Origin of the sequence: Paraburkholderia sp. D15, from assembly GCF_029910215.1 — a bacterium.
GTDB lineage: Bacteria > Pseudomonadota > Gammaproteobacteria > Burkholderiales > Burkholderiaceae > Paraburkholderia.
The window spans coordinates 3843135-3899828 of sequence record NZ_CP110395.1; the positions used below are offsets into that span (position 1 = coordinate 3843135).

Annotated in this window: 55 protein-coding genes (2 of these 55 running past the window's edge); 20 read left to right on the forward strand and 35 right to left on the reverse strand. The window is 64.6% G+C overall.

The features are described from left to right. The 5 genes from leuS to LFL96_RS16685 form a co-directional block, all read right to left on the reverse strand. Positions 1–1980: the 5' portion of a leucine--tRNA ligase gene (leuS, locus tag LFL96_RS16665; protein WP_280996290.1), read on the reverse strand. The gene continues 612 nt to the left of window position 1, outside the view; the window shows 1980 of its 2592 coding nt (coding positions 1–1980); the start codon lies at positions 1978–1980; its stop codon lies beyond the left edge, outside the window. 135 nt (positions 1981–2115) lie between these two features. Beyond that, a complete protein-coding gene (locus tag LFL96_RS16670; protein ID WP_280996292.1) occupies positions 2116–2661 on the reverse strand; it encodes a biopolymer transporter ExbD in 546 nt (181 codons plus the stop codon). Between the two features lie 239 nt (positions 2662–2900). Continuing rightward, positions 2901–3611, reverse strand: a complete 711-nt coding sequence (locus LFL96_RS16675) for a MotA/TolQ/ExbB proton channel family protein (protein WP_280996295.1) — start codon at positions 3609–3611, stop codon at positions 2901–2903. 93 nt (positions 3612–3704) lie between these two features. Next, positions 3705–4511 (reverse strand): 4-hydroxy-tetrahydrodipicolinate reductase, encoded by an 807-nt coding sequence (gene dapB, locus LFL96_RS16680; RefSeq protein WP_280996297.1) that lies wholly within the window; start codon positions 4509–4511, stop codon positions 3705–3707. A 129-nt stretch (positions 4512–4640) separates the two neighbouring features. Further along, the gene (locus LFL96_RS16685) at positions 4641–5468 is read right to left on the reverse strand and encodes an outer membrane protein assembly factor BamE (RefSeq protein ID WP_281000805.1); all 828 of its coding nucleotides are present in this window, start codon (positions 5466–5468) and stop codon (positions 4641–4643) included. Positions 5469–5626: 158 nt separating this feature from the next. Here LFL96_RS16685 and fur point away from each other — a divergent pair, with 158 nt between their 5' ends. Next, complete coding sequence (gene fur / locus LFL96_RS16690; protein ID WP_095418232.1) at positions 5627–6055, forward strand: ferric iron uptake transcriptional regulator; 429 nt, start codon at positions 5627–5629, stop codon at positions 6053–6055. 145 nt (positions 6056–6200) lie between these two features. On the opposite strand, the gene LFL96_RS16695 is transcribed toward fur, so the two are convergent. Genes LFL96_RS16695 through LFL96_RS16705 form a run of 3 tightly spaced genes read right to left on the reverse strand, consistent with a single transcriptional unit; the run spans position 6201 to position 9109 of the window. After that, a complete protein-coding gene (locus tag LFL96_RS16695; protein ID WP_280996301.1) occupies positions 6201–6722 on the reverse strand; it encodes an ureidoglycolate lyase in 522 nt (173 codons plus the stop codon). A gap of 12 nt (positions 6723–6734) precedes the next feature. After that, the gene (gene alc / locus LFL96_RS16700; protein WP_280996303.1) at positions 6735–7745 is read right to left on the reverse strand and encodes an allantoicase; all 1011 of its coding nucleotides are present in this window, start codon (positions 7743–7745) and stop codon (positions 6735–6737) included. Positions 7746–7768: 23 nt separating this feature from the next. Beyond that, positions 7769–9109, reverse strand: a complete 1341-nt coding sequence (locus LFL96_RS16705) for a C4-dicarboxylate transporter DctA (RefSeq protein WP_280996305.1) — start codon at positions 9107–9109, stop codon at positions 7769–7771. Positions 9110–9357: 248 nt separating this feature from the next. Between LFL96_RS16705 and LFL96_RS16710 the strand changes: the two genes are divergently transcribed. Continuing rightward, on the forward strand, positions 9358–10044 hold the full coding sequence (locus LFL96_RS16710) for a FadR/GntR family transcriptional regulator (RefSeq protein ID WP_280996307.1): 687 nt from the start codon (positions 9358–9360) through the stop codon (positions 10042–10044). Between the two features lie 140 nt (positions 10045–10184). Here LFL96_RS16710 and gap read toward each other — a convergent pair whose 3' ends face one another. After that, complete coding sequence (gene gap / locus LFL96_RS16715) at positions 10185–11195, reverse strand: type I glyceraldehyde-3-phosphate dehydrogenase (RefSeq protein ID WP_280996310.1); 1011 nt, start codon at positions 11193–11195, stop codon at positions 10185–10187. A gap of 90 nt (positions 11196–11285) precedes the next feature. Continuing rightward, the gene (gene tkt / locus LFL96_RS16720; RefSeq protein ID WP_280996312.1) at positions 11286–13307 is read right to left on the reverse strand and encodes a transketolase; all 2022 of its coding nucleotides are present in this window, start codon (positions 13305–13307) and stop codon (positions 11286–11288) included. 422 nt (positions 13308–13729) lie between these two features. Here tkt and speE point away from each other — a divergent pair, with 422 nt between their 5' ends. From speE to LFL96_RS16735, 3 genes are all read left to right on the forward strand, one after another. Further along, positions 13730–14614: a polyamine aminopropyltransferase gene (gene speE / locus LFL96_RS16725; protein ID WP_280996314.1), complete on the forward strand. Its 885-nt coding sequence runs from the start codon at positions 13730–13732 to the stop codon at positions 14612–14614. A 118-nt stretch (positions 14615–14732) separates the two neighbouring features. Next, complete coding sequence (locus tag LFL96_RS16730) at positions 14733–15146, forward strand: VOC family protein (protein WP_280996316.1); 414 nt, start codon at positions 14733–14735, stop codon at positions 15144–15146. Between the two features lie 19 nt (positions 15147–15165). Next, the gene (locus LFL96_RS16735; protein WP_280996318.1) at positions 15166–15906 is read left to right on the forward strand and encodes a 16S rRNA (uracil(1498)-N(3))-methyltransferase; all 741 of its coding nucleotides are present in this window, start codon (positions 15166–15168) and stop codon (positions 15904–15906) included. Positions 15907–16107: 201 nt separating this feature from the next. Here the strand turns inward: LFL96_RS16735 and LFL96_RS16740 are convergent, their stop codons facing one another. From LFL96_RS16740 to LFL96_RS16755, 4 genes are all read right to left on the reverse strand, one after another. After that, positions 16108–16668, reverse strand: a complete 561-nt coding sequence (locus LFL96_RS16740) for a barstar family protein (RefSeq protein WP_280996321.1) — start codon at positions 16666–16668, stop codon at positions 16108–16110. A gap of 16 nt (positions 16669–16684) precedes the next feature. Beyond that, positions 16685–17101: a ribonuclease gene (locus tag LFL96_RS16745; protein WP_280996322.1), complete on the reverse strand. Its 417-nt coding sequence runs from the start codon at positions 17099–17101 to the stop codon at positions 16685–16687. 62 nt (positions 17102–17163) lie between these two features. After that, positions 17164–17460, reverse strand: a complete 297-nt coding sequence (locus LFL96_RS16750) for a hypothetical protein (protein ID WP_280996323.1) — start codon at positions 17458–17460, stop codon at positions 17164–17166. Positions 17461–17574: 114 nt separating this feature from the next. Beyond that, positions 17575–19914 (reverse strand): NADP-dependent malic enzyme, encoded by a 2340-nt coding sequence (locus tag LFL96_RS16755; protein ID WP_280996324.1) that lies wholly within the window; start codon positions 19912–19914, stop codon positions 17575–17577. A gap of 144 nt (positions 19915–20058) precedes the next feature. Here LFL96_RS16755 and thiL point away from each other — a divergent pair, with 144 nt between their 5' ends. The 4 genes from thiL (at position 20059) to LFL96_RS16775 (ending at position 22821) form a co-directional block, all read left to right on the forward strand. Further along, positions 20059–21072 carry a thiamine-phosphate kinase gene (thiL, locus tag LFL96_RS16760; RefSeq protein ID WP_280996325.1) on the forward strand — a complete coding sequence of 338 codons (1014 nt, stop codon included), beginning with the start codon at positions 20059–20061 and terminating at the stop codon, positions 21070–21072. Continuing rightward, entirely contained in the window at positions 21062–21649 is a 588-nt protein-coding gene (locus LFL96_RS16765) for a phosphatidylglycerophosphatase A (protein ID WP_280996326.1), read from the forward strand. The genes thiL and LFL96_RS16765 overlap by 11 nt, the downstream gene beginning before the upstream one ends. 90 nt (positions 21650–21739) lie before the next feature. Beyond that, entirely contained in the window at positions 21740–22240 is a 501-nt protein-coding gene (locus tag LFL96_RS16770; RefSeq protein WP_280996327.1) for a CinA family protein, read from the forward strand. 62 nt (positions 22241–22302) lie between these two features. After that, a complete protein-coding gene (locus tag LFL96_RS16775) occupies positions 22303–22821 on the forward strand; it encodes a cupin domain-containing protein (RefSeq protein WP_280996328.1) in 519 nt (172 codons plus the stop codon). A gap of 103 nt (positions 22822–22924) precedes the next feature. On the opposite strand, the gene pyrF is transcribed toward LFL96_RS16775, so the two are convergent. The 17 genes from pyrF to mpl form a co-directional block, all read right to left on the reverse strand. Next, positions 22925–23740: an orotidine-5'-phosphate decarboxylase gene (gene pyrF, locus LFL96_RS16780; protein ID WP_280996329.1), complete on the reverse strand. Its 816-nt coding sequence runs from the start codon at positions 23738–23740 to the stop codon at positions 22925–22927. A gap of 192 nt (positions 23741–23932) precedes the next feature. Beyond that, on the reverse strand, positions 23933–24991 hold the full coding sequence (locus LFL96_RS16785) for an aldose 1-epimerase (RefSeq protein WP_280996330.1): 1059 nt from the start codon (positions 24989–24991) through the stop codon (positions 23933–23935). Positions 24992–25287: 296 nt separating this feature from the next. Beyond that, entirely contained in the window at positions 25288–26241 is a 954-nt protein-coding gene (locus LFL96_RS16790) for an SMP-30/gluconolactonase/LRE family protein (RefSeq protein WP_280996331.1), read from the reverse strand. Further along, positions 26238–27038 carry an SDR family oxidoreductase gene (locus LFL96_RS16795; RefSeq protein WP_280996332.1) on the reverse strand — a complete coding sequence of 267 codons (801 nt, stop codon included), beginning with the start codon at positions 27036–27038 and terminating at the stop codon, positions 26238–26240. The genes LFL96_RS16790 and LFL96_RS16795 overlap by 4 nt, the downstream gene beginning before the upstream one ends. Positions 27039–27082: 44 nt before the next feature. After that, positions 27083–28099 carry an L-arabinose ABC transporter permease AraH gene (gene araH / locus LFL96_RS16800; RefSeq protein ID WP_280996333.1) on the reverse strand — a complete coding sequence of 339 codons (1017 nt, stop codon included), beginning with the start codon at positions 28097–28099 and terminating at the stop codon, positions 27083–27085. 54 nt (positions 28100–28153) lie between these two features. Continuing rightward, on the reverse strand, positions 28154–29689 hold the full coding sequence (araG, locus tag LFL96_RS16805) for an L-arabinose ABC transporter ATP-binding protein AraG (protein WP_280996334.1): 1536 nt from the start codon (positions 29687–29689) through the stop codon (positions 28154–28156). Positions 29690–29860: 171 nt separating this feature from the next. Next, entirely contained in the window at positions 29861–30859 is a 999-nt protein-coding gene (locus tag LFL96_RS16810) for an arabinose ABC transporter substrate-binding protein (RefSeq protein WP_280996335.1), read from the reverse strand. Positions 30860–31053: 194 nt separating this feature from the next. Next, on the reverse strand, positions 31054–31830 hold the full coding sequence (locus LFL96_RS16815) for an SDR family oxidoreductase (protein ID WP_280996336.1): 777 nt from the start codon (positions 31828–31830) through the stop codon (positions 31054–31056). Next, positions 31827–32507 (reverse strand): 2-dehydro-3-deoxy-6-phosphogalactonate aldolase, encoded by a 681-nt coding sequence (locus LFL96_RS16820; protein ID WP_280996337.1) that lies wholly within the window; start codon positions 32505–32507, stop codon positions 31827–31829. The genes LFL96_RS16815 and LFL96_RS16820 overlap by 4 nt, the downstream gene beginning before the upstream one ends. A gap of 45 nt (positions 32508–32552) precedes the next feature. Beyond that, positions 32553–33677: a 2-dehydro-3-deoxygalactonokinase gene (locus LFL96_RS16825; RefSeq protein ID WP_280996338.1), complete on the reverse strand. Its 1125-nt coding sequence runs from the start codon at positions 33675–33677 to the stop codon at positions 32553–32555. After that, the gene (locus tag LFL96_RS16830; RefSeq protein WP_280996339.1) at positions 33674–34681 is read right to left on the reverse strand and encodes an IclR family transcriptional regulator; all 1008 of its coding nucleotides are present in this window, start codon (positions 34679–34681) and stop codon (positions 33674–33676) included. Before LFL96_RS16830 ends, LFL96_RS16825 begins: the two co-directional genes overlap by 4 nt. 909 nt (positions 34682–35590) lie before the next feature. Beyond that, positions 35591–36730: an IS481 family transposase gene (locus LFL96_RS16835; protein ID WP_280996340.1), complete on the reverse strand. Its 1140-nt coding sequence runs from the start codon at positions 36728–36730 to the stop codon at positions 35591–35593. Between the two features lie 198 nt (positions 36731–36928). After that, a complete protein-coding gene (mtgA, locus tag LFL96_RS16840; RefSeq protein ID WP_280996341.1) occupies positions 36929–37651 on the reverse strand; it encodes a monofunctional biosynthetic peptidoglycan transglycosylase in 723 nt (240 codons plus the stop codon). Positions 37652–37697: 46 nt separating this feature from the next. After that, positions 37698–38561: a shikimate dehydrogenase gene (gene aroE, locus LFL96_RS16845; protein ID WP_280996342.1), complete on the reverse strand. Its 864-nt coding sequence runs from the start codon at positions 38559–38561 to the stop codon at positions 37698–37700. After that, positions 38558–40717 carry an RNB domain-containing ribonuclease gene (locus LFL96_RS16850; protein WP_280996343.1) on the reverse strand — a complete coding sequence of 720 codons (2160 nt, stop codon included), beginning with the start codon at positions 40715–40717 and terminating at the stop codon, positions 38558–38560. Before LFL96_RS16850 ends, aroE begins: the two co-directional genes overlap by 4 nt. Before the next feature lie 222 nt (positions 40718–40939). Continuing rightward, positions 40940–41542 carry a YqiA/YcfP family alpha/beta fold hydrolase gene (locus LFL96_RS16855; RefSeq protein WP_280996344.1) on the reverse strand — a complete coding sequence of 201 codons (603 nt, stop codon included), beginning with the start codon at positions 41540–41542 and terminating at the stop codon, positions 40940–40942. Then, positions 41539–42933 carry a UDP-N-acetylmuramate:L-alanyl-gamma-D-glutamyl-meso-diaminopimelate ligase gene (gene mpl, locus LFL96_RS16860; RefSeq protein ID WP_280996345.1) on the reverse strand — a complete coding sequence of 465 codons (1395 nt, stop codon included), beginning with the start codon at positions 42931–42933 and terminating at the stop codon, positions 41539–41541. Before mpl ends, LFL96_RS16855 begins: the two co-directional genes overlap by 4 nt. 195 nt (positions 42934–43128) lie before the next feature. Here mpl and LFL96_RS16865 point away from each other — a divergent pair, with 195 nt between their 5' ends. The 10 genes from LFL96_RS16865 to LFL96_RS16910 all read left to right on the forward strand — a co-directional run bounded on the left by LFL96_RS16865 (position 43129) and on the right by LFL96_RS16910 (position 51483). After that, the gene (locus LFL96_RS16865; protein WP_280996346.1) at positions 43129–43782 is read left to right on the forward strand and encodes a UDP-N-acetylmuramate--alanine ligase; all 654 of its coding nucleotides are present in this window, start codon (positions 43129–43131) and stop codon (positions 43780–43782) included. A 10-nt stretch (positions 43783–43792) separates the two neighbouring features. Then, on the forward strand, positions 43793–44341 hold the full coding sequence (locus tag LFL96_RS16870; protein WP_280996347.1) for a TlpA disulfide reductase family protein: 549 nt from the start codon (positions 43793–43795) through the stop codon (positions 44339–44341). Positions 44342–44535: 194 nt separating this feature from the next. Then, entirely contained in the window at positions 44536–44991 is a 456-nt protein-coding gene (gene aroQ / locus LFL96_RS16875; RefSeq protein WP_280996348.1) for a type II 3-dehydroquinate dehydratase, read from the forward strand. 69 nt (positions 44992–45060) lie between these two features. Further along, entirely contained in the window at positions 45061–45528 is a 468-nt protein-coding gene (gene accB / locus LFL96_RS16880; RefSeq protein ID WP_280996349.1) for an acetyl-CoA carboxylase biotin carboxyl carrier protein, read from the forward strand. Positions 45529–45658: 130 nt separating this feature from the next. Then, positions 45659–47026: an acetyl-CoA carboxylase biotin carboxylase subunit gene (gene accC, locus LFL96_RS16885; protein ID WP_280996350.1), complete on the forward strand. Its 1368-nt coding sequence runs from the start codon at positions 45659–45661 to the stop codon at positions 47024–47026. A gap of 3 nt (positions 47027–47029) precedes the next feature. Further along, positions 47030–47932 (forward strand): 50S ribosomal protein L11 methyltransferase, encoded by a 903-nt coding sequence (gene prmA / locus LFL96_RS16890; protein ID WP_280996351.1) that lies wholly within the window; start codon positions 47030–47032, stop codon positions 47930–47932. 48 nt (positions 47933–47980) lie between these two features. After that, positions 47981–49354, forward strand: coding sequence for a zinc-ribbon and DUF3426 domain-containing protein (locus LFL96_RS16895; protein WP_280996352.1), 1374 nt, complete (start codon positions 47981–47983; stop codon positions 49352–49354). Between the two features lie 94 nt (positions 49355–49448). Further along, complete coding sequence (tpx, locus tag LFL96_RS16900; protein WP_280996353.1) at positions 49449–49949, forward strand: thiol peroxidase; 501 nt, start codon at positions 49449–49451, stop codon at positions 49947–49949. Positions 49950–50042: 93 nt separating this feature from the next. Continuing rightward, the gene (locus LFL96_RS16905) at positions 50043–50981 is read left to right on the forward strand and encodes a carbohydrate kinase family protein (protein WP_280996354.1); all 939 of its coding nucleotides are present in this window, start codon (positions 50043–50045) and stop codon (positions 50979–50981) included. Between the two features lie 25 nt (positions 50982–51006). Beyond that, a complete protein-coding gene (locus LFL96_RS16910) occupies positions 51007–51483 on the forward strand; it encodes a glycine zipper 2TM domain-containing protein (protein WP_280996355.1) in 477 nt (158 codons plus the stop codon). 341 nt (positions 51484–51824) lie between these two features. Here the strand turns inward: LFL96_RS16910 and LFL96_RS16915 are convergent, their stop codons facing one another. The 3 genes from LFL96_RS16915 to LFL96_RS16925 form a co-directional block, all read right to left on the reverse strand. After that, positions 51825–52490 (reverse strand): histone H1-like repetitive region-containing protein, encoded by a 666-nt coding sequence (locus LFL96_RS16915; protein ID WP_280996356.1) that lies wholly within the window; start codon positions 52488–52490, stop codon positions 51825–51827. Positions 52491–52520: 30 nt separating this feature from the next. Then, on the reverse strand, positions 52521–52847 hold the full coding sequence (locus tag LFL96_RS16920; RefSeq protein WP_280996357.1) for a hypothetical protein: 327 nt from the start codon (positions 52845–52847) through the stop codon (positions 52521–52523). A gap of 86 nt (positions 52848–52933) precedes the next feature. After that, a complete protein-coding gene (locus tag LFL96_RS16925; protein ID WP_280996358.1) occupies positions 52934–54169 on the reverse strand; it encodes a ribonucleotide-diphosphate reductase subunit beta in 1236 nt (411 codons plus the stop codon). A gap of 599 nt (positions 54170–54768) precedes the next feature. Between LFL96_RS16925 and LFL96_RS16930 the strand changes: the two genes are divergently transcribed. Continuing rightward, on the forward strand, positions 54769–55044 hold the full coding sequence (locus tag LFL96_RS16930; RefSeq protein WP_280996359.1) for a hypothetical protein: 276 nt from the start codon (positions 54769–54771) through the stop codon (positions 55042–55044). Positions 55045–55054: 10 nt separating this feature from the next. Here the strand turns inward: LFL96_RS16930 and LFL96_RS16935 are convergent, their stop codons facing one another. Further along, positions 55055–56694 carry the 3' portion of a ribonucleoside-diphosphate reductase subunit alpha gene (locus tag LFL96_RS16935; RefSeq protein ID WP_280996360.1) on the reverse strand. The gene runs 1357 nt beyond the window's last position, so only the last 1640 of its 2997 coding nucleotides appear in the window; its start codon lies beyond the right edge, outside the window; its stop codon occupies positions 55055–55057.

Genomic DNA, 56694 nt, shown 5'->3' on the forward strand with positions numbered 1-56694 from the left:
GAGCGACTGCTCGGGCGGCGCGGCGAACATCACGAACAGACGCGCGGTATCCGCGCCGTGCTGGTCGATCAGCAATTGCGGATCGACGCCGTTGTTCTTCGACTTCGACATCTTCTCGACGCCGCCGAGCACGACCGGCTGGCCATCCGAATTCAGCACCGCGCCGGACGGGCGGCCCTTGTCGTCGAACGAGACGGTGACGTCGGCCGGGTTGTACCAGGTCTTCTTGCCCGCTTCGCTTTCGCGGAAATAGGTTTCGTTGAGCACCATGCCCTGCGTGAGCAGGTTTTTGGCCGGCTCGCCGAACTTGACGAGGCCGAGGTCGCGCATGACCTTCGCCCAGAAACGCGAGTACAGCAAATGCAGAATCGCGTGTTCGATACCGCCGATGTACTGGTCCATCGGCGCCCAGTAATCGGTGCGCTCGTCGACCATGGTCGACGCGTTCGGCGACGCGTAGCGGTAGAAGTACCACGACGAATCGACAAAGGTGTCCATGGTGTCGGTTTCGCGTTTGGCCGCGCCGCCGCAGGTCGGGCAGGTGCAGTTCACGAACGCTTCGGACTTGGCGAGCGGGTTGCCCGTGCCGTCCGGCACGAGGTCTTCCGGCAATACCACCGGCAGATCTTTTTCCGGCACCGGCACGTCGCCGCAGGTCGGGCAGTGGATGATCGGAATCGGCGTGCCCCAGTAACGCTGGCGCGACACGCCCCAGTCACGCAGACGCCACGTGATCTGCTTGTCGCCGAGGCCGAGTTCCTTCAGGTCGGCGGCGATCCGATCGACCGCCTGTTCGTAGCCGAGGCCGTCGTACTTGCCGCTGTTGATCAGCGTGCCGGTCTTCTCGCCATACCATTCCTGCCAGGCGTCGGCCGAGAACGCCTGCCCCGCGACGTCCACCACCTGCTTGAGCGGCAGACCGTATTTCTTCACGAACGCGAAGTCGCGCTCATCGTGCGCCGGCACGCCCATCACCGCGCCTTCGCCGTAGCTCATCAGCACGTAGTTGCCGATCCACACCTCGACCGGTTCCTGCGTGAGCGGATGCGTGACCGTGAAGCCGGTGCCCATGCCCTTCTTTTCCATGGTCGCGACGTCGGCTTCAGCGACGCCGCCGCGCTTGCATTCCTCGATGAACGCCTGCAGTTCCGGCTTGTCTTTCGCGAGACGCGTGGCGAGCGGATGTTCGGCGGCGATCGCGCAGAAGGTCACGCCCATGATCGTGTCGGCGCGCGTGGTGAACACGCGCAGCAGTTTCTGCTCGCCGTCGATTTCGTACGGGAAGCCAAAGTTCACGCCGAAGCTCTTGCCGATCCAGTTCTGCTGCATGATCTTCACGCGCTCGGGCCAGCCGAGGCCGTCGAGATCGTTCAGCAGTTCGTCCGCGTACTGGGTGATGCGCATGTAGTACATCGGGATTTCGCGCTTTTCCACCGGCGCGCCCGAGCGCCAGCCGCGACCGTCGATCACCTGCTCGTTGGCGAGCACGGTCTGATCGATCGGGTCCCAGTTCACCGTGCCGGTCTTCTTGTACGCGATGCCCTTTTCCAGCATCTTCAGGAACAGCCACTGGTTCCACTTGTAGTAGTCGGGGCTGCACGTCGCGACTTCGCGCGACCAGTCGATCGCGAGGCCCATCGACTGCATCTGCTTCTTCATGTACGCGATGTTGTCGTAGGTCCATTGCGCGGGCGGCACGTTGTTGGCCATCGCCGCGTTTTCCGCCGGCATGCCGAACGCGTCCCAACCCATCGGCATCAGCACGTTATAGCCGTTCATCCGCAGATAGCGGTACATCACGTCGTTGATCGTGTAGTTGCGCACGTGGCCCATGTGCAGCTTGCCCGACGGGTACGGCAGCATGGAGACGCAGTAGAACTTGGGCTTGTCGGTGGTTTCCGTCGTCTTGTACGCGTCGATGGCGCGCCATTGCCCTTGCGCGGCGGATTCGACGTCGGAGGGAACGTATTTTTCGTGCATGGTGTGATGGGATCGCTGGGTTCGGTGCTTTCGCACCGGCCGCTCTGGTGCTCTGCTGAATGAAATGGCGTCGTTTCCCCTCTGCGGGGGAAAGGGCTGATTATACCGTTCGCGGACGGGTGCGCCGCGCGGCGTCTATGGCGCGGGGCGCTGCGGCATTCCGTCCCGCGGCGGCGGCGGATCCGTCACGAAACCGATGCGTTCAAGGCCGGCCTGCTGCGCTGCGCCCATGACCTGCGCGATCACCTCGTAACGGGTACCGCGCTCGGCACGTAGCTGGATTTCGGGTTGATCCGAGGCGTCCGGCGAGCTGGACTGGGCGGTTGCGCCGGGTTGCTGTCCGCCCTGTGTATTTGTTTGGGTTTGAGTCTGCGTTGCCGCCTGCGTTGCCGCCCGTTTCGCGGCTTGCGCGAAGCGGGTGCGCATCTGTTCCAGCGTGATCGGCTCACCGTTCCAATAGAGCTTGCCGGCGGCGTCGATGGACAGCGAAATGGTCTGCGGCGTCTGGCGCGCGGGCGCGGCCGCGACTTTCGGCAGATCGAGCCGGATCGCGTGCGTGAACAGCGGCGCCGTGATGATGAAGATCACCAGCAGCACCAGCATCACGTCGATCAACGGCGTCATGTTGATGTCGGCCATCGGCGCGGCCGCCTGCTTTTTCTCGAGTCCGCCGAATGCCATGTCGCCTCCGTTTGCTTGCGGTGCTTGCCGTGCTTGCGTTTGCCTGCGTTTGCTTTCGCGTTCGTGCGCCTGCTTCGCAGTTGTTGAGGTTGGGCAGCGCTCGCGCTTGTTTCTGCCTGCATGCGCTGGTTCGGCTGGCGCCTGATGGGCCCGTCAGCATCTATCCACGCTCGATCGCGCTTGCTCGCGGCGGTGCCGCCCGCGCTCGCCGGTCAGCCGTGTCGCTGCGCGAAACGGCGTCAGTGAGTCGAAGCCTGCTGAGACCGCGCCGGCGTCTCGCGCGGCTCGGCCGGCGCGCACACATAAGCGTGCAGATCGTGCGCGAAGCCGTCGAGTTCCTCGGACAACTGCCGTCCGATGCGTCCCAGCACGTTGTACGCGAGCACCGCCGGAATCGCGACGACGAGACCGAACGCGGTCATGATGAGCGCCTCGCCGACCGGACCGGCCACGTTCTCGATCTGCGCCTGGCCGCTCGCCGCAATACTGCCGAGCGCGTGATAGATACCCCACACGGTGCCGAGCAGTCCGACGAACGGCGCGGTGCTACCGACCGACGCCAGCAACACCTGGCCGAATTCGAGCCGCCGCTGCGACGCGTTGAGCGCCTGGCGCAGCGCCCGCAACACGCGTTCGCCGCGTTCGACGCGCGCGAGCAACGCGCCCGGAATGTCGACCTCCGCGGCATGCAGCGCGGCTTCGGCGAGTGGCGCGAACACGCGCTCGCGATCCGCGCGCTTTAGCGCCGCGACGCCTTCGGACAGCGTGGGCGCCTGCCAGAACCGCGCGATGGCCGGCCCCGCCTGACGCCTCGCGCGCGTAAGCATCCAGCTTTTGACGATCAGAAAGCACCAGCTCGCAATCGACATGGCCAGCAGCACGTAAGCGACGCCATGTGTGATCGCGTCGCTGGTTTGCAGGTAATGGATGATGCCGCTGCTGCCCGCCATCTGACCTCGCCGTGGAAAAGTGCCTCATTGCGCGCGCCGCAGCGCCGCAGCGTCCGCAACTCGCGCCCGGCGCATTCGCTGCGCCGGCTTCGTTCAGCCCGCGTCGCGCAGACCGAGCACGTCCTGCATGTCGAAGAAACCGTTTGCGTGGCCTTCGAGGAAACGCACCGCGCGCAGCGCACCTTGTGCATACGACAACCGGCTCGCCGATTTGTGCGTGATCTCGATCCGCTCGCCGATACCCGCGAACAGCACCGTGTGATCGCCGACGATGTCGCCGCCGCGAATCGCCGAAAAACCGATGGTGGACGGATCGCGCTCGCCCGTCACGCCTTCGCGGCTATAGACCGCGCATTCATCGAGATTGCGGCCGAGCGCGCTGGCGATCGTCTCGCCCATGGTCAACGCGGTGCCGGAGGGCGCATCGACCTTGTGACGGTGATGCGCCTCGATGATCTCGATATCGTAGCCGGTCGCGAAATGCTTCGCCGCGAACTCCAGCAGTTTCAACGTGACGTTCACGCCGACGCTCATGTTCGACGCGAACATGATGGCGACCTTCTCCGACGCCGCCCGCAATTGCGCCTTCTGCGCATTGTCGAAACCCGTCGTGCCGATCACCATTTTCACGTTGTGGCGCTGCGCCGCTTCCAGATGCGTCAACGTGCCCTCGGGGCGCGTGAAGTCGATCAGATAATCGGACTCGGCGAACACGCGCTCGATGTCGTCGGTCAGCAGCACGCCCGTCTGTTTGCCGAGAAACGCGCCGGCGTCCTGGCCGAGTTGCGGTGCGCCTACGCGGTCGAGCGCGCCGGACAGCGTCGCGTCGGGATCGTTGAGAACGGTTTCGATGAGCATGCGGCCCATACGGCCCGATGCGCCTGCGATGGCAATTTTCATGGCTTCGAGGGTTCGATAAAAACAAAAACCCCGCCAGATGCGGGGAACAGCGGCGCCGGACAAACCGTCCGGACGCCGCGGGTCACGTCCAATCCGTCTTGATGCCTGATCAAGACAGGGACAGCGCGATCAGCCGCCCGTTCCCGACGCCGGTGCGGGCGGTGCGGTCAAGGGCGCGTTATACGTCGGGCCGCCATTGGTGGTGCCTTGCGCGCCCGTCGTCGGGCCGACCGGATTGCTGTTGTCCGTATTCCCATTCTGCGGTGGCGGCGGACGATGGAACTGGAATTGCGGCTGACCCGAGGCCGTGGGGCCCGTAGACGGGATGCCGCCACCGCTCGCGGTCGGCGCGCTCGGCACGCTGGGACGCGCGGAGCTGACCGACGGCACCGCGCCGGTCGCACGATTGGCGGCCTGCGCCGCTTCCGCGTTGGCGTCGGTGGACGGCACCGAGGCGGCGTCCGTAGCCGGCGCGGCAGCCGCGGCCGGCGTAGCCGGCGCACTAGCCGCAACCGGCGCGCTCGCGCTGCTTGCCGAGACGGCCGCCGCGGCCTTCTTCTTGCCGAGCTTGTCGCCGTCGATTTCCGCCAGCAACTCGAGGTTGGACGGCAGATCTTCGCCGCCCGTCCAGCTCGATACGCGGTCACCCGCGAACATCACGACGAAATCGCGCTGCTGCACGACATTGGTCGAGCCGCGCTTGAAATAGAACACGTAGTCCCAACGGTCCGCGTGGAACATGTCGGTCAGCAACGGCGTGCCGAGCAACTGCTTCACCTGGGCGCGGGACATGCCGACCTGCATCTGCGCTGCTGCTTCCTTCGAAACGAAGTTGCCTTGCACCACCGTGATACGGTACGGCGTAATGCTTTGGGCGACACGCTGTGTCAGGCTGTCGTAAGTGGAACATCCGGCAAGAACCGCGACAGTCGCAACAGCGATCAAGGTACCCCGCATGCGGCTCCCCCGGTAGATCAATTGAGATTTTGAAATCATTTCACTCACCGTGCGGGCCCACTGACGAGCCGCGCGAGTTTCATTCCATCGAAGATGACCAGAACGGCAAAAACACATTACTATGAGAGCCCAGCATTGTACTCTAGGGATCCCTTGTCATGACCAATCCAACCGATCTCAAGAATATCGGGCTCAAGGCGACCCTTCCGCGCCTCAAAATCCTTGAGATTTTTCAGCACAGCCCGGTGCGTCACCTGACCGCCGAAGATGTGTACCGCAACCTGTTGCACGAAGAACTCGATATCGGCCTGGCAACCGTGTATCGCGTGCTGACGCAGTTCGAGCAGGCTGGCCTGCTGTCGCGCAGCAACTTCGAATCGGGTAAGGCGGTGTTCGAATTGAACGAAGGGTCGCACCACGACCACCTCGTCTGCCTCGATTGCGGGCTCGTCGAAGAATTCTTCGACTCCGAGATCGAGAGCCGTCAGCAGTCCATCGCGAAAGAGCGCGGCTTCAAGCTGCAGGAACACGCGCTGGCGCTCTACGGCGCATGCATCAAGGAGAACTGCCCGCATCGCAAGCATTGATGCGCGTTGATACGCATTAGCGCTTGATGAGCGCAAGCCGGCCGCGTCGGGGTGCGCGGACTGGCGGGCAAGAAAAGACCCGGCCGAGTTGAATCGGCCGGGTCTTTTTTTCGCATGCGATGCAAAGGCGCGCAGGCCGCAGCGGCTACTCCACCAACGCCGCCACCTCCGCGCTCGCTTCGAACACGAGCCGCCAGGGCTCGGTCAACGCGAGTTCGTCGCAGTTCGGCTGCGCGCCGCCGCGATCGACCACCACGAAATCGCTGACGCGATCGAGCGCCAGCAGCGGGTGGTGCCAGACGCCCTTCGCGTAATTCACACCTTGCCATGCGTCGGTCCAGAAGGCGCGCAGCTGCGCCGGATCGAACTCACCGGCCGGCGCGACCACGACGAGATAGCGTCCCGGCGTCAACGGAATGAAAGCCTGACTGCCCAGCGGATGCCGCTCCATCATCGCGATCTCGACCGGCCACGCTCGCGGTTGCGCGCGAAAAAGATTGATCAGCGGACGGCCGCCCTGCTCCGTCACGTCGACGCACGCAAGATCGTGAAAGCGCTCGGTCGTGCCGCCATTGATCGCGAAATGGCGCGCGCCTTCCAGTTCGATCACGTCGCCGAACGGCGCGAAGGCCGCGCGCGTCAGGCGTTCCATCTGCAAGGTTTTCATCGGGCGCCTCCGTTATGCGAGGTCGCCCCACAGACGCAGGCGCGACACGCCGCCGTCCGGAAAGATATTGAAACGCACATGGGTGACCGGCCCCAGCGACGCGATGCCGTCGTCGAACGTGTGCACGTGGTCCATTTGCAGCTTGCGTTCGCCGAGCAGTTCCGGCCAGAACATCGCCTGAGTGATCAACGAATCGTCGGTGCCGCCCGTTACCGAGGCCGCTTGCAGCGAACAGCGATCCGGATAGTTGCCCTTGAAGTGCGCGGTGTCGACTTCGATCTTGCGGATCACGCCCGGCCGCGCCAGCGCGACGATCGCCCAGTCGTTGCCCGGTTCGCGACGGCGCCGCGTTTCCCAGCCGTCGCCCATGTTCACGCCACGGCCCGGCATCAACATCTGCGACGCGGGTCCGAAGTGCTGGTTGTTGGCCGCGACCAGATACGCGCCGTTCTCGACGGCGGCCAGATCCAGCAGCGTGCCGCGCTCGACGCGCTCCCAGTCGCGCTTCGGCTGACCATATACGCGCAGACGCGCGAGACCACCGTCCGGATACAGATTCACCCGCAGATGCGTGAACGCGCGCGTGTCCTGCACTTCGACGTAGTGGTGCTGGTTGCCTTGCAGCGTGGTGGCCGGCACGAGGGTTTGCCAGTCGGCGTTATCGGGCGGCACGTCGCCGTCGGCATGACACGCGTCGATCGAAGCGGCCGGCGGAAAGTTGCCGGTGAAGTGACTCGTGTCGAGATCGACGCCGTGCACCACGCCCGGCCGCGCGAGCCGGATCACGCAGTAATCGTGGCCGGTGGTGCGCTTGCGACGGGTTTCCCAGCCGTCCATCCATTTGCCGTGATCGTCGTATTTGCCGGGGATGAACACGGCCGGCTGCGGCTCCAGCATGCGTTCCTTCGGCGCGAAGAATTCGTCGCTCGCGTGCAGTGCCTTCGCGCCCAGACGCGGATCGGCGAGGTTCATGTAGCGGCGCGTGAAAGCGGGCGCGTTGGGATCGAGAATCGGATTGGCCATGATGTCGCTCAGGTTGCCTCAGGTTACGAAAGAGATTGGAATGCCGGCGCGTGGTCGCCCGCGGCCGGTTCGAGATCCGCGCTGTCGCCGGCCGGCACGTATTGCAGCGCCGCGTCGCGATTCAGCACGCGATGCGCGCGTACCCGGTCGATGTCGTTTTCCCAGACGGCGACCACCACCGTGGCGACGCAATTGCCGATCAGGTTGGTCAGCGCGCGGGCGATGCCGACGAACCAGTCGACCGGCAGGATCAGCACGAGGCCGAGCACGGGAATCGCCGGAATCGCGGAAAGCGTCGCGGCGAGAATGACGATCGCCGAGCCGGGAATGCCGTGCGCGCCCTTCGACGTCACCAGCGACACCAGCACCACGACGATCAGGTCATGCAGGGAGAGCGGCGTGTTGGTGGCCTGCGCGATGAAGATCACCGCAAGCGTCAGATAGATCGAGAAGCCGTCGAGATTGAACGAATAGCCGGTCGGAATCACGAGGCCGACAGTCGAATCCTTCACGCCCATCCATTCGAGTTTGCGCATGATCTGCGGCAGCACGGCATCCGACGACGCGGTGCCGAGCACGATCGACAGTTCTTCGCGCAGATAGCGGATCAGTTTGAAGAGGCTGAAGCCGGCGAGGCGCATCACGATGCCCAGCACGACCACCACGAACACGACGCAGCTCGCGTAGAACACCAGCACCAGCATGCCGAGCTGCTTGAGCGATTCGACGCCGTAGGTGCCGGTGGTGAACGCGATCGCGCCGAGCACGCCGAGCGGCGCGAGCTTGATGATGAAACCCATCACGCGGAAAAACACCTGCGACAGTTCGTCGATCAAACTGCTGACGCGCTGCGCCTTATTGCCGAGCAGCGACAGCGCCGAACCGAACAGCACCGAGAACACCAGTATCTGCAGGATGTCGCCGGTTGCGAACGCGTTGATCGCGGTATCGGGGATGATCTTCAGCAGAAAGCCCGCAGTGTCCTTCAGGCTCTTCGCGTTTTCGGTGTAGGTGGACAGCGAAGCCGGATCGAGCGAATGCAGATCGATGTTCATGCCGACGCCAGGGCGCGTCACATAGGCGAGCACCGCGCCGATCACCAGCGCGATGGTGGTCATTGCCTCGAAATAAACCACCGCCTTCAAACCGACGCGGCCGACCTTGCGCAGATCGCCCGCATGCGCCATCCCGCTCACCACGACGCAGAACACGATCGGGCCGATCACCATCTTGATCAGCTTGAGAAAGCCGTCGCCGAGCGGACGCAGCGACTGCGCGAAATGCGGATACACAGCGCCGATCACGATGCCCGCCACCAGCGCTATGACGACCCGGCCAAACAGCGAATTGAAAAACTTCAACACGGCTTTCTCCTGGTTGTGATGCTGATCTGTTCAGACTGGTCCGACCAGTACTGTTATGGCAGATAGTAGGAAGCCGATATACTGGCGTCAAGTTTTCAGAGAACAGTGTTTACCCGTTGTTTTTGAGGCCGTTTCCGGAACGTTTATCGCCGGATCACAGCGGTGTCGCGGGTTTCGGAAGATCGTCGGCGCGAGCGTTTGGCTCGCGTAATACAATGCTGGTCAGACCGCGCATCCAGTGAGCCGCCATGAAGAACGTCCCCCATACCGTCACCGACGCCGCCATCGCGACCATCCGCGAACGGATCGAAGCGGGCGTCTATCCGGTGGGCAGTTTGCTTCCGGCACAGCGTCAGTTGTCCGAGGAGCTGGCGATCAGCCGCGCGTCGTTGCGCGAAGCGCTCTCCACGCTCGAAGCGCTCGGCCTGCTGGTGATCCGGCCCGGCAAAGGCGTCTACGTGGAAAGCGCACAAGCCACGGCCGCGCAATCGTGGCGTTTCGCCGAGCAATCGTCGCTGCCGGACACGTATCAGATGCGCTATGCGCTGGAAGGCTTCGTCGCGCGGATGGCGGCGCTAGCCGTCAGCGACGCCGATCTCGCCTGGTTCGAGGACAACATTGCGGCCATGCAGACGGCGCTCGCCTGCGACGAGCTCGACGAAGCCGCACGCCTCGACTACGACTTTCACATGCGCGTGGTGAATATCGCCGGCAACGCGGCGATCGAATCGATTCTGAGCAGTAGCGCGGAGATCATGAAGGAAAGCCAGCGGATGCCGTTCTACCGGCGCGAACTGGTGCTGTCCACGTACACCGAACATCGCGCGATTCTGGATGCGTTGAAGACGCGCGATTCCGCGGCGGCGGGTAAGGCGATCGAGACGCATATCGCGAACGCGGCGCAGCGCGCGGGGGTATATTTCCCGACGCCTTAAGTCGTCGACGCGCAGCAGTGGCCGCTCGATCGCACGGACTGTAGACGCAAAAAAGCCGCTCCAGGGAGCGGCTTTTTCTTTGCCTTGTCCGCCGCCGCAGGCTTTCACCTGCAACACGGACAAACCATCATGCAGCCGATTTACTTGGCATTCGCCAGCGCCACAGCCGTGTCCAGCATGCGGTTCGAGAAGCCCCACTCGTTGTCGTACCAGCTCGACACCTTCACCAGACGGCCCGACACCTTGGTCAGCGTGGAGTCGAACGTCGACGAAGCCGGGTTGTGGTTGAAGTCGATCGACACCAGCGGCGCCGTGTTGTAGCCGAGGATGCCCTTGAGCGAGCCTTCCGAGGCTTCCTTCATGATCGCGTTGACTTCCTCGACCGTCGTGTCGCGCTCGGCGATGAACGACAGGTCGACGATCGACACGTTGATCGTCGGGACGCGAATCGCGTAGCCGTCCAGCTTGCCGTTCAGTTCCGGCATCACCAGGCCGACCGCCGACGCAGCGCCGGTCTTGGCCGGGATCTGGCTGTGTGTGGCCGAACGCGCGCGGCGCAGGTCTTCGTGATAAACGTCCGTCAACACCTGGTCGTTCGTGTACGCATGGATCGTGGTCATCAGACCGTTCACCAGACCGATCTTGTCGTTCAGCGGCTTGACGAGCGGTGCCAGGCAGTTGGTCGTGCACGATGCGTTCGAGATCACCGTGTCCGATGCCTTCAGCACATGGTGGTTCACGCCGTAGACGATGGTCGCGTCGACGTCTTTGCCGCCCGGCGCCGAGATGATCACCTTCTTCGCGCCGCCCTTGATGTGCGCGCTCGCCTTTTCCTTGGTCGTGAAAAAGCCCGTGCATTCCAGCACGATGTCGACGTTCAACTCGCCCCACGGCAGTTCGGCCGGATTGCGGTTAGCCAGCACGCGGATCCGGTCGCCGTTGACGACCAGGTAGTCGCCGTCCACCGACACTTCACCCGGGAACTTGCCGTGCGCGGTGTCGTATTGCGTCAGGTGAGCATTGGTCTTGGCATCGCCGAGATCGTTGATGGCGACGATTTCGATATCGTGCTTCTTGCCGTTTTCGTAGAAGGCGCGCAGCGTGTTGCGGCCGATCCGGCCGTAGCCGTTGATTGCGACGCGAATCGTCATGGTCTATCTCCTGATGGCTGAAAAAAATACGTCTCTACCCTGCTGCATTCGCAGTCTGGCCGCAACCGCCGCGGCCAGACTTGCCGAAGATCAGCCGAGTGCGGCCTTCGCCGTCGCAACCACGTTCTCGACGGTGAAGCCGAAATGCTTGAACAGCACGCCTGCCGGGGCCGATTCGCCGAACGTGTCGATCCCGACCACGCCGCCTTCCAGGCCCACGTACTTGCGCCAGAAATCCGTCACACCCGCTTCGATCGCGACGCGGCGCACGCCTTGCGGCAACACGCGTTCACGGTACTCGGCGTCCTGCTTGTCGAAGACCGTGGTGGACGGCATCGATACGACGCGAGCGCCGATGCCTTCGCGCGCCAGCGGCTCGACCGCGTTGAGCGCCAGTTCGACTTCCGAACCGGTGGCGATCAGGATGATCTTGCGCGCGGGGATTTCGTCATTCCAGTCGCGCAGCACGTAGCCGCCCTTCTCGATGTTGGCGATCTGCGCGTCCGTGCGTTCGGAGAACGGCAGGTTCTGACGGCTGAAGATCAGGCACGACGGGCCGTGATGCTCGACCGCGTGGGTCCAGGCCACCGCCGTTTCGACCGTATCGGCCGGACGCCACACCTGCAGATGCGGAATCAGGCGCAGGCTCGCGACGTGTTCGATCGACTGGTGGGTCGGACCGTCTTCGCCAAGGCCGATCGAGTCGTGCGTGAACACGAAGATGGACGGCGCTTTCATCAGCGCGGCGACGCGCAGCGCGTTGCGGCTGTAATCGGAGAACGTCAGGAACGTGCCGCCGAACGCCTTGAAGCCACCGTGCAGCGCGACACCATTGATCGCGGCGCTCATGCCGAACTCGCGCACGCCGTAGTTCACGTAGTTGCCGGCGGCCTGGCCTTCGGCATTCACGCGGACCGGCTTGGCCGCCTTCCAGTTGGTCAGGTTCGAACCGGTCAGGTCGGCGGAGCCGCCGAGCAGTTCCGGCAAGACGGCCGACAGACCTTCGATAGCCTGTTGCGACGCCTTGCGCGTGGCAATGGTTTCCGCGCGCTCGTTGGCGCCGGCGACGATCGCCTTGGCCTTTTCCGCCCAGTCGGCCGGCAATTGCTTGGCCATGCGGCGCGTGAATTCGGCGGCTTCCTGCGGATACTTCGCTTGATAGGCGGCGAACGCCTTGTCCCACTCTGACTCGACGCGCGCGCCCGCTTCCTTCGCGTCCCATGCCGCATAGACTTCCTGCGGAATCACGAACGGCTCCCACTTCCAGCCGATCGCCTCGCGCGTGGCCGCGATTTCCTTGTCGCCCAGCGGCGCGCCGTGCGAGTCGTGGCTGCCGGCCTTGGTCGGCGCACCTTCGCCGATCACGGTCTTGCAGCAGATCAGGGTCGGCTTGTCGGATTGCTTCGCTTGCTTGATTGCGGCGTCCACCGCGTCGACGTCGTGGCCGATCACGTTCGGAATCACGTTCCAGCCGTACGCTTCGAAGCGCTTCGGCGTGTCGTCGTGGAACCAGTGCACCACTTCGCCGTCGATCGAGATGCCGTTGTCGTCGTAGAACGCGATCAGCTTGTTCAGCTTCAGCACGCCGGCGAGCGAGCAGGCTTCGTGCGAAATGCCTTCCATCAGGCAGCCGTCACCGACGAACACGTACGTGTGGTGGTCGACGATCTTCGCATCCGGCTTATTGAATTCGGTGGCAAGCAGCGACTCGGCCAGCGCCATGCCGACCGCGTTCGCCAGCCCCTGACCCAGCGGGCCGGTGGTCGTTTCGACGCCCGGCGTGATGCCGTATTCCGGGTGACCCGGCGTCTTCGAATGCATCTGGCGGAAGTTCTTCAGCTCGTCGATCGGCAGGTCGTAGCCGGTCAGGTGCAGCAGCGAGTACAGCAGCATCGAGCCGTGACCGTTCGACAGCACGAAGCGGTCGCGGTCAGCCCATTGCGGGTTCTTCGGGTTGTGGCGCAGATGACGCGACCACAGGGCCACGCCGATTTCGGCCATGCCCATCGGCATGCCGGGGTGGCCGGAGTTCGCTTTTTGAACGGCGTCCATGGACAACGCGCGGATTGCGTTGGCCATCAGGGAGGTGGGTGCGGGAGACGGGGTCGTCATGTCGAGTCCGGAGACAGAGTCAGAAAGCGATGCGCGCTTGAGTCCCGGATGCTCGGCGGCCAGTCCGCTTCGGCGCACGGTGCGGCGCCAGGAGACGCGAAACGGGCAGAGCAAACGGACAAGGCTGAAAGCGTGACATTCTAACAGAACGTTGCCCGGGGCCTGAGCGGAAACGGGCCAGGCGCGTGGTGGCACGCGGGCGGCGGCCGTATCGCCGGGAGGCTGGCGGACCGTGGTTGCGCGGGGCGGCGAGTGACCGGCTGTCTGTCTTCCTGTGACGTGGGGGCGCGGCGGTATGGTGGCGGTATGGTGGCGAAACGGCGGAGGTATGGCGGCGGTATCGCGACGTTGTGCGCCCGCCCGCCGCTTAAAATGGAAAGATGCCAACCTGCCGCGCTGCATCCACAGCCAGCCTGCCCGCCGTGAACGATCCGCTGCTGTTCCACCCGAGTCCCGACGCCGTCTACGGATTTCCGCATGCGCAACGCATTGCCTGCGTCGATTCGCCGTATCAGCGGATCGAGGTCTGGGACACGCCGCTGCTCGGCCGGCTCTTTACGCTGGACGGCCGGCCGATGACCGCGACCGGCGACGAGTTCATCTACCACGAATGCATGGTCCACCCGATCGCGCTCGCGCACCCGTCGCCACGCCACGCGCTCGTGCTGGGCGGTGGCGACGGCGGCGCCGCGCGGCAATTGCTGCGGCACGCGAGCATCGAACGCATTGTGGTGGCCGAACTCGACGCCGACGTGGTGCGGCTGACGCGCGAGCACCTGCCCGAGGTGCACGGCGGCGCATTCGACGACCCGCGCGTCGAGCTCGTGATCGGCGACGCCGCGCAGTACGTCGCCACGGCGGAACCGGCGCGTTTCGATCTGGTGATATTCGACCTGACGCCGCCGGATTCGCCCGCGGCCGCGTTGTACACGCAGGCCTTCCACGCCCAACTCAAACGCACGATGAGTCCAACCGCCGCCCTCTCCATGCATCTCGGCTCGCCTGACTTCCATCCGCAACGTGTCGCCGCGCTGCTCGACGGCTTGCGCGCGTCGTTCGCGCAGGTCCGCACGATGAGCGCCTTCGTCCCGCTCTACGGCGCACTGTGGATGATGGCCACCGCCAGCGACACCCTCGACGTGGCCGCCATCGACCGCGACACGCTCGACGCACGCCATGCGCGCTTCGCCGCCCGCGGTCTGGACGCCCACCTCAAGTACTACGACAACGCAGTACATGCCGGACTGTTCTCATCATCGCGCGCCGTGCGCGATAAACTAAGTCAATTCTTAAAGCCAACGAGCTAAAGCGTGGGCACAATGCGCGGTTCGGTCGAACCGCGCGATCGACGACGCATCGATCGCGCAGGTGTCCACCGCTCCCGGCAGCATGCGTCCCGCCAAACCCATCGATCCGGAGAACCCCATGACCGCCTCCCGTCCAGCCGGTGTGCCCTGGTTGACCCCCTATCTGACGGTGCGCGACGCCCGTGCATCGGCCGCGTTCTTCTCGGCGGCGTTCGGCTTCGAGTTGCGCGACAGCGTGGAGGACGACGGCGCGGTCATGCATGTCGAGATGACCTACCAGGGCCAGTTGATCGTGATGTTCGCGCCGGAAGGCGCGTTCGGCTCGGCGGCCCAAACTCCGAAGAGCGCCGGCGCGATCGCGCCGCAATCGTTCTACATCTATGTCGACGACGTCGACGCGGTCTATGACCGGGCGCTCGCGGCCGGCGCCAAATCATTGAGCGAGCCCCAGGACCAGTTCTGGGGCGACCGCTTCGCCCAGGTCGAAGATCTGGACGGCTACCGTTGGGCGCTCGCGCGCCATCTCTCCTGAACCAATGAGTATTTCCCTGATGCCTCGCTTCTTCGTCGGCATGTCGCTCCAAACCGACGACATCACGCAGCTTCCTGATGACGTCGTACGCCATATTCTTGTTCTGCGCCTGCAACCGGGCGATTCGATCGCGTTGTTCAACGGCGAGGGCGGCGAATACAGCGCCGAACTCGTCGAGGTCGAACGGCGTTCGGCCAAGGTTGTCGTGCGCGAATTCCGTCCCATCGAAATCGAAACGCCCTATCACCTCACGCTTGCGCAAGGTATCGCCGGCGGCGACAAGATGGACTGGCTGATCGAAAAGGCGGTCGAACTCGGTGCGTCGTGCTTCATGCCGTTGACCACCACGCGCAGCGTCGTGCGGCTGTCCGGCGAGCGTGCGCAGCGGCGGCACGTGCACTGGCAAGGCATTGTGCGAGCGTCGTGCGAACAGTGCGGGCGTAATCGCCTGCCCGAGGTCATGCCGGTGCGCGAAATCGCCACCTGGCTCGGCGCGTTGCCGCGCATACCGGAAGACGGCGAGTTGCGGATTCTGCTGTCGCCGCGTGCGAGCATCAGTTTTTCGGCCTTGCCCACGGAACCGCCGCGAGGCCGCGTTACCGTGCTGGTCGGCCCGGAAGGCGGTTTTTCAGCCGCCGAGGAAGCCGCGGCAACCGAGCACGGCTTCACCGCCGTCGGCCTCGGGCCACGCGTGTTGCGTACCGAAACGGCGGGGATCGCCGTGCTGTCGGCGCTAGCCGCGCGCTGGGGAGGCTGGTGACACGGCGAGGATTACGCCGGTCATTGCGCGGGTCACCGGCGCAGCGCTCAACGCGATAACACGCCCAGACACCTCGACGCTCAGCATCAACCGGCTACGCGCCGCCAGGCGCACGAAGCACACCACAAAAGCAAAGGCCCGCCATTCGGCGGGCCTTTTTTCTCAACCGCTGCGGCCAGAAAGCCGCCGGCTAAATCAACGTCAAGCGAACGAGTAGAACACCCGGAACGCGACCTTGCGTTCCGCCCAGAACTCGGCCGCTTCGCGGAACACGTCGAGCAGGGTCTCGCGGCCTTCCTTGTCGAATTTCTGCGCAATCGGCAACTGTTCGAGCACGATCACGAAGCCCGGTTGTTCGCCGGCCTTCTGCACGAGATCGGTCAGGCAGTCGTACAGCGCGTCGTAATTCTTGCCGAAGTGCTTCGGAAACAGGAACGAGGTCGCGATGGTCTCCAGCACTTCCTGCTTGGACAGCGCGTTCGCGCAGTACGCATAGAGAAAATGCTGACCGAGCTGGTTCGCCTCGTCGGCCAGATCCTGCACGCGAAACGCGCGGATGGACTGTACGATGTTCGGTCGTACGGTCTTGAAAAGACTCATGGGCTCCTCGTTCGATGAAACCACAGTGCCTGTTTCGCTCTGGTTCTCGCGGCCCTGATCGCCGGCGCGCATCTGCATGACGCGTTGGAACAAATTGCCGTCGCCGGCCGCGAAAAGATCCGTCGCGACTCCGGTGTCGTGCGCGTAGACGTTGTCGCTCATGCCGTTCATCCCGATGTCATTCAACAATACGATTAAAACTGGTGTAGTGGTCGTCCGAGTAGTAACAATTGTCGGTTCGCCTTAGCGGACCGCCGCAGACGATGCGACGTGCCCCGCGATTGCGTGCGCGAGGCGTGGGTACGGTGTATTCGTGGTAGTAACCGCGCCGATGGGGCGGCAGCAACCGTTCGCGGTTGCCGAATACGATGCCGTCCTTCTCATATGGGTAAGGCCCGCCGGCGGCGATCAAGTTCAACGTATTGACCGCTTCGCGCGGCAATTGCGCCAGCGCAATGGTGCCTTGCACCTGAGCGTTCGTCGTGCCGGGCGCCGTGGTGTCGCGCGCCAACGCGCCAGGCACGGAACCGGATAAAACGCACAGCGTTACAGCACCGATCAGCACGCCTTTCATGCCAAGCCACTTGCGTGCCATGTCTCAGGGTTCCCCGCTGTTAGATCACGAGTTTGACGACCATGAAAGTCGTAAGGGTATCGCTAATAGCCTTTGGAATCAACGTTCACCGGGCGGCCGAGCCGCTTCGATCGCGCGAAACGGGCCACCAGACTGACTTTGACGACTTTTGACAGAATTGTTATCCCAACCGGGCTAAACTTTAGCCCGATTCGGCCAACACGCGCGGATCGCGCTGAATCCGGCTTGCGATTCGGCTGCGCGATCAACCGGCCGCTCACCTGACGGCGGGCGTCCGGATGGTCGAATGCGTTGAAGGCTGGATTGTGCGGATTGCCATTTCCGGGTGACTTTCCCCAGTTCACCCAAGGCGTGCCCATTGCGGGCACGCCATTTTTTTGCGCGACGCCGGACCACCCGCGCCGCTCCGGTTCAACCGGGCGGCACGACGAAGGCCGTCGCGCCGCTCGGCATCCCGCTCGATGTGGGCCCGCTCAGCGTGCCGCGATCACGTCCGCGACCAGCAGCGCCGTCATGTTGACGATCCGGCGCACCGTCGCCGATGCGGTCAGCACGTGCACCGGCTGAGCCGCGCCCAGCAGCATCGGACCGATCGCGATGTTGTTGCCGGCCGCCGTCTTCAGCAGGTTGTACGAGATGTTCGCCGCATCGATGTTCGGCAGTACCAGCAGGTTCGCGTCGCCTTCCAGCGTCGAGTCGGGCAGCACTTCGCGGCGCAGGTTCGCGTCGAGCGCCACGTCGCCGTGCATTTCGCCGTCCACGTGCAGCTCCGGCGCGCGTTCGCGCAGGATCTCCAGCGTATCGCGCATCTTCTGCGCGGTCGGCGCGTTGCTCGAACCGAAGTTCGAGTGCGACAGCAGCGCGACCTTCGGCTCGATGCCGAAGCGGCGCACTTCTTCGGCCGCCATGATGGTGATTTCGGCCAGTTGCTCGGGCGTCGGGTCGACGTTCACGTGCGTATCGACGAGGAAAATCTGGCGGTTCGGCAGCACCAGGCCGTTCATCGCGCCGTAGACCTTGCGGCCTTCCTTCTTGCCGATCACCTGATCGATGAAGTGCAGGTGACGGTGCGTGGTGCTGACCGTGCCGCAGATCATGCCGTCCGCCTCGCCCTTCTTCACCAGCATCGCGCCGATCAGCGTGGTGCGGCGGCGCATTTCGAGCTTCGCCATCTGCTCGGTGATGCCCTTGCGCGACATCATCTTGAAGTATTCCTGCCAGAAGTCGCGGTAACGCTCGTCATGATCGGTGTTGACCACCGTGTAGTCCTGACCCGCGATCAGCCGCAGACCGTAACGCGCAATGCGCTGCTCGATCACCGCCGGACGGCCGATCAGGATCGGCTTGGCCAGCTTTTCGTCGACGATGATCTGCATGGCGCGCAACACGCGCTCTTCCTCGCCTTCCGCGAACACGATCCGCTTCTTCTCCGGCTCGACGCCACGCGCGACCTGGAAGATCGGCTTCATGGTCGTGCCGCTGTGATACACGAATTGCTGCAGATGCTGCTCGTACGCATCCATGTCTTCGATCGGACGCTCGGCGACACCCGAGTCCATCGCGGCCTTCGCGACAGCCGGCGCGACCTTGACGATCAGACGCGGATCGAACGGCTTCGGAATCAGATATTCCGGACCGAACGACAGATCCTGAATGCCGTACGCGGTCGCGACGATATCGCTCTGCTCCTGACGCGCCAGTTCGGCGATCGCATTGACCGCCGCGATTTCCATTTCCCGCGTGACCGTCGTCGCGCCCGCATCCAGCGCGCCGCGGAACAGGAACGGGAACACCAGCACGTTGTTCACCTGGTTCGGATAGTCGGTGCGGCCCGTGCACAGCACGGCGTCCGGACGCACTTCGAGCGCGAGTTCCGGCAGGATTTCCGGCGTCGGATTGGCCAGCGCGAGGATCAGCGGCTTGTCGGCCATCTGCTTGACCATGTCCTGCTTCAGCACGCCGCCGGCCGACAGGCCGAGGAAAACGTCCGCGCCCGGAATGGCTTCGGCGAGCGTGCGGGCGTCGGTTTCACGCGCGAAGCGCTCCTTGTCCGGGTCCATCAACTCGACGCGGCCCTTGTAGACGACGCCGGCCAGATCGGTGACGGTGATGTTTTCGAGCGGCAGGCCGATATCGACCAGCAGGTCCAGACAGGCCAGCGCCGCGGCGCCCGCGCCGGACGACACCAGCTTGACGTCCTTGATGTCCTTGCCGACCACCTTCAGCCCGTTGGTGATCGCCGCCGCCACGACGATCGCCGTGCCGTGCTGGTCGTCGTGGAAAACCGGAATCTTCATGCGCTTGCGGCATTCGCGTTCGACGATGAAGCAGTCCGGCGCCTTGATGTCTTCCAGGTTGATCCCGCCGAAGGTCGGCTCCAGCGCGGCGATCACGTCGACCAGCTTGTGCGGATCGGATTCGTTCAGCTCGATATCGAACACGTCGATGCCGGCGAACTTCTTGAACAGCACCGCCTTGCCTTCCATGACCGGTTTCGACGCGAGCGGCCCGATGTTGCCCAGACCGAGCACGGCGGTACCGTTCGTGACCACGCCGACAAGATTGCTGCGCGCGGTGAAACGCGCGGCATTCAGCGGATTCTCGACGATTTCCTCGCACGCGAACGCCACGCCCGGCGAATACGCCAGCGCGAGATCGCGCTGGTTGATCATCTGCTTGGTCGGGGCGATCGCGATCTTCCCCGGGGTGGGGAACTCGTGGTAATCGAGAGCGGCTTCGCGGAGTTTGCTATTGACGGGAGTCGACATAAGGCGGGCTTCGAAGGGCAGATTAGAATAGACGTTCGACGGCATTGTAGCCCCAATCGCCGGGCCAATTCCTTCAAAACGGGTACAACTGCCGCGACCGTAATAGAGCGAAAGGCGGATGTCGCCACTTTGTACAATGCGCGCCGTTCGCCGCGGTTCACGGCATTTATCCGCTCACCTACCGTCACCATGCTCTCCGAGTTTTCCCTGATCGACCGTTTTTTCGCGCGCCGCGCGGCCACAGCAACCACTCGTTCGTCCGACGCCGCGAGCGGCACACTCGGCATCGGCGACGACTGCGCGCTCTTCGCGCCGCCGGCAGGTGAAATGCTGGCGATATCGACGGACATGCTGGTGGAAGGCCGTCATTTCTTCGCCGATGTCGATCCTGAGGCGCTGGGCCATAAAGCGCTCGCGGTGAATCTGTCGGATCTCGCGGCAATGGGCGCGCGCCCGCAAGCCTTCACGCTGGCGTTTTCGCTGCCGAAGGCCGACGAAGCCTGGCTGGCCGCGTTCAGTGAAGGCCTCTTCGCACTGGCCGAACGCCACGCTTGCGCGCTGATCGGCGGCGATACGACCGGCGGCCCGTTGAATCTGTGCATCACCGTGTTCGGCAGCGTGCCGCCGCGAATGGCGCTGCGCCGCGACGCCGCGCAACCCGGCGACGACATCTGGATCTCCGGCGTGCTCGGCGACGCGCGCGCCGGTCTCGGCGTGCTGCGCAACGAATGGACCGCCGCCCATGCCGCCGACGCCGTGTCGTTTCGCCGCGCGCTCGAACGTCCCGAGCCGCGCGTCGCGCTCGGTCTGGCGCTGCGTGGCATCGCGCACGCGGCGCTCGATCTGTCGGACGGACTCGCGGGCGATCTGCTGCATATCCTCGAACGCTCCAACGTACGCGCCACCGTCGATGCCGACGCGGTGCCGCGCTCGGACGCGCTGCGCCGTCTGCCGCCCGAGATCCAGCGGCGTTGCACGCTCGCCGGCGGCGACGACTACGAACTGTGTTTCACGGCGCCTGCGTCGGCGCGGGCCGCGGTCGAAGCAGCCGGTCACGAGGCAGGCGTGGCGGTCACGCGCATCGGTACAATAAGCGCTCCCGGCGCGGCAACCCCGGCAGCCCCAGCGATCGACTGGCGCGACGCCGCCGGCGCGCCGCTCACTTTGACCTTGCAAGGCTTCGACCACTTTCATGCAGACTGATCCTCCGCTCGGTCCCGCCGACGAACTCATCGGCGGCCAGCCTCCACGGGCGCCGCAAGAGCCGAGCGCACCCGATCCGCAGGCACCGCGCCCGCCGCGCCGTGCGAGCGCGCGTTTCATGCTGTCGCATCCGCTGCATATTCTGTCGCTCGGTTTCGGCAGCGGCCTGTCGCCGGTCGCGCCGGGCACCGTCGGCACGCTGTTCGCGTGGGCGTCGTTCATCGTATTGAGCCGCTATCTGACCGTGACCGAATGGGGCGTGCTGATCGTGCTCGGTTTTATCGGCGGCATCGCGCTGTGCGGCTTTACCGCGAAGCGGCTCGGTATCGACGATCCGTCGCCGGTCGTGTGGGACGAGATCGTCGCGTTCTGGCTCGTGCTGCTGATGGTCACGCCCGCCACGCTGACCGATCAGTTGTGGGCGTTCATCGTGTTCCGCTTCTTCGACATGGTGAAACCGCCGCCCATCGGTTATTTCGACCGCCGCCTGAAAGGTGGCTTTGGCATCATGTTCGACGACCTGGTCGCCGCATTTTTCACGCTGCTCGTGATAGCGCTCTGGCGCATGTCGGTCTGATCGCCTGACTTCACCCGGCGGCCGCCCGATGCCGCCGGACTTCGCCCGCTGCCTCGTAACTCCGTTACTCCGTCACTCCGGATAGACGCCATGCCTACCGATTCCGTCGTTCACCAACTCGCGATCCGCGTGAGCAACCGTCTGCGCGACGAACGCCTGATGCTCGTCACCGCCGAGTCCTGTACCGGCGGCATGGTGGCGACCGCGATCACCGATATTTCCGGCAGCAGCGGCTGGTTCGAACGCGGCTTCGTCACGTACTCGAACCAGGCGAAGAGCGAAATGATCGGCGTCCCCGCCGACATGATCGACAAACACGGCGCGGTCAGCGAGCCGGTTGCGCGCGCGATGGCCGAAGGCGCGCTGCGCAACAGCCGCGCGCAGGTGTCGCTGTCGATTACCGGCGTCGCCGGCCCTGGCGGCGGCACGGAGACCAAGCCGGTCGGCATGGTGTCGTTCGGCTGGAGCAACCGGCTGCATACGTCGGTGGAAACGAAGATTTTCAAGGGCGATCGCGAACAGATCCGCGTGCAGGCCGCGGCCCATGCGCTGCGCGGCGTGCTGGCGCTGCTCGACGAACGCGAACATTGATCGAATCGAACTGAAACGAATCCACCGGGCGTCCGCGCGGACGCGCTTGCAGGGAAGAAACCATGTCCGAATCGCACGCGAACGTCGCCAAAGACGAACTGATTCGCCGCTTCGATCTGAAGCCGCATCCCGAGGGCGGATTTTTCCGCGAGACGTACCGGTCGGCGGAGCGGGTAACGCGTGAAGGGAGCGCGGCGCAGACGCGCTCGGCATCCACGGCGATCTATTACCTGTTATGCGATGGCGCGCATTCCGCGTGGCATCGGATCAAGTCCGACGAAGTCTGGCATTTCTATGCCGGCGCGCCGCTGAACGTTCATGTGCTGGATGAAAGCGGCGCGCTGGTCACGCATCGGCTGGGAAATCCGTTGACGCATCCGGATGCGGTGTTTCAGGCCATGGTGCCGGCCGGATTATGGTTCGCCGCCGAATGTGCCGATCCCACGACTTACGCGCTGGTGGGCTGCACCGTCGCGCCGGGGTTCGAATTCAGCGAATTCGAACTGGCGGAGATGGATGCGTTGAAGTCGCGCCATCCGCGACATTCAACCTTGATCGAAAGGCTGGGGCCGGCTGCCTAGCCGGCCTTTTTTGAAGCGCAAGTGGGCGGTGCCATTGCACGGCGCGGCGGCGCTTTGAGCGAAGAACCACTGCCCTCGCGCGGCCCGCTCTCCGCCCACACACTCAACGAAACGCGTTGATCCGATCGCGCGTTTCCATCGCGGCTTTCGCGGCCGCGTCGGCGAAATCATCGCCCTTGCTCGCATAAATGATCGCGCGCGACGAATTGATCAGCATGCCCGTGCCGTTCGCGGTGCGGCCGGCATTGACGGTGGCCTGCACGTCGCCGCCTTGCGCGCCGATGCCGGGAATCAGCAACGGCATATCGCCGACGATCCCGCGCACCACTTCGATTTCCTTCGGGAAGGTCGCGCCGACCACCAGCGCCAGCTGTCCGCTCGCATTCCACTTGTCCGCCGCCAGTTGCGCGACGACCTGATACAGCGGGCGTCCACCGGTTTCGAGGAATTGCAGATCGGAGCCGCCCGCGTTCGACGTGCGGCACAGCACGATCACGCCCTTGCCCTCGTGCTCCAGATACGGCTGGATCGAATCGAAGCCCATGTACGGATTTACCGTCACCGCGTCGGCCCGATAACGCTCGAAGGCCTCACGCGCGTATTGCTCGGCGGTGCTGCCGATGTCGCCGCGTTTCGCGTCCAGAATCACCGGCAGGCCCGGATGGTTCGCGTGAATGTGCGCGATCAACGCTTCGAGCTGATCTTCCGCGCGATGCGCGGCGAAGTACGCGATCTGCGGCTTGAACGACGACGCGTACGGCGCGGTCGCATCGACGATCGTGCGGCAGAACTCGAAAATCGCATCGGCGCGGCCGGCGAGCGCGCCGGGGAATTTGCTGGGCTCGGGATCGAGGCCGACGCACAACAGCGAATTCGTGCGCAGCCAGGCGTCGTTGAGTGTCGGGATGAAATGGGACATGGGAGTCTCGCGGCGAGCAGGTGAACGGAAGTGGCCGGTATTTTACCCGTCCTGCACGGCGAGCCGCGACGGGCGCGGCATCAGCGGCATCAGCGGCATCAGCGGCATCAGCGGCATCAGCAGCATGAGCGGCATCAGCGCGGCACCGGCAACATGAGCGCGGCGCCAGCGCACCGCGCCCCCTGCCTTCCGTTAGCGCCGCTTCGCTCCGCGCGCGCCCGGCATCGACCGCAATCCCGTCCGTTCCACGGTGAAGCGGAACGTGCGCGTGAGCCGTTCGCCGCGCGCGAGCATCGTCATGCCGTTTTCACTCGCGCCGCCGGCGAGGTTCATCGCATTGATCGGATGATCGACCGGCTCGAAGCAGAAGAAGTCCTGGCCGGGCGGCGTGTACAGCACGTAGTAGTCGGTATCGGCGGCGATGTTCAGCGACAGACGCCGCTTCGGCCACACGACCGCCGCCTGTCCGCTCCAGCCGGTGAACGCGTGATTGACCATCGTCTCCGGCAACGGATACGCGACGCCGAATTGCCATGCGGGCGGCGCCGGCACGTGGCGCTGCGGCAGCCAGTCGTCGCCGGACAGCCACAGCCCGCCCGCCGCCGCCGATAGTTCGGTGTCCGCATCGCGCACGAAGAACGGATGCACGCCGAGCCCGAACGGCAACGCCTCGCGGCCCGCATTTTCGATTTCCAATGCAATGACGAGCGTCGGGCCGTCGAGCGTGTAGGTCTGGCTCGCGCGATACGCATACGGCTTGCCGTCGCGCCGATCGAGCGTCAGCCGCACGTTTTCGCGCGTGGCCTCGGCCACCTGCCACGCGGACTGCCAGCCGTCGCCGTGAATCGGCAGCGGTTCGTCGGCGCGATTGCGCGGCACCTCGACGCGCCGCCCCGCCACATGAAAATGCCCGCCGCCGATGCGGTTCGAGTACGGCAACAACGGATAGCAGGCCAACTGGTTCGGCTGCGTGTCGGCCGTGACGTGACGGCAGCGCCGGAACACCGGCGTCAGCGCGCCGTCGTTGCGCCAGTCGAAGCGGGTGATGCCACCGCCGAGGGTCGGCGCGACGTCGAGCCGCAAATGCGCGTTGGCGAGCGTGATGCAGGCGACATCGCCGCCGCTGCTTTCGCCGACCGCCACCGCCGACGTGCTCGGCCCCGGCAGTACCGGATTGGCCGCCGCCGCGAGTCGCGAGCGTCGGCTCTGGGTGGTCGGCGGTGCGCCGGAAACAAGATTCGCAACAGTCATATCTGGCTCCATCGAGAGGCTTGTGACATTGCCGTCATGGCTGACGGATGCTGTTGGGCGATTTTCTTGAACCGGTCGCCTCGAGGTACTTCCTGCATGCCGACGTTCTGCTGGCACTGGAATCGCGGCATCTGCTACTGATTCAATACGACTCGTTCGAATGCGTCGGCATGCATCGGTTTGCTGCTATTTGCTGCCGTTTGTCGCCGCTTGCCGCGGTTGGCTTCCAACTACGCAAGCGGCATGGAGCGCCGCCCGCCGCCGCATCCTGTCGAAAGCGGCTGCGTCATTCTGCGCTATGCCGGCGCGCCTTGGAACACCGGTTCGGGCAAACCACGCCGCGCGACCGTCGCAACGAACACGCCGCCCGCGTGCGGATCGCCGCTCAGCGCCGCTGCGTCGAGGTCGCAGCGGGCGCTCGTCACGTACAGCGTGCCGAGTTGCGCGCGCCCAACACGTTGCGTCGGCGCCGCGCCGCCCAATGCGACACAGCTAGGCTGCGCGGTCGGTACGTCGACGCGCTCCGTTTCCACGCCGTCCGGACCGTAGCGCACCACGCGCCGGCCCCCCCATTGCGCATTCCACAAGCCGCCATCGCGATCGACGGTCGAGCCGTCGGGTTCGCCGGTCGCATCGGTCAGGCGTACGAACAGGCGGTCGTTGGCGACGCTGCCGTCGGCGCGGTAGTCGCACGCGCGGATTTCGCGCGTCGGCGAATCGCAGTAGTACATCGTCGCGCCGTCCGGACTGAACGCGATGCTGTTCGAAATCGCGGGCGCCGGCAGCGCGAGACGCTCCAGCGACAGATCGCGATTCAGACGGTAGAAGCCGCCCACCGCCTTGAGCGGCGAGCCTTCGTCCTTGGTGCCGAATACGAAACGGCCCTGACGGTCGCAACGGCCGTCGTTCACGCGCGTATTCAGCCCCGGCTCCACGTCGACGATGCGGCGCATTTCGCCGGTCGCCAGATCGAAGAACGCGAGGTGGCTGGCGAGCCCGAGCAGCAAATAATGCGGATCGGCACACAGCGCGAATGTGGCGAGCCGTTCCGGCATGCGCCAGAACGTGCTGCGGCCGTCGGCGGGATCGTGACGCCACAACCGCGCGCCTTCGATATCGACCCAGTAGAAACGGCCCGTCGCGGCGCACCACGTCGCGCCTTCGCCGAGCGTGCATTTCGTGTCGAGCAGCAGCGCGGCCGGCTGCGTCCCGCGAACGCCGGACTCGGCGTGGTTGGCGTCCCCGCTCACGCCCAACCTCCGTCGACGATCACGTCCTGCGCGGTGATCATGCGGCTGTCGTCGGCGGCGAGGAACAGCGCCATGCGCGCGAGATCGGCGGGCTCCAGCTCCGCGTCGATGCACTGGCCCTCCTTGATCGACCGGCGGCCCGCGTCGTCGAGCCACAGACGCTTCTGCTTGTCCGTCATCACCCAGCCCGGCACCAGCGAATTGACGCGGATATCGAAATGCCCGAGATCGCGCGCGAGGCCGCGCGTCAAACCCTGCACGGCCGCCTTCGACATCACGTAGACCGGATAGCCGCCGTTCTTCAGCATCCAGCTGATGGAGCCGAGGTTGATGATCGAGCCGCGCCGCGCGGCCTTCATGTCTTCCATCACCGCCTGCGCCGCGAAGAACTGGTGACGGATGTTCACCGCGATGCCCGCGTCGAACGACTCGCGCGTGACTTCGCCGATCGTATGACGCCGGTCGTTCGCGGCGTTGTTCACCAGCACCTCGATCGGGCCGAGCGCGGCCTTGACGTCGGCGATCGCTTTTTGCAGCGCGTCAATGTCGGTCAGATCGCAGGCGAGGAACAGCGGCTTGTGCTTCGAATCGCCGAGTTGATCGGCAAGCGCTTCGCCCGCGCTCGCATCGATATCGAAGAACGCGACGCGCGCGCCCTGCGCCGCGAAATGTTCGACGAACGATGCGCCGATGCCGGTCGCGCCGCCCGTGATCAACACCGTACGGTCGACGAGACTCGGATAGCGGGCGAACGCGGTATCCGCGAGACGGGCGTTTGCATTGGCCGGAGACGACATCGTTCGATTCCTTTAGAGCTATTTCTGTTTAACGGACCGGCAGTTCAATCCCGCGAGCCGCGGTTCTTCAACTGGTCGAGCAGCACGGCGGCCAGCAGGATCGCGCCGCGCACGAGGTACTGATAGAACGCGTCGATGTTCATCAGGTTCATCACGTTCTCGACCGTGCCCATGATCAGCACGCCGATCACCACGCCGGAAATCGTCGCGCGTCCGCCGAGCAGCGACACGCCACCCAGCACGCACGCCGAAATCACGTTCAGCTCGAAGCCTTCGGCGGCGTTCGGCTGACCCGACGTGATACGCGAGGCCAGAATCACGCCGGCCAGCGCCGTCACCGCGCCCTGGATCAGGAAGATGTAGACACGCGTGCGTTCCACGTTGATACCGGCGAGACGCGACGCTTCCGGATTACCGCCGATCGCGAGCGTATTGCGGCCGTACACGGTCTGGTTGAGCATCACGCCGAACACGATGAAGCACAGCAGCGTGACCCAGATCGGCAGCGACACGCCGAAGAAGCTCAGGCCGCCGAGCGCGATGAACGTGTCCGACGACACGCCGACCGCCTGGCCGTGCGAGACGATGAAGCCCAGGCCGCGGACGATTTCCATCGTCGCGAGCGTGGTGATCAGGGCGTTGATGCGCAGATACGCGATCACCGCGCCGTTGACGAAACCGATCACCGCGCCCGCCGCCACCGCGGCGATGATCGCGATGAAGGTGTTGCCGGTGGCGTTGAGCACCATCGCGCACAACACGCCGGCGAACGCGACCGTCGACCCCACCGAAAGATCGAAGTCACGCGACGCGAGACAGAACATCATCGTGCACGCGACCATGCCGATCTGCGAGATCGACAGCGCGAGACCGAGCATGTTCTCGATCGAGAAGAAGTGATCGACGGTCAGCGACATCGTGACGAACATCACGACGAAGATCACGATCAGGCTGTATTCGGTGATCTGCTGCCACCATTTCGCCTTGTCGTTGGACTGCGGAATCAGCGCATCGGCGGCGCCTTTGGCGGCCTGTTGCGCGAGGTTTTCTCTGGCTTGCATGTTGAAGACTCCTCCCGTTCCCCACGGGTTGCCGGACTTGCGTCCAAATAAGGTTCAGGCTGCCTGTTCGGCGGTCTGGGTTCCGGGTAATGCGGTTGAACTTTGCGGCAGCGCGAGACCCAGCACCGCCTGTTCGGTTGCGTCCTTGCGCGCCAGTTCGCCGGAGATCCGGCCCTGGCGCATGACGACGATCCGGTCCGAGACGCCGAGCACTTCCGGCAACTCCGACGAAATCATCACGATCGCGCAGCCGCGTTCGGCCAGCTGGTAGATCACGTTGTAAATTTCGTGCTTCGCGCCGACGTCGATCCCGCGCGTCGGTTCGTCGAGAATCACGACCTTCAGATCGGGCTCCGCCAGCCAGCGCGACAGAATCGCCTTCTGCTGATTGCCGCCCGACAGGAAGCGGATCTTTTGACGGCGGCTGGGCGTCTTGATCTTTAGCAGCTTGATGAAGCGGTCGGCGGTCTCGGCTTCCTTCTTGCGGTCGAGGAACATGCCCGCGCGCAGATAGTGGCGGCGGCAACTGATGTTGATGTTCTCCGACACGGTCGCCATCGCGACGATGCCTTCTTCCTTGCGGTCTTCCGGACACAGCACGATGCCGTGGCGAATCGCCTCGCCGGCGCTGCGTACCTTGATCGGCTTGCCGTCGAGCGTGATTTCGCCGCCTTTCTTGTGATCGGCGCCGTACACCAGATGCATCAGTTCGCTGCGGCCCGCGCCCACCAGGCCGAAGAAACCGACGATCTCGCCGCGCCGCACCTCGAAGCTGGCCGGCTGCGCGAGCGCGTGACCCTCGATCGCTTTGGCCGCGAAGCGCACTTCGCCGAGCGGCCGCGCCGAGTAGTTATAGATATCGGCAATCTCGCGCCCCACCATTTCGCTGACGATGGTGTCGCGCGACACGCCTTCGAGCGTCGGATGCGATGCCACCTTGCGGCCGTCGCGGAAAATCGTGCACGCGTCGCACAGTTCGTAGATCTCGTCCATGCGGTGCGAGATGTAGATCATCGCGCGGTTGTCAGCGCGCAGATCGCGCACCAGCTTGAACAGCACCTCGGTCTCGCGGTGCGACAGCGAGCTGGTCGGTTCGTCGAGCGCGATCACGCGCGCGTTGCGCAGCAGCGCCTTGCAGATTTCGACCATCTGCCGTTGCGCGATGGAGAGCTTGCGCAGCTTCGCGTTCGGATCGAGCGCCACGCCCATCGCTTCGAGACGTTCGCGCACGAAGCGTTTCGCCTCGCGCTTGTTGACCCAGCCGAGCGAGTTCGGCAGCTGGCCGAGCAGCAGGTTTTCCGCGACCGTAAGGTCGGGCACGTATTGCAGTTCCTGGTGAATCACCGCGATACCCGAGGCAATCGACGAGGCCGCGCTCGTGAAGCGCACCTCGTTGCCGTCGATCATCACGCGGCCCGAGTCGGGCTGGTATTCACCGCCGAGAATCTTCAGCAGGGTCGATTTGCCCGCGCCGTTTTCGCCCATCAGGCCGTGCACCTGGCCGACGTTGACGTCGAAGGACACACCGTCGAGCGCGCGCACGCCTGGAAAAACCTTACCGATATTGTCAAAACGTAGCGTCGCTGACACTTCGCCTCCTGTGTCGACGGGAGTTAGCGCTTTAGCGCTTACTCCCGTCCCATGCCGCGTAGCGGCGGTCGATCAGAGTCGGCGCTTTAGCGCTGACTCTGATCCCATGCCGCACCGCGGCGGTCAACCGGAGCCGGCGCTCGCGCCGACTCCAGCCCCATCTCCAACCGCTTAGTTCGCCGCAAGACCCATCTTCTGACGCACGTCCGCGACGTTGTCACGCGTGGCCAGCATGCCGGTCGTCAGCGTGAGCATCGGCGGTTCCTTGCCTTGCGTGATCCAGTCGTACATCAGCGTCGAGGTTTCTTCGCCGTGGCGCTTCGGGCTGATGATGACCGTGCCGTAGAAGCCCGTCGGCGTCGGCTTCTTGAACTCGTTGAGCGCCGAGTCCGAACCGCCGATGCCGATGCCGATCATGTTGTCCGCCTTGAAGCCGCGGCCTTCCGCTGCGCGCACCGCGCCGAGCACGCCTTCGTCGTTCAGCGCGTACGCCACCCAGTGCTTGAACTGCGGGTTCTTGGTCAGCGCGATGTTGGCGGCGTTGAACGCGTTTTCCGTGTCGGTCTTCGCTTGCGGCGCGGCGATGATGTTCGCCTTCGGGAAGCCGGCGGCGACCAGCGCGTCGGTCGCGCCGCTGGTGCGGTCATGCGCGGTCGGCAGCTGTTCGTAGGTCACGTCGATCGCGCCCACGTCCTTCATGTCCCAGCCGCGCTTCTTGATTTCCGCCGCGAGGCCGTCGCCGACCTGCTTGCCGATGTTGTACGCCGAGATGCCCATATGCGGCACCGACGCGATCGGCTTGCCCGAGCCGTCGACCAGACGGTCGTCGACCGTCATCATCTTCAGGCCGTCGGCCTTCGCCTTCGCGACGATGCCCGGTCCGAGCTTGACGTCGGGCGTGCAGATCACGAAGCCCTGGGCCTTCTGGGCCGACAGGTTATCGATCGCGCTCATGACCTTCTCGCCCGACGGCGCACCGATCTTCACCAGCGTGAAGCCTTTCTCCTTGGCGGCGATTTCGGCGAACTTCCATTCGTCCTGGAACCACGGCTCTTCCGGCTGCTTCACGAGGAAGCCGATCTTGACCGGATCGGCCGCCTGCGCGACCGGCGCGTTGAAGAGCACACCTGCCGCCGCTGCTGCCAGCGTGAGGAAAATTCTACGTTTCATGATGCTGTCTCCTGACTAATTGGTAACGAGAAGGTAGTGGCCGCGTCTTCTTGTTCCGGGCGTGACACACGCGGCCAGCGCGTCGTCCGGTGAAACGGTGGTGCCTTTGCTGCGGGTGCTGCGGTTTCTCGGTGATGCGGTTTCTGGTGCTGCGTTGCTGTCGAGTTGCGATTTCGTCGTGGATCAGTCGTGACTCAGTCGTGATAAAGCGCCGAGCGTCCACCATCCACGGTGATGCAGCTCGCGTTGATGAACGGCGCCTCGTCGGAGGCGAGAAACACGGCCGTCATCGCCACTTCTTCCGGCCGGCCGATGCGTTTCATCGGCTGCAGATCCAGCGTTGCCTGCTTTGCCGCCGCCGGATCGGCCTGTTCGTTCCACCAGTCGAGCGTCAATTGCGTTTCGATATAGCCCGGCGCGATCGCGTTGACCCGCACGTTGCGCGGCGCGTACTCGATGCCGAGCGCGCGCGTCAGGCCGATCACGCCGTGCTTCGCGACCGGATACGGGAAGCAGCCCGGAATGATCTTGAACGCGTGCGTCGACGCGATATTCACGATGCTGCCCGCGCCGCGTTCGACCATGCCCGGCAACACCGCGCGGCAACCGTTCCACACGCCGTCGAGATCGACCGCGAAGCAGCGGCGCCAGTCGTCGTCGGTCATCGTCAGCGGATCGCAGAACACGTTGATGCCGGCGTTGTTCACCAGCACATCCAGCTTGCCGAACGCCTGCTCGCCCTCGCTCACCGCCTGCTGGACCGAAACCGACTGCGTGACGTCGGTGCGCACCGCGATCACCGGCGCGCCGGTTTGCGAGCGGATGCGCTCCGCCGTTTGCCGCGCGGTGTCGATATCCAGTTCCGCCAGCACGACAGCCGCCCCTTCGCGAGCGAACGCGAGCGCGATCGCCGCGCCGATGCCGCGTCCGGCGCCGGTGATCAGAGCCGCTTTGCCGGCGAGCCGTGTCATGCCTTCGCTCCAGCGCGGGCAATCCGCAGACCTTCGATGAACGCCTTCGCATGCGAGGCCGTCGTCGCCACGTCTTGACCGGGCTTGTACAACGCCGAGCCGAGGCCGAAGCCATTCGCGCCCGCGCTGAGGAACGGCCCCATGTTGTCAGGCGCGACGCCGCCGACCGGCACCAGCGGCACCTGCGCCGCGATCACCGCGCGCCAGGCTTTCACCACATGCGCGCCGAGCTGTTCGGCGGGGAACATCTTGAGCACGTCCGCGCCGTTCTTCAGCGCGATGAACGCTTCGTTGGGCGTCGCGACGCCCGGCGCGCAGGCCATGCCCTGCGCCTTCGCGGCAATCACGACATCGGGGTCGCTATGCGGCATCACGATCAGTTCGCCGCCCGCCGACTTCACTTCGTTGACGAAGCTCGGATGCAGCACGGTGCCCGCGCCGACGATCGCATCGGCCGGCAACGCGTTGCGGATCGCCGCGATGCTGTCGAACGGCTGCGGCGAATTCAGCGGCACCTCGATGATGCGAAAGCCCGCTTCATAGAGCGCCTGGCCATGCGCCGCGGCGTCGGCGGGCGTGATGCCGCGCAGGATCGCGATCAGCGGACACGCGTCGAAGGCGGCGGCGAGGCCCGCGTGCGGCAGGTACGGTGCGGGCAGATTGATGTGAGGTTGCATGTCGATTCCTTGTTTCGTGAGCGGTGCGTGCGCGTCGGCGCGGCGTCAGCCGGCCCGTGCCGCGTGAGCGGCCGGATTGACGAGCCCCGCCTGCGAGGCGACGCGCCACAGACCGCGCTCGGTGGCGTGCTTGACCAGCTCCGCCCGGGTGCAGCCGAATTGCGCCAGCGCGAGGCGATAGCGCTCGCACAGCGCTTCGTTGCCGATCAGACGCAGGCTCTGGCCCGCGACCGAGTTCTGTTGCTGCATCAGCACGGCTTCCAGGCCGGCCAGTTCGTGTCCGATCAGCAGGCCCGACAGATAGTCGGGTTGCTGTTCACGCGACAGTTCGCCGGTGAGACCGAGCGTGCGCGTGCTGAAGATGGTCGCGAGGACGCCGGCCTGTCCGCGGTCGCGCGCGATCTTCACGCCGCGCAGGAACGCGGCGGTGTCCGGCCGGTCCGGCGTGAGCATCGTGCGGCCGAGGATCGTGTGTTCGCGCAGCGCCGCGAAGACTTCGCCGGTCATGAAGGTGTGAAAACGTTCGATGCGGTCGGCTCGCACCACGGCCCATTTCGCGTGCGTGCCGGGGAGACCGATCAGGGTGCTGGATGCCAGGGGCGATGCGTTTGCCGTGGACGATGCGCCTTCCGGGTTCGATGCGTGCACCGGATGCCGAGCCTGTCCGGCGTAGCTCTCGCCAATCTCGCTGCTGCCCGTGTCCGATGTGTTCGCCGGCTGGGCGAGCGCGCCGAAAATCTGCGTCTCTTCGCCACGCATCACGTTGGGCAGTTCGCCGCGTTGCAGGACGCCCGGCACGATGTGCAGCGTCACGCCGCACGCCGCCTTCACACGGACGATGCCCGCCACCAGCGCATCGGCGCTGGCCGGCGCTTCGACGTACGGCGCTTCGACCCAGCCTTGCGCGCTGCCGACCATGCCGGCCGCAATCACCGGCACGCCGGGCGCCTGTGCGAGCCACGGGCCGCAGGCGTCCTCGAAGGCGGCGTCGAAGCCGCCCTCCTCGGCCGGGCGCGGCAGGTTCATGATGCCGGCCGTCGATGCATGCGTCGCCAGCACGTGACCTGCTGCGTCGAACAGGTAGGCACGCAGCGATGTCGTGCCCCAGTCGAGCGCGATCAATACCGCGGACGGACGGTTGGCCGAAGAGGGAGAACCCGCTTGCGTCATCGTTTGATCCTGCGGGTAGTCGGTTGCGGGGCACGCCAGCCGAGTTCTTCCGAGATCGCGCGGGCTTCGCGCTGCACGACGGGAATCAGTTCGTCCATGCGTTCCAGCGACATGTACGGGATCGTGCTGGCCACCGACAGCGCCGCGACCACCGCACCCGACGCATCGCGCACGGGTGCCGCGACGCAGCGGATCGACGCCTCGTTTTCCTCGAGGTCGAAGGTATAGCCGCCGGCCGCATAGGCCGCCATGCGCTGCATGAAAGTGGGCGCGTCGGGACGGTTATCCGGCTTGAAGCTGACGCCGGCGAGCGCGCGGCGCGATGCGTCGAACAGCGACTGCCAGGTCTCCGGCTTGAGGTCGAGCATCATCGCCTTGCCGATGCCCGTGGACGCGAGCGGCATGCGATGGCCGACACGCGAACGCATTTCGAGGCCGCGCGTGCCGGGGATCTTGTCGATGTACAGGACGTCGTCGCCATCGCGGACGCCGAGGTGGATCGTGTCGAGCGTCTGTTCCGCGAGCGATTCGAGATGCGGACGCGCGACGGCGGTGAGCGGCATCTGTTCGAGCGCGATGGTGCCGAGTTCGATCAGTTTGGGGCCGAGCAGGTAGCCGCCTTGCACCTGACGGAGGTAGCGCGCCTGAACGAGGCTACTGACCAGCCGATGCGTGGTGCTGCGGGTCGTGCCGAGCGCGGCGCCGAAAGTGCGCAGATCGCGGACGCCGGCGGCGGCCGCTTCGAGGATGGCGAGACCACGCAGGAGCGTTTGCGTGCCCGCTTGCTGGGGGGTGATGTCCAGCAGCGTGCTGGGCAGCGCGATTTCGTCGGCGGCTGGGCGCGGGTGGGCGCTGGGCGCGGGGCCGTTGACAGCGCGTTGCGGTTTCGCGGGTTGGGCGGAGACTGCTGGCAATGCCAGATCGGTGTCCGCGGTGGTGTCCGCTGCCTCGGCTGTTTCTACGCTGGCCGCGCTTGCGGCGTGAGTTGGCATCGCTTTGTTCATGGCGATTCGCTTTCGATGGCGTTCTTTTTTGCGCTTACAGCGCGGGGCCGGAGAGGTGGCCTTGATGTGCCGGCGTGCCTGTGGCGTGGCTTTGCGCTCGTAGCGCGGGCTGGTGGCTTCGCGGCATGGTTGGGTTTGTCTCCGGTTTTTTGCGCGTTCGCGCTGTTGTTGTTGTGGATTGTAGGGGGGTTTTTTTGAAAGCTCCAATATGTGAGTGTTGGATTCATATAATGGGATTTGGGTTGCCGTGGGCTTGGGGTTTGGTGGTTTTTCTGGCTTTTCCTTGTTTTCTGGCTTTTTGGCTTTTCCTTGTCTGGCTCTTTGGCCTTTCCTTGATTTGTTAGTGGCTATTGGCGTCGCCCCTGTGCGGGGCAGGCACTTACTTTCTTTGCCTGCCGCAAAGAAAGTAAGCAAAGAAAGCGGCTTCACACCGCTAACTCTTAAGCGGGTCCCCCGCACAGCCACAGTAGTGGCCCATCTGGAATCCGTGCTCCCGCACACTCCACCTCAGTGACAAAGCCATCATTCATCCCGACTCGCGCACGCGCTCGCCGGAGCGGTTCGCTCAGGAACAGTGGCTTCGTTTGGGTTGGGTGGGGCCGTCGGCTGCGCCTCGGCGAGGCGCCGGAAAAATCGAGGGGATTGAAATGCCGCGGTCAGAACGACGGAGGGCGGTGTTTGATGGACCCGGGGGCGCGCGAAGCGCTGCCGGAAGCATGACTGCTGTGTCACGGAGGCGGAATGTGCGAGAACACGGATTCCAGATGGGCCACTATCGGGACTGTGCGGGGGCTCCGCTTAAGAATTAGCGGTGTGAAGCCGCTTTCTTTGCTTACTTTCTTTGCGGCGGTGTTTAGACCGGAGACATAGGTAACAGATGTGCGGAGACATGGGTAACACATGATCCGCTCATTCCTGCTGGTTCAGGTTGATGGTTCCGAAGCGGTGATGCGCAAAAAACAGGTCGTAGCAGTTCTCTTCATCGACGCGCGCGCGGATGGCCACGGGCAGGTTCTGCAATGCATTTGATACCTTGAATCGCCGGTTCCTGAAGCGTAGTTCGCCGTTCCACTTCACGCACTGCACGTGATCGTTTTCGCCGTACTCGATTGGCGGCAGGATCTCCGGATAGGCGCGCGGACTCGGTCGATAACGCGTAACCGGGGTCGCCATGTCCAGCGCCTGATGTGGGCGCTGATGGTTGTAGACCGTGCGCCACTCATCGAACGCCTGCTGCGCGCTGGACAGATTCCTGAAGTGGCGTCCGGCGATCACCTCGGCCTTCAGCGTGCGGTGAAACCGCTCCTCCTTGCCGTTGGTCTGCGGATGCGCCACGCGGCTGTGTGACAGGCGCACACCCAGCCGGATGAGCCAGATGGCCAGTTCGGTCAACTGGCCCGGCTGGCTGGGGCTGCCCCACGGCGAACCGTTGTCCGCGTTGATGCGCCGCGGCAGCCCATAGCGGCGGAAGGTGCGCTGCAGATGATGCTGCACGATCCGGGTGTCGGTGCGAATGCAGGCATCGAGCGTCACGTTGTAGCGCGAATGATCGTCCAGCAGGGTCAGGGGCGAACAGTGGCGGCCGTCCTGCAGGTCGAACCAGCCCTTGAAATCCATCTGCCAGAGATCGTTGGGCTGTGCATGCTCGAAGCGCTGCCAGGCCGTGGCGGCCTCGGAGGCAGCCGGGTCGATGAGCCCGTGACGATGCAGGATGTCCGTCACGGTACTCGGGGCCGGCACGTCCCTGTGGCCCAGGTCGCACAGACGCCGGCTGATCTTGCGTCCACCCCAGGCGGGGTGTGCCCGCCGCAGTTCGACTACCTGCTGCTCGACTGACGGTGGCGTGCGCGCCGGATTCTGCAGGGGGCGGCGCGAGTGATCTGTCAGCGCGGCAACGCCGCCCTGCGCGTGGCGCTCAAGCCACTTGTAGCCGGTCTTCGGACTGATGCCAAAGCGCCGGCACAGGTCGCGACGGTTGGCGCCTTCCTGCAAGGCCAGATGGACGAATTCCAGACGCAGATTCATGGTGTCTCTCGGATTCCAGGGCATGACCGGCTCCAGGCGATTCGCTCGCCAAGAGTGTTACCCATGTCTCCGTACACCCGTTACCTATGTCTCCGGTCCATACACGGCGGCAAAGAAAGTAAGTGCCTGCCCCGCACAGGGGCGACACTAATAGACCACTAAGAAAACAAGGAAAGGCCAAAGAGCCAAAAAAAAACCCCAATCAGAAAAAACCGAAAAATATCAATCCGGCAATTCCGCCGCCCCCATCCTTTGCGCAATAACCCGCGCCCTCTGCGCAAGATATCCCGACTTCCGATGTTCATCAAAATACTTAGGCTGCGGCAACATAACCGCCAACCTCGCAGACTGCCCACCCGTCAGCTTCGCGGCCGAAGTCTTATAATAATATCGAGCTGCAGCCTCAGCCCCATAAACCCCATTCCCCCACTCAACGGAGTTGAGATAAATCTCGAATATCCGCTGCTTGTCCATCAACGTCTCAAGCATCCACGTAATAATCAGCTCCTGCCCCTTCCGGATATAACTCTTCTCCCGGGACAAAAACAGATTCCGTGCTAATTGCTGTGTAATCGTCGACCCACCCCGAACAATCTTGCCCTTGGCCTTATTCCGCTCCCAAGCCTGCAAAATCGCATCGGTTTCATATCCGTTGTTATTAACGAAATTCGCATCCTCCGAAGCAATAATCGCCCGCTTCAGATTATGCGAAATCTGCTCATACGGCACCCACGTCCGTTGTAACGTCAAGCCCGGTTTATCCTGCGACAATCGCCACGCATCCGACCGCATAAACGCCGTCGAAGACGGATTCACGTAATTCCAGATCGCGATCTGTGCAAAGTAAAAAGCCTGCGTCGCCAACCACGCGATCGCCACCACCATGCCCAGATAAAACATCCATCGCACCGGTCCTGGCCGGGTCGCGCGCCGCGTCACCGTCATCTGCTTACCCGTCCTCGAATCCGTGAACCGCCCCACGCGTCGCGCTTCAGGCAACCGGCGGCGCCGTCAACAACGCCCGCAACTCCGCCAGCACCGGCGCGCCGTCCGGCCGCACACCACGCCACACGTAAAACGCCTCGGCGGCCTGCTCGACCAGCATCCCCAACCCATCCGCGCCGCGCGCGCCCAACTTGCGCGCGTGCTCCATGAACACCGTGGGCTGCGCGCCGTACATCATGTCGTAGGCCAACGTGCCGTCGCCGAACGCACTGTCGTCGCACTCCGGCAGCGACGCGTCGAGACTCCCCGCCGTCGCGTTGACGATCACGTCGTACCTGCCCGCTTCGATCGCCCCCGCGCTGCCGCCGTTCAACCGGCACGCGGCATCGCGCGCGGCCTGCGCGAACTGGTCGATCAGCGCCTGCGCCTTCGCCGCTGTGCGGTTGACGATCGTCAACGTATGCGGCGCGCGATCCAGCATCGGCAACACCACGCCGCGCGCGGCGCCGCCCGCGCCCAACAGCAGAATGCGCGCGCCCTTCAGCGACACGCCCAGATTCACCTCGATGTCGCGCACCAGACCAAAGCCGTCGGTGTTGTCGCCATACACGCCGTTCGCGTCGAATCGCAAGGTGTTCACCGCGCCCGCCGCCGCCGCGCGCGGCGATAACGTGCCGGCGAAAGCGTGGGCTTCCAGCTTGAACGGCACCGTCACGTTCAGGCCGCGTCCGCCCGATTCGGCGAACGCCCGCACGTGCGGCACGAATTCGTCCACCGGCGCGAGCAGGTGACCATACTCGACCGGCTCGCCCGTCTGTGCGGCAAACCGTCCATGGATGAACGGCGATTTGCTGTGACCGACCGGATTGCCGATCACCGCATAACGGTCGCGTGCAGCCGTCGTGCTCATCGTCCCGGCTCCGCGACATGGCGGTTTGCGTCGGCATCGGTTGAAGCATCCGTCGAAGCGCCGGTCGCGGCATCGACATCCGCGGCCGCGCTTTCCGCGCCACCTGCGTCGCCATCCGCTTGCGCTTGTGTACCGTCGAGCGCCGCTTCGGCTTGCGCCTCGGCTTCGGATTCGGCGCCGTCGTCCGCCGCGTCGATCAACTCTTCCTCGCTCTCGTCGGCTTCTTCCGCTTCGCCGCCGCTCGTCACGGCCGGCGCGTCGAGCACATGCAGCAGACGCACGGAAGCTTCGACGGTCAGTTCGTCGATCGACATCACTTCCATCTGCAAACGCGTACCGCGCGCATGCACGCCGAGCCCCGGCACATGCAGCAGCAACGGGATCTCTTCAAGACGCACCAGGTCGCCCTTCACCACCGACGCCACCACCTGCTTGCGGTTCTCCTGCTTCAGCCAGCGCAAACACCAGAAGTACTCCATGCGACGCTGATGATCGGCGTACGCGGTGTAGGTGTCGTCGAAGCCTTGCACGACGGCGAACAGATCGGCGTCCTTCGGCTTGAACGGCGCGGCCAGCTTCGCCGTCACGCCATGCTGAACGCACGCGATCAATTGCCACTGATTCACCAGGTCGACGTAGCGGCGCAGCGGCGACGTGCTCCACGCGTATTGCGTGACGCCGAGGCCTTCGTGCGGCGCGGCATTGGTCTGCATGCGGGTGCGCTTCGGACCGGTCGGCGCGCCGAACGCGCGCTGCGTGCGGTAGATGCCGGGCACGCCGTGGTCGTGCAGGAACGCGCCCCACGACGAATTGGCGAGAATCGCCAGCTCGGCGACGATCGTGTCGAGCGGCGAGCCGCGACGGCGCGGCGTAATCGTGATGTGCTCGCCGTCGACGTAGAAATTGAAGTCGGTATTGCGCTGCACTTCGCGGCGCAGACCATAACCAGCGCGCGCGGTCTGGCGCTTTTCGAACAGCGCCTGCGCGAACGGCCATAGCACCGCGATGTCGTCCTTGTGCGCGTAGTCGCCCGTGCCCGCGGCGAGCGCTTCTTCGGTGACCAGCTCGTCGAGCGTGTTGTGGCGCAGGTTGTTCTTCACGAACACGCGCTCGGCGCGCGTTTCGCTCGCGACGATTTCCTGCGTCTCGCGATTGACGATCACATACAGCGACAGCGCCGGACGCAGGCCGCCCTCGGCCAGCGTGAACGCTTCGACGACGCTGTCGGGCAGCATCGTGATCTTGTCGCCCGGCATGTAGACGGTGGACAAACGCGCACGCGCGATCGCATCGACCTCGTCGCCGCGCTGAATGCCAAGCGCCGGCGCGGCGATATGCACGCCGATCCGCACGCGGCCGTCGGCCAGATGCTCGACGGAGAACGCGTCGTCGATTTCCGTGGTGGTGATGTCGTCGATCGAGAAAGCCTGCACGTTCGCTTCCGGCAGATCCTCGGGCAGCACGCCCGGCGTGACCGGCGGGAAGCCCGTGCCGTGCGGGAAAAACTCCGACAGGAATTTCGCCTCGTGCAGCGCGCGCGCCGACGGAATCGCGCCGTTGTCGAGCATCAGCCGCGCCTGCGAAATGCCGCGCGCGGCGGCCGCCGCTTCGAGCGCCTTGTATTCGATCGTGTTCTTGTCCGGCCTGGTGAGCAGCCCGAGCGCCTTCGCGCCGGTGAAGCCTTCCGGCAGACGGCCGGCCTTCAGCTCGTCCTCGTAGCCCGCCTGCACCAGCGCCTGCTGACGCTTGCGCTCCAGACCGGCCAGCGCCATCTTCAACTGCTCTTGCGGCGCGCGCTGATACATGCCGCGCCCCTTGCGGCGGAAATACACCGGCGCGCCATGCATGCGCAGCACCAGCGCGGCCCGTTCGATCGCGCCGAAGCCCTCGCCGAAATACTCCGCGCCCAGCGTGGCGAACGGAAATTCGTCCTCAGGCGCGCATTCCCACAGGAAATCCAGATCGATGTCCTGCGCCGCGGCGTCGGCCTGCTGCATCAGTTCGGCGGCGCTCGGCTTTTCGAATTCGATCAGGACGTCCTTGGCGCGCACCTTCGCGCGCCGGCCGCCCGGCAATTCCACCTGAAAAGCGTCGCCCTGGCGCGACAGCACGCTGCCCGCCTTGAAACTGCCCGATTCCTCGAAGAAAACGTTCACTCAATACTCTCGTTCTGACTTGCATCTGCCGGCGCGCCCGATCCGGTTCGGCGATCGGTCACTGCGTGCGCGGCACGACAACGTGTTCGTGGTAGTGGATCCGTGGCGCGATACCGGCGCGCTCGCGGATTGAATCTGGGGTAAAGCCTGTGCATCCATTTCGTGCGGCGCGACCGCCGGATCGCCTGGATCGAGTGGATCGCCGCCGCACGCGCCTCGCCGTCAGGCCGCTTCGCGCGGCGCGGGAGGCTCGACGTCGTCGGCGTCGCAAAACGCCAGCACGTCGTCGACGTATTGCGCGAACTCGCTGATCGCGTGATCGCTTCCTTCGATCAGCGTAGTGCGTGCGCCCGGATAGTGCGCGAGCATTTCGCGGTAGTCGAGCACCTCGTCGCCGGTCGCGGCAAACAGATAATAGCGTTCGGGGCGCGTGATCGACGCGACGCCCAGCGCGCGCAGCTCGTCCAGATGATGCGGCTCGACGACGATGCTGCCGCCGCCGTGCCACAACGGCTGCTCGCCGAGATAGGCGCTGAGATCGCGCTGCGGCACCACCGCCGGGTTCAGCAGCAACGCCGGCCAGCCGTGCTTTTCGGCGAGATGGGTGGCGAAATAGCCGCCGAGCGAACTGCCGATCAGCGTCACGCGCTGCGCGCCGGCCTGCTCCACCAGCGATTCGGCGAGCGCCACCGCCTCGAACGGCGACACCGGCAACAGCGGACAGCACCATTCGTCCGCACGGCCCAGCTCGACCATGCGCGCCGCCAGCAGGCGCGCCTTGAACGAATTGGGCGACGAGCGGAACCCGTGCAGATAGAGAATCACGCAGCGCCTCGCGCGGAAAGGGCGTCGAGCAGCTTTTGATGCACGCCCCCGAAGCCGCCGTTGCTCATCACCAGAATCTGGTCTCCGGGGCGCGCCGCGTGCACCACCGCTTTGACCAGCGCGTCCAGATTGTCGAATGCCTGCGCCTTGCCGCCGAGCGGCGCGAGCGCTTCGCCGAGATTCCAGCCGAGCGCGTCGCGGCCGGCCGGCGCGCCGTAGCCGAATACGAGGTCGGCGTCGGCAAGGCTGGCCGGCAGTTGCGCCTTCATCACGCCCAGCTTCATCGTGTTCGAGCGCGGTTCGAGCACCGCCAGAATGCGCGTATTGTCGCGGCCGACGCGCGCGCGCAGGCCGGCCACGGTCGTGTCGATCGCCGTGGGATGGTGCGCGAAGTCGTCGTAGACGGTCACGCCGTCGACGCTGCCGCGCACTTCCATGCGCCGCTTCACGTTACGGAAGCTGGCGAGCGACTTCGCTGCCTGCGCCGGCGGCACGCCGACATGGCGCGCGGCGGCGATCGCGGCCAGCGCGTTCATGCGGTTGTGCTCGCCCTGCACCTGCCATTCCACCACGCCGACGCGCTCGCCGCCGTGATACACGGCAAAGCGCTCGTCGACGGGCACGCCATCTTCCGCCGCACGCGTTTCCCAGCCGCCCTGCACGCCGAAACGCTCCGCTTCGCTCCAGCAACCGCGCGTCAGCACACGCTCCAGCGCGTCTTCGCGGCCGTTCGTCACGACGCGGCCGATGCCGGGCACGGTGCGGATCAGATGGTGGAACTGCGTTTCGATCGCAGCGAGATCCGGGAAGATGTCGGCATGATCGAACTCAAGATTGTTCAGGACGGCCGTCTTGGGACGGTAGTGAACGAACTTCGACCGCTTGTCGAAGAACGCCGTGTCGTATTCGTCCGCCTCGATCACGAAGAAGCTCGAATCGGTCAGCCGCGCCGACACGCCGAAATTGAGCGGCACGCCACCGATCAGGAAACCGGGATTGAGGCCGGCGTCTTCCAGCAGCCAGGTCAGCATGGAGCTGGTGGTGGTCTTGCCGTGCGTGCCGGCCACCGCCAGCACCCATTTGCCGTTCAGCACGTGCTCGCCGAGCCACTGCGGACCGGATACATACGGCAGGCCGCGGTCGAGAATCGCCTCCATCAGCGGATTGCCGCGCGAGACCACGTTGCCGATCACGAACAGATCGGCGTTCAGTCCGTTCAACTGGTCCGCGTCGTAACCTTCGGTCAAACCGATACCCTGAGCCTCGAGCTGGGTGCTCATCGGCGGATAGACGCCGGCGTCGCAGCCCGTCACGGTGTGCCCCGCGCCGCGCGCGAGCACCGCGAGACCGCCCATGAACGTGCCGCAGATACCGAGGATGTGGATGTGCATAAGCCTGTCGTGCCGCGCGGGCGTTTTTGCGAGGGATGGGAGTGCGCAGCAGCGGCCGGAACGACCGTCTGCGAAGGACGCTATTGTAACCGACGGCTCTCCATCGCCCTACGCGGCCCTGGCCGTTCGGCCAGCGTGGCGGCTTGCGGCCGGGCGGCGGAAAGTCGCGTCATCAATCTCTAGTATGATTGCCGGATGGTTCGCAAATCACATTTCGATCCCCAGCGCGTGCGCGAGGAAATCGCCATCGCGGCTGCCCGGATGATCGCCGAAGACGGTCTCGACTACGCCACGGCCAAGCGCAAAGCGGCCCGGCAAGTGGTCGGGGAAAGCCGTGTTGCCGGCGAATGGCTGCCGGATAACGACCAGATCGAGGAAGAAATCCGTGAATATCAGTCGCTCTTTCAGGGCGACAGCCAGCCGGCGCTGCTGCGGCGGCTGCGTCGCGTCGCGGTCGACTGGATGGAGCGGCTCGCGCCGTTCAATCCGTACCTGACTGGCGCGGTGCTCGGCGGTACGGCCGGCGAGCACTCGGACATTCATCTGCAAGCCTTCTGCGACAACCCGAAGGAAGTCGCGATCTACTTCCTGAACGCCGACATCCAGTATGACGTCTCCGAAACGCGGCACTTCGCCGGGCGCGGCTACGTCGAGACGCTGAGCTTCCTGTGGCGCCCGCCCGAAGAGGGGCGCGACGCGGAATCGATCGGCGTTCACGTCGCGCTGTACGAAACCGACGACCTGCGCGGCGCGGTGCGCGCCGACGCGCGCGGCCGCACCGCCCGGGCGAATCTGCAGGCGGTTCAGGCGCTGCTCGATAACAGCGAAGCCACCCCTTCTACTAATTAGACTCACGACCATGAATACGAGACGGATTCTGGCAGGCGCGCTCGTCGCGATCGTCGCCGCTTGCGGCGGTGTGCTGGCCAATCACTGGTTCAACGGCGACGCCGAAGTCGCCCACGCGGCGCAAGCCGCCGCCGCGCCGAGCGCGGTTCAGCAGTTGTGGACCGCCCCGGTCACGAGTGTCGACGGCAAGCCGCAATCGCTAAGTTTGCTTAAAGGGCACCCAATCGTCGTCAACTTCTGGGCGTCGTGGTGCGGCCCCTGCGTCGAGGAAATGCCGGCCTTGTCGCAACTTCAGCGTGAATACGCGAAGAAAGGAATCCAGTTCGTCGGACTTGGCGTCGATTCAGAGAAAAACGTGCAGGCGTTCCTGCAGAAGGTGAAGGTCGCGTACCCGATCTATATCACCGGTTTCGGCGGCGCCGACCTGGCGCGGGCCTTCGGCAACAACGCGGGCGGCCTGCCGTTCACCGTCGTGATCGACGCCAAGGGCAACGTCCGCTCGACAAAATTAGGCCAGATCGACCCGGCAGCGCTGAAACAGACCCTCGACGCGCTTTAAATCTCACATTCTTTTGACGTTCGATTACCGGCGAAACGCGCGAAATTGCGCGCAAATCGCATAGGTTTGGGAGAAGTTGACCGTCCCGCAAGAGCGCCGCGCGCCGCCGGAATCGATCCGTACATCCGGGAAACTAGACAAGTTTCTCTAATCAGCGCTAAAGTGCGCCCAATTCCACGGAAAAAGAAGCGACCATGACGCGACTGCTGGTACTGCACGGACCTAACCTCAACCTTCTCGGCACCCGGGAACCCGAGGTTTACGGTCGCGTGACCTTGCCGCAGATCGATCAGGCGCTGGCGGACCGCGCAGCGGATGCCGGCGTCGAACTCGCGTCGTTCCAGAGCAACCATGAAGGCGCGCTGGTCGATCGCATCCAATCCGCCCGGACCGAGAAAACCGATTTCGTACTGATCAATCCCGCCGCGTACACGCACACCAGCGTGGCCATTCGGGACGCACTGGCGGGGGTCGGCATCCCGTTCGTCGAGATTCATCTGTCGAACGTGCATCGTCGCGAACCGTTCCGGCATCACTCGTATTTTTCCGACCAGGCGGAGGGCGTCATCTGCGGCCTCGGCTGGAAGGGTTATCTGTACGCGCTCGAATTCGCGCTCGACCGGCTTGCGGCCGGCTCGTCGCGCGGCTGATTCCAAACACGTCTAATTTGAGCCGGCCGCACGCGCGCCGGCACTTTACGCATTGAAAGGGGCTTCCTGATGGATCTACGTAAACTGAAAACTCTGATCGACCTGGTCTCGGAGTCGGGTATCTCCGAACTCGAAGTGACCGAGGGCGAAGGCAAGGTGCGCATCGTCAAGAACGCGCCGCCGGTTTACGTGCAACCGTCCGCCTCGTACGCGCCGCAATACGCGCAGCCGGCTCCGGCTGCGGGCGGCGAAGCGCCGGCCGCTGCTGCCGCGCCGGCCACGCCGGCTGCCGCCGCGCCGCAAGGCCACGTGGTGACGTCGCCGATGGTCGGCACGTTCTACCGCGCACCGTCGCCGGGCGCCGACCCGTTCGTCCAGGTGGGCGACACGGTCAAGGAAGGCCAGACAATCTGCATCATCGAAGCGATGAAGCTGCTCAACGAAATCGAGTCGGACAAGTCCGGCGTGGTGAAGGAAATCCTCGTCGAAAACGGTCAGGCGGTCGAGTACGGCCAGCCGCTGTTCGTGGTCGGCTAACGCGGCACGCTTCGCGCTTCATTTCGCGCCTGCCGCCCGCGCGCCCGCCTTGCCGGGGCGCGCGACCGATCCTCAGAGGCAGCCCGCGCCGGCTCCGGCCGGGCGCCCATTGATGAGTCGAAAACCCGCTATGTTTGAAAAAATCCTCATTGCCAATCGTGGCGAGATCGCGCTCCGTATCCAGCGCGCGTGCCGCGAACTCGGCGTCAAGACGGTCGTCGTCTATTCGGAAGCCGACAAGGAAGCCAAGTATGTGAAGCTCGCCGACGAGGCGGTCTGCATCGGCCCGGCGCCTTCGAACCTGAGCTACCTGAACATGCCGGCGCTGATCAGCGCGGCCGAAGTCACCGACGCCGAAGCGATCCACCCCGGCTACGGCTTCCTGTCGGAGAACGCCGACTTCGCCGAACGCGTCGAGCAATCCGGCTTCACCTTCATCGGCCCGCGCCCGGAAACGATCCGGATGATGGGCGACAAGGTCACGGCCAAGCAGACCATGATCAAGACCGGCGTGCCGTGCGTGCCGGGTTCGGAAGGCGCGTTGCCGGACGATCCGAAAGAGATCGTGAAAATTGCCCGCCAGGTCGGCTATCCGGTCATCATCAAGGCCGCCGGCGGCGGCGGTGGCCGCGGCATGCGCGTGGTCCACACCGAAGCGGCGCTGGTCAACGCGGTCAACATGACGCGCGAGGAAGCCGGCCGCGCGTTCGGCAATCCGCAGGTCTACATGGAGAAATTCCTGGAGAACCCGCGGCATATCGAAATTCAGGTGCTGTCCGACTCGTTCAAGAACGCGGTCTGGCTCGGCGAGCGCGACTGCTCGATGCAGCGCCGTCACCAGAAGGTGATCGAGGAAGCGCCGGCGCCGGGTATCGCGCGCCGCCTGATCGACCGGATCGGCGACCGTTGCGCGGATGCGTGCAAGAAGATGGGCTATCTCGGCGCGGGCACGTTCGAGTTCCTGTATGAAAACGGCGAGTTCTACTTCATCGAAATGAACACGCGCGTGCAGGTCGAGCACCCGGTGACCGAGTTGATCACGGGCGTCGACATCGTTCAGGAACAGATCCGTATCGCGGCCGGCGAAAAGCTCGCGTTCCGTCAGCGCGACATCGTGTTCAAGGGTCATGCGATCGAATGCCGGATCAACGCGGAAGATCCGTTCAAGTTCACGCCGTCGCCGGGACGTTTGACGTCGTGGCACATGCCGGGCGGCCCCGGCATCCGCGTCGATTCGCACGCCTACAACGGCTATTTCGTCCCGCCGAACTACGATTCGATGATCGGCAAGCTGATCGCTTACGGCGCGACGCGCGAACAGGCGATCAAGCGGATGCGCATCGCGCTGTCGGAAATGGTGGTGGAAGGCATTTCGACCAACATCCCGCTGCATCGCGATCTGATGCTGGACGCGAAGTTCGTCGAGGGCGGCACCAGCATTCACTACCTCGAAAACCGGTTGGCGGCGAAGCAGCAAGCCGCGCCGGAAGAAGCGTAAGTCATGAGCTACCGGGAACTGATCGCCGAGCTGGCACGCGAGCACGCGGAAGAATTCTCCGACGCGTTGCTCGAGTTGGGCGCGTTGTCCGTGTCGGTCGAAGATGCGGACGCCGACACGCCCGACGAGCAGCCGCTGTTCGGCGAACCCGGTCTCACGCCGGATCGCACCGCCTGGCAGCGCTCGCGGGTGATCGCGCTGCTCGCGCCGGAACACGAGCCGGCGGTGCTGTTGACGGCCGCGGCCAATGAAATCGGCCTCGCGAACGCGCCGTCGTTCAGCGTGCGCGAGGTCGAGGAGCAGGATTGGGTGCGGCTCACGCAGTCGCAGTTCGATCCGATCAAGATCGGCGAGCGCATCTGGGTCGTGCCGTCGTGGCACGACGCACCGGACCCCGAGGCGCTCGTGCTCGAACTGGACCCGGGCCTCGCGTTCGGCACCGGCAGCCATCCCACCACGCGTCTGTGCATGGAATGGCTCGAGCAATCGGTGCAGGCCGGCCAGTCGGTGCTCGACTACGGTTGCGGCTCCGGCATTCTCGCGATCCTCGCGAAGAAATGCGGCGCGAATCCCGTGTTCGGTATCGACATCGACCCGCAGGCGGTCGAGTCCGCGCGTCACAACAGCGAGCGCAATCGCGCGGAGGTCACGTACGGTCTGCCGGACGCATGCCCGAGCGGCGAGTTCGATATCGTGGTCGCCAACATCCTGAGCAATCCGCTCAAGCTGATGGCGTCGATGCTCGCGTCGAAGGTCAAACCGGGCGGACGGATCGCGCTGTCCGGCATTCTCGCGCGCCAGGCCGACGAAGTCGCGCAGGTCTACGCGCGCTGGATCGACATCGGCATATGGCGTGAACACGAAGGTTGGGTATGTCTGTCGGGAACGCGCCGCGAAAGCCATTAGAATAAGGCGTATTGTCCAACCAACGGCCTTCCGGCTTATCGGCTCAATATGCTCCTGGCGACGCGTTGCCCCTTCTGCGAAACCGTCTTCCGCCTGCAACCGGCGCAGCTCGCGCTGCGCCGCGGTCTCGTGCGTTGCGGTCATTGCCATGAAGTATTCGACGCATCGAGCAGCCTGTTCGACGTCACCGAGGGTGGCGACTTTTCCACCGCGAAACCGGTCGAAGCCGCCGCCGCGATCGAAGCCCTTTCCGGCGTGCGCGCCAAAAGCCCCGACTTCAGCGCCGAAGCCTGGGACCCGTGGGCGCCGGCGCCGGACGCCGCGATCGACGACCGTCTGCTGCACAACGCCGACAATGTTCCGCTCGCGCCGGCCGCCGCTCATGCCGGCGTAGCGGTCACGCCGCATCACGCGAGCGAAGCCGGATCGGCGGCGGCCACAACCGGCACGCCGCTCTCCGACGAACATCCACACGATCAAGATCACGAAAACGAATCGGCACTCGCCGATGCACCGCTCGAACCGTTCGCGTACCGCAGCGAGCCGGCGGCGGAAGAAGCGCCGCGTGTCTGGCACAAGACCGAACGCTCGGCCGATCCTTCGTTCGACGAACCGGTTCTGCCCGAGTCGGCCAGCCTGCACGGCATGCCCGACAATGAGCCGCGCTTCGGCGCAACGGCTTTTGGCGCCGAAGCAGAACTCGGCGCGGCGGCCGGCGCGCAAGCCTATGCAACCGAGGACGCCACGACATCGCGCCACAGCTACAGCGCCAGCGCCGGTGCCAACGCGACGAGCGCGCACGCAACCGCCGACGCCGACGACCCCACCGCCTTCTCCCCCGCATCCGTTGCCTCCAGCGGCGAGCCCTTCTCCGTTCAGCCGGTCAACGACGGCGTCGATCCTTTCCCGGTGGTACGCGAAACCCGTCCGGCGGAACCGCGCCGGCTCGGCTGGCTCATCGGCGGCGTGGTGGTGGCGGTGCTGCTGGTGCTCGCGCTGCTCGCGCAACTCGCCTGGTGGCAACGCGAAACCGTGCTGGTGTACTTCCCCAGCACGCAGACGCTCTACGCCAAAGCCTGCGCCAAACTCGGCTGCATCGTCACGCCGCCGCACGACATCGACGGCTTGCAGGTCGAGCCGTCCGATCTGCGGCAGATCGACGGTCCGCACAAGCTCGAACTGAAGATGCCGCTGCGCAACCGCTTCAACGTCGCGCTCGCCTATCCCGCCATCGAACTCACGCTGCTCGACGATCAGAACAACGTCGCCGTGCGCCGCGTGCTGTGGCCGCAAGACTACGTACCACCCGGCACCGCGATCGCGGCCGGCCTGCCGGCCCGCACCACGCAGACGATGATCGTCCATCTCGATACCGGCAACGCGGTGGCCTCCAATTTCCGCGTACAGATTTTCTATCCTTAACGCGCTCTCGCGGCCGATCGCGCATCCTCGCGCGACCGGCCACGGCCGGGCGCATTTCCCGTCATCACTGACGAATTTTCCGGAGCACTGAAACATGAGCCAAGTCACGCTAGGCGGCAACCCGATCGACGTAGCCGGCACGTTCCCGACGGTGGGTCAAAGCGCCCCCGCCTTCTCGCTGGTCGGCAAGGATCTGAAGACGCTGTCGCTCGCCGATTTCGCCGGCAAGCGCAAAGTGCTGAACATCGTCCCGAGCCTCGACACGCCGACCTGCGCGACGTCGACCCGCAAGTTCAACGAAGCCGCGGCCAAGCTGACCAACACGGCGGTGATCGTCGTGTCGGGCGACCTGCCGTTCGCCGCGTCGCGCTTCTGCACGACCGAAGGCATCGAAAACGTCGTCACGGCATCCACGTTCCGCGGCCACGAGTTCGCGCAAGCGTACGGCGTCGACGTGACGAGCGGTCCGCTGACCGGCCTGACGGCGCGCGCCGTGGTGGTCGTCGACGAGAACGACAAGGTCGTGCACGCCGAACTGGTCGGTGAGATCAAGGACGAACCGAACTACGACGCAGCCCTCGCCGCGCTGAAGTAACACCTTCGCGCATGAACCCCGGCGCCGCGCTTCATGCGCGGCGCTGTCGTATCGTCGTGCGCTTTCTTCATTGTTTTTACGGGAACACTCGCCTTGGCTACGCTCATTTGCGGCTCGCTCGCCTACGACAACATCATGACCTTCGAAGGCCGCTTCCGGGAGCACATCCTGCCGGAGCAGGTCCATATCCTGAACGTCAGCTTCCTCGTGCCGACCATGCGCCGCGAGTTCGGTGGCTGCGCGGGCAACATGGCCTACTCGCTGCATCTGCTTGGCGGCGACGCGCGCATCATGGGCACGCTCGGCTCGGTCGACGCGCAGTTGTACATGGATCGCTTCAAGCAGCTCGGTCTGTCGACGGAAAACGTGCTGGTGGTGCCGGACACGCACTCGGCCCAGGCGATGATCACCACCGACCTCGAGAACAACCAGATCGCCGCGTTCCATCCGGGCGCGATGATGCAGTCGCATCTGAATCGCGCGGACGAGGCGAAGGACATCACGCTCGCGATCGTCGGGCCGGACGGCTTCGACGGCATGGTCCAGCATTCCGAGCACCTGGCGGCGGCCGGCGTGCCGTTCATCTTCGACGTCGGCCAAGGTCTGCCGCTCTTCGACGGCGCGACGCTGCGGCGCATGATTGAACTTGCCACTTACGTAGCTGTCAACGATTACGAAGCCAAACTGGTGAGCAACAAAACGGGCTGGTCGATCGAAGAGATCGCCGGCAAGGTCGACGCACTGATCGTCACGCTCGGCGAACACGGCTCGCAAATTCATCACGCGGACGGCATCGAAGAGATTCCGCCGGTCAAGGCGAAGCAGGTGCTCGATCCCACCGGTTGCGGCGACGCGTTTCGCGGCGGCCTGCTGTACGGCATCGAGAACAAGCTCGGCTGGGCGACCACCGGCCGTCTCGCGAGCCTGATGGGCGCGCTGAAGATCGAGTGCCAGGGTCCGCAAAACTATGCGCCCACGCGGGCGGAGATCAACGAACGGTTCAAGCAGGCGTTTGGATATGACCTGCCGTAATGCCGGGAGCTATTGGAGTTAGGCAATGAGAACAATGAGTCGCATGGTGGTGGCCGCCTTGATCGCGGGTTCACTGGCCATGTCGGGGTGCGCGTATAACAGCAGTTCCGCCGACGTCTACACGGCGTCGCAGGCACAACGTGAAGAGACGGTCCGCATGGGCACCGTCGACAGCGTGCGCGCGGTGAAGATCAGCTCGAACAACGGCCAGCCGAGCGGCATCGGCGCGATCGGCGGCGGCGCCCTGGGCGCGGTGGCCGGTAGTGCGCTCGGCGGTGGTCGCGGCTCGATCGTCACGGGCATCATCGGCGGCCTGGCGGGTGCGGTGGCCGGCAATGCCGTCGAGAACGGCGTCGCGGTCCACGACGGTCTCGAGATCACCGTGCGACTCGACAACGGCGACCTGCGCGCCATCACGCAAAGCGCGACCGGCGAAATCTTCCGCGCCGGCGACCGCGTGCGCTTGCTCTCGAGCGGTGGCGTCACGCGCGTCACGCACTAAAGTTTTCCCCTCTCGCGCGGCCTGGCCGCGGCGACCTCACACGCATGCCCTCCCCTGTGCATGCGTTTTTTTTCGCCTGCGCCTGGGTCGGTGTTGGTGTCGTCGAGCTCGAGTTTAAGTTTGAGTCCAGCAACACGCGCCGCTATACGAACAGCGCGAACGGAACGGCTCGATAAACGCCAGGAAGCGCTAAAGCGCCAGGCGAAAAAAATCCCGTCGCCGTGGAGAAACCGGCAACGGGATCCTGACCGCGTAGCGCTCGCCCAACCAACCGCAAGCGCTACCCGATCATCGGACACATCAGGCGATGTGTCGAAGTACTGCCAACGCTCGGCGAGCGCTTACGGACGGCTGCCCGTCGGGAACGGCCATGCCGCTGCCGGGTTCAGCGCGGTCTTCACCGTCGCTGCCGGCGCTGCGCTCGTCACAGCCGTTGCTGCGGGTGCCGGCGCTGCCTTCTTGGCGACAGCCTTCTTCGCAGGTGCAGCCTTCTTCGCGGGAGCGGCAGCCTTCTTCGCAGGTGCGGCCTTCTTCGCAGCAGGCGCAGCCTTCTTGGCAGCAGGCGCGGCCTTCTTCGCGGCAGCCTTCTTCGCAGGCGCAGCCTTTTTAGCAGCAGCCTTTTTCGCAGGCGCAGCCTTCTTCGCAGCAGCCTTCTTAGCCGGTGCAGCCTTCTTCGCTGCGGCCTTCTTCGCCGGTGCTGCCTTCTTCGCTGCAACCTTCTTCACTGCGGCTTTCTTTGCCGGTGCTGCTTTCTTCGCCGGCGCTGCCTTCTTCGCTGCAACCTTCTTCACTGCGACTTTCTTTGCAGCGACTTTCTTCGCCGGTGCAGCTTTCTTCGCTGCAACCTTCTTCGCCGGCGCTGCCTTCTTCGCTGCAACCTTCTTCACCGCGACCTTCTTCGCAGCGACTTTCTTCGCCGGAGCGGCCTTCTTGGCCGGTGCTGCCTTCTTCGCTACGGCCTTCTTCGCTGCGGGTTTCTTAGCTGCCGCTTTCTTGATCGTTGCCATCATTTTCTCCTTCAGGTTTTCAGATGAGAGTCAGTTCAAACTACACCCTTCGTCAAAACCCGCTTCCCGCGGACGCTTCTCAGGGCGCGCGCTACGAAGCGGGCTATTCATCGGCGTACGCAGGTGCCGCGCGCTTACGCTAATGAATGCGGTAAGGCGCGCCGTGCCAAAAGGCACCGCGCGCCAGATCTGTTCGGCGTCGAATCCCGACGCCGGCAATTGCTTGATCGAGCCGCCGGCGACAACGCCAACGGCTTTTTCCGGGGGGAAGTTTGCCCATCCCACTGAAGGGTTCGCAAAGTGCCAGTCATGTTTGTGGGCCGCGAAGGCACGCGGCGCACCGGGCAAGCTTTGCATCAGGCGGTTTTGCTCCTAACCAAAATTGCCGCGGCGAAGGCCTGCGGCATCCCCATCGATGAATGCATCTGCGGTACGAACCCGGATCACTCCCAGGTCAGCGCGCCGCCAGTCTGATATTCGATCACTCGCGTCTCGAAGAAGTTGCGTTCCTTCTTCAGGTCGATCATCTCGCTCATCCACGGGAACGGGTTTTCCTCGTTCGGGTACAGCGGATCGAGACCGATCTGCTGGCAACGGCGGTTGCAGATGAAGCGCAGATAGCTCTTGAACATCGAAGCATTGAGGCCGAGCACCCCGCGCGGCATCGTGTCTTCGGCGTAGCGATATTCGAGTTCGACCGCTTGCTGGAAGATCTCGCGGATTTCCGCGCGGAACTCGGCCGTCCAGAGTTGCGGGTTTTCGAGCTTGATCTGGTTGATCAGGTCGATGCCGAAATTGCAGTGCATCGACTCGTCGCGCAGGATGTATTGGTACTGTTCCGCCGCGCCGGTCATCTTGTTCTGACGGCCCAGCGCCAGGATCTGCGTGAAGCCGACGTAGAAGAACAGGCCTTCCATCACGCAGGCGAACACGATCAGCGAGCGCAGCAGCGTCTGGTCCGTCTCGAGCGTGCCGGTCTGGAAAGCCGGATCGGTCAGCACGTTGATGTACGGAATCAGGAATTCGTCTTTCGCGCGGATCGAGGTGACCTCGTGATACGCGTTGAAGATTTCGCCTTCGTCGAGGCCCAGCGATTCGACGATGTACTGGTAAGCGTGCGTGTGGATCGCCTCTTCGAACGCCTGGCGCAGCAGGAACTGGCGGCATTCGGGCGCCGTGATGTGGCGGTAGGTGCCCAGCACGATGTTGTTGGCGGCGAGCGAGTCGGCCGTCACGAAGAAACCGAGGTTGCGCTTCACGATGCGGCGCTCGTCTTCGGTCAGACCGTTCGGGTCTTTCCACAGAGCGATGTCGCGCGACATGTTCACTTCCTGCGGCATCCAGTGGTTGGCGCAGCCTGCCAGGTATTTTTCCCAGGCCCACTTGTACTTGAACGGCACCAACTGATTGACGTCGGTCTGGCCGTTGATGATGCGCTTGTCGGCGACGTTGACTCGCGCTTCCGAAACGGCGGCCGTGCCATTCGCGGCAGCGGCGCCGTGAGTCACGGGAGCGACTGCGATGTCGTTCGCGAACACGTCTTGAGCCGAGGGAGCATGAGGAGCGGAACGCATTCCGACTTGCGAACCGACAGCCGATCCCGCAGCGCTGCGCAACACATCTTGTTGCGCGCCGCTCGAGGGAGGTACGGCAGTGATCTCGTCATCCCAGTTAAGCATAAATGTCACCATCAATTTAGAACGGTTTGTACCATCTTTTCACGAGCGATAAAAGAGTTCGCTGATGAAAAATCCTGTTTTCGATTCGCGTTGCTACGTTCATACAACACTTTGTTCGACGGACTGTGTGAGTGGTCTCACATGAAGCGAGTTGAACGTGTGTCGTCGAGGTGCTTCGCGAGCTCGAAGCGCAACGTCTTCACGAGACGTTTCGCTGCTCTATCTATCTGTATTGCGGAGCGCGCTCGCGGCAACCTGCGTTTGCTTTGCGCCGTCGCGGTGTTCGCTGCGTTGCGCTTCGCGTTGCTCCCGGCGGTGCTCTTCACCGTGCTCATCGCGAAGGTCCCGCGATGATTCGCGTGGCCTTGCGCGCGTCCCGCTTTCGCCTCTGCGTGTTGCCTTCACTTGCCCTGTTCGTCAGTGCCGACGCGGTGAAGTTCAATGCGGTGTCGAACGAAGCATCGGCCGGCTGCGTTGCTCGGCCTCTCGATCGAAGCGTTTGCTCTGGCGCGCTGTGCCGCGCGCTACGTCGGGTGTTGCCGACTGCTGACTGCTGATCTACTACCGGGGCGCCGTCGCACTGGCTGCTCACCGCGCACGTGCAAGTCACCTGCGAGGTATTCGCGAGCCGTGCCGTCGTCGTGTCGTACACCTGCTTCGACTCGCTGCCCGCACGTCGCGAGGTTCAACCACTCGCCCTGCTTCGCTACCCGCCGACGAGCGGCGCGGTTCTGTTTCACATCGCCGCACCACCCGTCTACTTCTCTACTGCTTCGACTTCTGCTTCGACTTCATTTGCCGCGCTGCTCACCCGCATGCGGGTCTTCACCTACGACCCATCAGCAAGCAGCGCTCCTGCCATCAACTTCGCGTGAATCGCGACGCTTACTGGCAGGCTTCGCACTCGTCGAAGCCGGGGTCGCCCGGACGCATCATGCACACCGGACCATCCGCTTCCGGCGCCGCTTCGACCGCGATCGCCGGCGCTGCCGCCGCCGCTTGCAGACCACCCGTCGACGCACCGCCGTTCGCACCGAAGCCACCGGCCGCACCACCTGCCGCGCCGCCCGAACCTTCGCCGCCGCCCGAGCTCACTGCATTCAGCGCGCCGTGCGCGACCGTCGACTTCTCGACGTGCGTCGCCGCCATCGTGCGGAGGTAGTAGGTCGTCTTCAGACCGCGCACCCATGCGAGCTTGTAGATCTCGTCGAGCTTCTTGCCCGACGCGCCGCCCATGTAGATGTTCAGCGACTGCGCCTGGTCGATCCACTTCTGACGACGCGACGCCGCCTCGACCAGCCACACCGGATCGAGCTCGAACGCGGTCGCGTAGATCGCGCGCAGGTCGGCCGGAATGCGGTCGATGCGCGACAGCGTGCCGTCGAAGTACTTCAGGTCGGCGACCATCACTTCGTCCCACAGACCGCGTTCCTTCAGGTCGCGCACCAGGTAGTCGTTGACCACCGTGAATTCGCCCGACAGGTTCGACTTCACATACAGGTTCTGGAACGTAGGCTCGATGCAAGCCGACACGCCGATGATGTTCGAGATCGTCGCCGTCGGCGCGATCGCGACGCAGTTCGAGTTGCGCATGCCGTACTGGGCGATGCGCGAACGCAGTTCGGTCCAGTCCATCGATTCGCTCGCGTCGACTTCGACGTAGCCGCCACGCGCTTCGGCCAGCAGCTTCAGCGAGTCTTGCGGGAGGATGCCGCGATCCCACAGCGAACCGCGGTAGCTGGAGTAACGGCCGCGCTCCTGCGCCAGTTCCGTCGACGCGTAGTACGCGTAGTAGCAGACCGCTTCCATCGACGTATCGGCGAACTTGACCGCTTCTTCCGACGCGTACGGCGTGCGCAGCAGATGCAGGCAGTCCTGGAAGCCCATGATGCCCATGCCGACCGGACGATGCTTCAGGTTCGAATTACGCGCCTTGGCGACCGCGTAGTAGTTGATGTCGATCACGTTGTCGAGCATGCGCATCGCGACGCTGACGGTGCGCTTGAGCTTTTCGTGGTCGAGCGCCAGCGTGCCGTCGGCCTGTTCCTTCAAGTGCGCGACGAGGTTCACCGAGCCCAGGTTGCAGACGGCGATTTCGGCGTCGCTGGTGTTCAGCGTGATTTCCGTGCACAGGTTCGACGAGTGGACGACACCGACGTGCTGTTGCGGCGAGCGCACATTGCACGGATCCTTGAACGTGATCCACGGGTGGCCGGTTTCGAACAGCATGCCCAACATCTTGCGCCACAGTTGCGCGGCCGGAATCTTCTTGAACAGCTTGATGTCGCCGCGCGCAGCTTTCTCTTCGTAAGCCGTGTACGCCTTTTCGAAGTCCGCGCCGAACAGGTCGTGCAGGTCCGGGCAGGTGGACGGCGAGAACAGCGTCCAGTCGCCGCCTTCCATCACGCGCTTCATGAACAGGTCGGGAATCCAGTTCGCCGTGTTCATGTCGTGCGTGCGGCGGCGGTCGTCGCCGGTGTTCTTGCGCAGCTCCAGGAATTCCTCGATGTCCAAATGCCACGATT

What these genes read in the sequence shown, in the direction of transcription:
- LFL96_RS16795 (WP_280996332.1), bottom strand. Translation starts at nt 27,038, where the DNA reads ATGTCGTCTCCGGCCAATGCAAACGCCCGTCTCGCGGATACCGCGTTC.
- LFL96_RS16755 (WP_280996324.1), bottom strand. Translation starts at nt 19,914, where the DNA reads ATGCCGTCGAACGTCTATTCTAATCTGCCCTTCGAAGCCCGCCTTATG.
- LFL96_RS16785 (WP_280996330.1), bottom strand. Translation starts at nt 24,991, where the DNA reads ATGACTGTTGCGAATCTTGTTTCCGGCGCACCGCCGACCACCCAGAGC.
- LFL96_RS16830 (WP_280996339.1), bottom strand. Translation starts at nt 34,681, where the DNA reads ATGAACAAAGCGATGCCAACTCACGCCGCAAGCGCGGCCAGCGTAGAA.
- LFL96_RS16735 (WP_280996318.1), top strand. Translation starts at nt 15,166, where the DNA reads ATGCCTCGCTTCTTCGTCGGCATGTCGCTCCAAACCGACGACATCACG.
- LFL96_RS16835 (WP_280996340.1), bottom strand. Translation starts at nt 36,730, where the DNA reads ATGCCCTGGAATCCGAGAGACACCATGAATCTGCGTCTGGAATTCGTC.
- tkt (WP_280996312.1), bottom strand. Translation starts at nt 13,307, where the DNA reads ATGACGACCCCGTCTCCCGCACCCACCTCCCTGATGGCCAACGCAATC.
- LFL96_RS16765 (WP_280996326.1), top strand. Translation starts at nt 21,062, where the DNA reads ATGCAGACTGATCCTCCGCTCGGTCCCGCCGACGAACTCATCGGCGGC.
- LFL96_RS16730 (WP_280996316.1), top strand. Translation starts at nt 14,733, where the DNA reads ATGACCGCCTCCCGTCCAGCCGGTGTGCCCTGGTTGACCCCCTATCTG.
- LFL96_RS16815 (WP_280996336.1), bottom strand. Translation starts at nt 31,830, where the DNA reads ATGACACGGCTCGCCGGCAAAGCGGCTCTGATCACCGGCGCCGGACGC.
- LFL96_RS16895 (WP_280996352.1), top strand. Translation starts at nt 47,981, where the DNA reads ATGCTCCTGGCGACGCGTTGCCCCTTCTGCGAAACCGTCTTCCGCCTG.
- LFL96_RS16910 (WP_280996355.1), top strand. Translation starts at nt 51,007, where the DNA reads ATGAGAACAATGAGTCGCATGGTGGTGGCCGCCTTGATCGCGGGTTCA.
- alc (WP_280996303.1), bottom strand. Translation starts at nt 7,745, where the DNA reads ATGGCCAATCCGATTCTCGATCCCAACGCGCCCGCTTTCACGCGCCGC.
- araH (WP_280996333.1), bottom strand. Translation starts at nt 28,099, where the DNA reads ATGCAAGCCAGAGAAAACCTCGCGCAACAGGCCGCCAAAGGCGCCGCC.
- thiL (WP_280996325.1), top strand. Translation starts at nt 20,059, where the DNA reads ATGCTCTCCGAGTTTTCCCTGATCGACCGTTTTTTCGCGCGCCGCGCG.
- tpx (WP_280996353.1), top strand. Translation starts at nt 49,449, where the DNA reads ATGAGCCAAGTCACGCTAGGCGGCAACCCGATCGACGTAGCCGGCACG.
- mpl (WP_280996345.1), bottom strand. Translation starts at nt 42,933, where the DNA reads ATGCACATCCACATCCTCGGTATCTGCGGCACGTTCATGGGCGGTCTC.
- LFL96_RS16865 (WP_280996346.1), top strand. Translation starts at nt 43,129, where the DNA reads ATGGTTCGCAAATCACATTTCGATCCCCAGCGCGTGCGCGAGGAAATC.
- dapB (WP_280996297.1), bottom strand. Translation starts at nt 4,511, where the DNA reads ATGAAAATTGCCATCGCAGGCGCATCGGGCCGTATGGGCCGCATGCTC.
- LFL96_RS16670 (WP_280996292.1), bottom strand. Translation starts at nt 2,661, where the DNA reads ATGGCATTCGGCGGACTCGAGAAAAAGCAGGCGGCCGCGCCGATGGCC.
- aroQ (WP_280996348.1), top strand. Translation starts at nt 44,536, where the DNA reads ATGACGCGACTGCTGGTACTGCACGGACCTAACCTCAACCTTCTCGGC.
- LFL96_RS16920 (WP_280996357.1), bottom strand. Translation starts at nt 52,847, where the DNA reads ATGCAAAGCTTGCCCGGTGCGCCGCGTGCCTTCGCGGCCCACAAACAT.
- LFL96_RS16745 (WP_280996322.1), bottom strand. Translation starts at nt 17,101, where the DNA reads ATGGCACGCAAGTGGCTTGGCATGAAAGGCGTGCTGATCGGTGCTGTA.
- fur (WP_095418232.1), top strand. Translation starts at nt 5,627, where the DNA reads ATGACCAATCCAACCGATCTCAAGAATATCGGGCTCAAGGCGACCCTT.
- LFL96_RS16775 (WP_280996328.1), top strand. Translation starts at nt 22,303, where the DNA reads ATGTCCGAATCGCACGCGAACGTCGCCAAAGACGAACTGATTCGCCGC.
- aroE (WP_280996342.1), bottom strand. Translation starts at nt 38,561, where the DNA reads ATGAGCACGACGGCTGCACGCGACCGTTATGCGGTGATCGGCAATCCG.
- LFL96_RS16810 (WP_280996335.1), bottom strand. Translation starts at nt 30,859, where the DNA reads ATGAAACGTAGAATTTTCCTCACGCTGGCAGCAGCGGCGGCAGGTGTG.
- LFL96_RS16710 (WP_280996307.1), top strand. Translation starts at nt 9,358, where the DNA reads ATGAAGAACGTCCCCCATACCGTCACCGACGCCGCCATCGCGACCATC.
- prmA (WP_280996351.1), top strand. Translation starts at nt 47,030, where the DNA reads ATGAGCTACCGGGAACTGATCGCCGAGCTGGCACGCGAGCACGCGGAA.
- LFL96_RS16925 (WP_280996358.1), bottom strand. Translation starts at nt 54,169, where the DNA reads ATGCTTAACTGGGATGACGAGATCACTGCCGTACCTCCCTCGAGCGGC.
- LFL96_RS16695 (WP_280996301.1), bottom strand. Translation starts at nt 6,722, where the DNA reads ATGAAAACCTTGCAGATGGAACGCCTGACGCGCGCGGCCTTCGCGCCG.
- LFL96_RS16750 (WP_280996323.1), bottom strand. Translation starts at nt 17,460, where the DNA reads ATGGGCACGCCTTGGGTGAACTGGGGAAAGTCACCCGGAAATGGCAAT.
- accB (WP_280996349.1), top strand. Translation starts at nt 45,061, where the DNA reads ATGGATCTACGTAAACTGAAAACTCTGATCGACCTGGTCTCGGAGTCG.
- pyrF (WP_280996329.1), bottom strand. Translation starts at nt 23,740, where the DNA reads ATGTCCCATTTCATCCCGACACTCAACGACGCCTGGCTGCGCACGAAT.
- LFL96_RS16820 (WP_280996337.1), bottom strand. Translation starts at nt 32,507, where the DNA reads ATGCAACCTCACATCAATCTGCCCGCACCGTACCTGCCGCACGCGGGC.
- LFL96_RS16915 (WP_280996356.1), bottom strand. Translation starts at nt 52,490, where the DNA reads ATGGCAACGATCAAGAAAGCGGCAGCTAAGAAACCCGCAGCGAAGAAG.
- accC (WP_280996350.1), top strand. Translation starts at nt 45,659, where the DNA reads ATGTTTGAAAAAATCCTCATTGCCAATCGTGGCGAGATCGCGCTCCGT.
- gap (WP_280996310.1), bottom strand. Translation starts at nt 11,195, where the DNA reads ATGACGATTCGCGTCGCAATCAACGGCTACGGCCGGATCGGCCGCAAC.
- LFL96_RS16740 (WP_280996321.1), bottom strand. Translation starts at nt 16,668, where the DNA reads ATGAGCGACAACGTCTACGCGCACGACACCGGAGTCGCGACGGATCTT.
- LFL96_RS16870 (WP_280996347.1), top strand. Translation starts at nt 43,793, where the DNA reads ATGAATACGAGACGGATTCTGGCAGGCGCGCTCGTCGCGATCGTCGCC.
- LFL96_RS16675 (WP_280996295.1), bottom strand. Translation starts at nt 3,611, where the DNA reads ATGGCGGGCAGCAGCGGCATCATCCATTACCTGCAAACCAGCGACGCG.
- LFL96_RS16825 (WP_280996338.1), bottom strand. Translation starts at nt 33,677, where the DNA reads ATGACGCAAGCGGGTTCTCCCTCTTCGGCCAACCGTCCGTCCGCGGTA.
- LFL96_RS16685 (WP_281000805.1), bottom strand. Translation starts at nt 5,468, where the DNA reads ATGCGGGGTACCTTGATCGCTGTTGCGACTGTCGCGGTTCTTGCCGGA.
- mtgA (WP_280996341.1), bottom strand. Translation starts at nt 37,651, where the DNA reads ATGACGGTGACGCGGCGCGCGACCCGGCCAGGACCGGTGCGATGGATG.
- LFL96_RS16770 (WP_280996327.1), top strand. Translation starts at nt 21,740, where the DNA reads ATGCCTACCGATTCCGTCGTTCACCAACTCGCGATCCGCGTGAGCAAC.